This window comes from Blastococcus saxobsidens DD2 (genome assembly GCF_000284015.1).
Classification (GTDB): domain Bacteria; phylum Actinomycetota; class Actinomycetes; order Mycobacteriales; family Geodermatophilaceae; genus Blastococcus; species Blastococcus saxobsidens_A.
The window spans coordinates 4,333,705-4,389,542 of the sequence record NC_016943.1 but is presented as its reverse complement, the minus strand read 5'-3'; the positions used below and the strand labels follow the sequence as shown (position 1 = coordinate 4,389,542).

Sequence of the window (55,838 nt, the reverse complement as noted above, 5' to 3'; positions counted from 1 at the left end):
GGATCGCCAAGTGATCGAGCAGGACACCACCCGCGTCCGGGTGGTCAGCGCCGAGGAGGTCGAGCGGTTCGGCGGCTCCCGGCTGGCCCTTGGGGCGGCGCGCACCGCCGCCCGGGTGGTCCGCGAGCCGGGCTCCGAGGTCAGGCGGATGAACTTCCGGCTGCCCGGCGGCTGGATGCGCATCCTCGGGGCGGCGCTGCCGTCGATCGGCGTGTTCGGCTACAAGGAGTTCCACTACTCGCCGGGCGGCACGCTGCGCTACGCGATTCACCTGTTCTCCACCGAGGACGGGCGACCCCTGGGCATCGTGGACGCCGCGCTCATCACCACCCTGCGCACGGCGGCCGCGGCCACCGCGGCGGCCACCGCCTTCTACGACGGCCGCACCGAGCCGCTCACCGTGGGGGTCATCGGCTCGGGAGCGGAGGCGCAGGCCGGACTGCGGGCGCTCGCTTCGGCACTCCCCGTCGCCGAGGCCCGGGTAAGCAGCCGCAACGAGGTCAACCGGCAGGCTTTCGCCGACCGCATGTCCGCCGAACTGGGCATCCCGGTGATCCCGGTGGCGGAGGGCGCGGCGGCGGCAGTCGGAGCCGATGCCGCATACCTGGCCACCAACTCCGGAGGAAAGGTGGTGGCCGGCCTCGAGATCCTGGCGGGCGTGCCGCTGGTGCTGTCCATCGGCAGCACCATGCCCGATCAGCGGGAGCTCCACGCCGACGTCCTGGCCAAGGCCGACGTCCTGGTCATCGACACCCCGGACGTGCTCGAGGAGTCCGGCGACGCCCTGGACGCCCTCGGCGGTGGGCTCGACCCGGCGCGGGCACTCTTGCTCGGGGACTACCTCGGCGCGGCGCCCGCGTCCGGCAGCACCGTCTACAAGTCCATCGGCTCACCCGAGCAGGACATCGTGCTGGCGTGGGAAATCGTCTCGCTGCTGGAGGACCAGCAGCACCCCGGACGGGTCATCGACAGCCTGACCGACATCAAGCGCAACCTCTGACCTCGGGAGACCTGATGCAAACCGGCCTGTACATCGACGGCACGTGGCGGGAGCCGGTCGTCGCGGCAGACCTCATCCCGGTCGTCGACCCGGCGACCACCGACGTCATCGGGCACGTCGCCGACGGCGGCATCGCGGACATGGACGCGGCCATCGGCGCCGCCGAGCGCGCCCAGCAAGGCTGGGCGGAGCTCCCGCCCCGGGAGCGTGGGGAGATCCTCCGCCGCGCCTGGGAGCTCATGGTCGCCGAGGCCGAGACGTTCGCCCGGCTGATCGTTCGCGAGAATGGCAAGGCCCTCCGTGACGCCCGCAGCGAGGTTGCGTACGCCGCGGAGTTCTTCCGCTGGTTCGCCGAGGAGGCGGTCCGGATCCCGGGCGACATGCGGCGATCCCCCAACGGACAGAACTGGATCATGGTCACCGAGGAGCCGGTGGGCGTCGCCCTGCTGGTGACCCCCTGGAACTACCCGGCGGCCATGGCCACCCGGAAGATCGCCCCCGCGCTCGCCGCGGGGTGCACGGCCGTCCTGAAGCCGGCTGCGGAGACGCCGCTCACCGCCCTCGCGCTGGTCGACCTGCTCGAGCGGGCCGGCTTGCCGCGCGGCGTGCTCAACGTGGTCTGCACGAAGCGGTCGGGTCCGGTCGTGGACCACGCCCTGCACGACCCCCGAATCCGCGCGCTGTCGTTCACCGGCTCCACCGAGGTCGGGCGCGTCCTGCTGGCCGCCGCGGCGTACAACGTCGTTCGGCCGTCCATGGAACTGGGCGGCAACGCGCCATTCGTCGTCCTCGAGGACGCCGACCTGGCCGACGCCGTCAACGGGCTCATGGTGGCCAAGCTCCGCAACGGGGGCTCCGCCTGCACGGCGGCCAACCGCATCTACGTCGCCGATGCGATCGCCGACGACTTCGTGGCCGAGCTGTCGACGCGGATGTCGGCCGTGCGATCCGGGAACGGGCTGGACGAGGACGTCGAGCTCGGACCGCTCGTGAACGCCGCGACCCGGGACAAGGTGGCCGACCTGGTGGCCGGTGCGGTGGCGCAGGGGGCTGCCGTGACCGCGGGCGGCGGGACCGGTGACCTCCCCGGCTACCACTTTCAGGCGACGGTGCTCGCGGACGTGAAGCCGGACGCCGACATCCTCCGCACCGAGATCTTCGGCCCGGTCGCGCCGGTCGTGCGCTTCTCCACCACGGACGAGGCCATCGCCCTGGCGAACGACAGCGAATTCGGCCTCATCGCCTACCTGTATACGCGCGACCTCGACCGCGGCCTGTCGGTCTCCCGCCGGCTCCGCGCCGGGATGGTGGGTCTGAACCGAGGGGTCGTGTCCGATCCCGCGGCGCCGTTCGGCGGCGTCAAGCAGTCCGGTATCGGCCGGGAGGGCGCCAGCGAGGGCATCCGCGAGTTCCTCGACACCAAGTACACGGCGATCCCCTACCGCTGAAAGACACCCCTCATCCTCACCGACCGCGAGTTCGTCGCGGTACCCGGCAGGGGGCCGACAGCTTGATCCCACGACGAAGGAGAGAGTGAGCGATGCCCGCTCCGATCGAGGTCCGCAAGGTCCCGCTGCACAACGTCAGTGACGCCTCCGAGCTGGCCAAGCTCATCGACGACGGCGTGATGGAGGCCGACCGGGTCGTCGCCGTCATCGGCAAGACGGAGGGCAACGGCGGGATCAACGACTACACGCGGATCATCGCCGACCGCGCCTTCCGCGAGGTGCTGCTCGAGAAGGGCACGCGCTCGCCCGACGAGGTCAAGCAGATCCCGATCGTGTGGTCCGGCGGCACCGACGGCGTCATCAGCCCGCACGCGACGGTCTTCGCCACGCTGCCCGAGGACGCGGTCGAGAAGACCGACGAGCCGCGGCTGACCGTGGGCTACGCGATGAGCGACGTCCTGCTGCCCGAGGACATCGGCCGCGTCGCGATGGTGGAGAAGGTCGCCGAGGGCGTGAAGAAGGCGATGGAGGCCGCCGGCATCACCGACCCGGCCGACGTGCACTACGTGCAGACGAAGACGCCGCTGCTGACGATCGACACCATCCGCGACGCCCACCAGCGCGGAAAGACGACGATCCTGGAGGAGCCGCACGGCTCCATGGACGTCTCCAACGGCACGACGGCGCTGGGCATCGCGGTGGCGCTCGGCGAGATCGAGATGCCGACGCAGGAGCAGGTCATGCGTGACCTCTCCCTGTACAGCGCCGTCGCCTCCTGCTCGTCGGGCGTGGAGCTGGACCGGGCGCAGATCGTCGTGGTCGGCAACGCCCGCGGCCACGGCGGTGCGTACCGGGTCGGCCACTCGGTGATGAAGGACGCGCTGGACCAGGACGGCATCTGGGCGGCGATCCGCGACGCCGGCCTCGAACTGCCCGAGCGTCCGCACCACACCGACCTGGGCGACCGCCTGGTCAACGTGTTCCTCAAGTGCGAGGCCTCGCCGGACGGCAAGGTCCGTGGGCGCCGCAACGCCATGCTCGACGACTCCGACGTCTCCTGGCACCGCCAGATCAAGGCGACGGTCGGTGGGGTGACGGCGTCGGTGACCGGTGACCCGGCCGTGTTCGTGTCGGTGGCCGCGGTGCACCAGGGCCCGTCCGGCGGCGGACCGGTCGCGGCGATCGTCAAGGCGTGATTTCGCCGCCCACGTTACGGGCGGAGCCGGTGCCGCCCGCGCGCCTCGACGCACGCTCGCTCCGGGACCTCGTGCTCGACGCGGGTTCGTGGACGTCGTGGGACTCCCCGGTCGTCCGCCCCGACGTGTCGGAGGGCTACGCGCGCGAGCTGGCGGCGGCCGAGGAGAAGTCGCGGCAGGACGAGTCGATCATCACCGGCGAGGGGAGGCTGCGCGGCCGGCGCGTGGCCGTCGTCGCCGGCGAGTTCGGCTTCCTCGCCGGCTCCATCGGCGTGGCCGCCGCCGAGCGGTTGATCGCCGCGGTGGAGCGGGCCACCGACGAGGGGCTGCCGCTGCTCGCGGCACCGGTGTCGGGCGGCACCCGGATGCAGGAGGGCACGGTCGCCTTCCTGCAGATGATCGGCATCACCGCGGCCATCGCCCGGCACAAGGAGGCCGGACTGCCCTACCTGGTGTACCTGCGCCACCCGACCTTCGGCGGCGTGCTCGCCTCCTGGGGCTCGCTCGGGCACGTCACCATCGCCGAGCCCGGCGCCTCGGTCGGCTTCCTCGGCCCGCGGGTGTTCGAGGCCCTCTACGGCGAACCGTTCCCCGAAGGGGTGCAGACCGCCGATAACCTGGCCGAGCACGGCCTGATCGACGCCGTCGTCCCGCACGGGGAGATCGCCGAGGTCGCCGACCGCGCGCTGCGCGTGCTCTCGGCCCGGCAGACCTGGCACCTCGACGTCCGGGACGCCGAGCGGCCCACCCCCGAGGACGGCACCGACGCGGGGCTGGGCGGGGTGGACGGTGCAGACGGGCGTACCGCCTGGGACGTCGTCACCGCGTCGCGACGGGAGGACCGCCCGGGCGTGCGGCGGCTGCTGCGGACCGCCGCCACCGACGTCGTCGGGCTCTCGGGCACCGGGGCCGGTGAGAAGGACCCGGGGCTGCTGCTCGCGCTGGCCCGGTTCGGCGGCGCCCCGTGCGTCGTGCTCGGGCAGGACCGGCGGGGCCAGTCGCTGTCGGTGCCGCTGGGCCCGGCGGCCCTGCGCGAGGCGCGGCGCGGCATGCACCTGGCCGCGGAGCTGCGGCTGCCGCTGGTGACCCTGATCGACACCCCCGGCGCGGCGCTGTCGCGGGAGGCCGAGGAGGGCGGGCTGGCCGGGGAGATCGCCCGCTGCCTGCACGACCTGGTGGTGCTGAAGGCGCCGACGCTGGCGGTGCTGCTCGGGCAGGGCACCGGCGGCGGGGCGCTCGCCCTGGTGCCGGCCGACCGGGTGCTGGCCGCGGCCAACGGCTGGCTGGGCCCGCTGCCGCCGGAAGGCGCCTCGGCCATCGTGCACCGCACCGTGGACCGGGCCGGCGAGATGGCCGCCGACCAGGGAGTACGGGCCACCGATCTCTGGCGGGCCGGCATCGTCGACCGGGTGGTGCCGGAGCGGCCCGATGCCGCCGACGAACCGACCGAGTTCTGCCTGCGGCTGGGCCGGGTGCTCGGCGAGGAGCTGGCCGGTCTGCTCGGCCGGGACGACACCGAGCGCTTCCGCACCCGGCTGCACCGGTACCGCCGCCTCGGCGGAGCCATCGGCAGATGAACGTTCACTGAGCGGTGTCGGCCCCCGGCGGCTCGGCCGGATGAGCACGCTCGTTCACCCATCCGTCGTGGATCAGAATGGACAGGACAGCAGCCGATGACGTCACCTCGTGACGAGCTGTGCATGCGCTCGGCCACCGAGCTCGCAGCCCTCCTCCGCAATCGTCAGGTGTCCGCACGAGAGGTGGTGGACGCGCATCTCGACAGGATCGAACGTCTGAACCCCGCGATCAATGCGATCGTCACGCTCGACCCCGACGGTGCTCGAGCGGCGGCAGACGCTGCTGACGCTGCCGTGGCCGCCGGCGAGAAGGTCGGTCCGTTGCATGGGCTCCCGGTGGCGCACAAGGACACGCACGCCACCGGCGGGATGCGCACCACCTGGGGCTCGCCGCTGCACGTCGACACCGTGCCGGCCAGCGACGAACTGGTGGTCTCCCGCCTGAAGGCGGCGGGTGCGATCCGGCTCGGCAAGACCAACGTGCCGGAGTTCGCCGCCGGTTCCCACACCGTCAATCCGGTCTTCGGCACGACTCACAACCCTTACCGTCGTGGGTTGTCGGCCGGCGGCTCCAGTGGCGGCGCGGCGGCAGCTCTCGCGGCGGGCCTCGTGCCCGTCGCCGAGGGCGGCGACATGGGAGGGTCGCTCCGCAACCCCGCCGCGTTCTGCAACGTCGTCGGACTGAGACCCACCCCTGGTCGTGTCCCGACGTGGCCGTCCGCCATGGGCTGGTCGCCCATGCAAGTCCAAGGGCCCATGGGGCGCACGGTGGCCGACGTTGCCCTTCAACTGTCGGTGCTCGCCGGCCCGGACAGTCGGGTGCCGATCGCACTGCAGGACGACGGTGCCGGTTTCGCCGCCTCCCTCCCTGTCGAGCTGCCCGGTCTGCGGGTGGCTTGGGCGCCGAACCTCGGAGGGCGCATCCCGGTCGATCCGGTGATCACGGCGGTGCTCACCTCCACGGTCCAGGTGGTCCAGGATCTCGGGGCGAAGGTCGAGGAGGACTGCCCCGACCTCTCCGACGCGGATGAGGTGTTCCGGACCCTGCGGGCGTGGATCTTCGAGGCATCCCTGGGGGATGTGGTCCGCCGCTCACCCGACAAGGTCAAAGCGACCATCCGTTGGAACGCGGAGCTCGGTGCCGCCCTCACTGGCGGCGACGTCGCTAGGGCCGAGATTGCGCACACGAGACTCTACGAGCGGGTGATCGCCTTCTTCGACCGCTTCGACGTGTTGCTGGCGCCGACGACACAGGTACTGCCCTTCCCCGTCGACTGCGAGTACCCCACGGAGGTCGCCGGCGTGCCACAGCGGGACTACCTGGGCTGGATGCGCTCATGCACGCTGATCTCACCCACCGGCTGCCCTGCGCTGTCGGTGCCCGGGGGGTTCAGCCCGGACGGTCTCCCCGTGGGACTACAGATCATCGGCCCACCCGGCGCGGACCGCCGAGTTCTCGAGGTCGGGCACGCGATCGAGCAGGCCACGGGCCATGGCCAGCACCGTCCTGTTCTCCCGTTCCCCGAGGCCGCATAACCGGTCACCTCTGCGGCCTGCCCCGTCCAGGGCGCCGCCCCGAGCTGGGAAGGGCTGGGGAAGAGGACGCGTCGTTCAGCTCCCGGGGACGAGCATCCCGGCGCCGACGGTGGCGTTGGTCGCCTCGTCGACGAGGATGAACCGGCCGGTCACCCGGTTGCGGGCGTACTCGTCGACGAACAGCGGCTGGGTGGTGCGCAGCCGCACCCGGCCGATGTCGTTGAGCCCGAGTTCGCCCGCCTCCGGCTGCCGGTGCAGCGTGTTGACGTCGAGCCGGTACTGCACGTCCTTGACCACCGCGCGCACCGAACGCGTCGTGTGCTTGACCGCCAGCCGCTGCCGGGGGCGCAGCGGCTCGTCGGTCATCCAGCTCACCAGCGCGTCGAGGTCCTGGGTCACGTGCGGGGCGTTCGACGGCCGACAGATCAGGTCCCCGCGCGAGACGTCGAGGTCGTCGGCCAGCCGCACCGTCACCGCCATCGGGGCGAAGGCCTCGTCGATCGGGCCGCGGGGGCCGTCGATGCCGGCGATCGTCGTCGTCAGCCCGCTGGGCAGCACCTGCACCTCGTCGCCGGTGCGCAGCACGCCGCTGGCCACCGTCCCGGCGTAGCCCCGGTAGTCGTGGTGGGCGTCGGACTGCGGCCGGATCACGTACTGCACCGGGAAGCGCACGTCGACCAGGTTCCGGTCGCTGGCCACGTGCACGTGCTCCAGGTGGTGCAGCAGCGACGACCCCTCGTACCAGGGGCTGTGCTCCGACCGGCGGACGACGTTGTCGCCGTGCAGCGCCGAGATCGGGACGACGGTGAGGTCGGGGACGTCCAGCTTCGCGGCGAAGGCGGTGAACTCGTCGCGGATCGCCTCGAAGGTCTGCTCCGACCAGTCGACCAGGTCCATCTTGTTGACCGCGACGACCAGGTGCGGCACTCGCAGCAGCGAGGCGAGGAAGGCGTGCCGGCGGCTCTGCTCCAGCATGCCCTTGCGGGCGTCGACCAGCACGATCGCCAGGTCGGCGGTGGAGGCGCCGGTGACCATGTTCCGCGTGTACTGCACGTGGCCCGGCGTGTCGGCCAGGATGAACGTGCGCCGCGGGGTGGCGAAGTAGCGGTAGGCGACGTCGATGGTGATGCCCTGCTCGCGCTCGGCCCGCAGACCGTCGGTGAGCAGCGCGAGGTTCACGTAGTCGCCGCCGGCGCTGGCCCGCTCGACGGCCTCGTACTGGTCCTCGAACACCGCCTTGCTGTCGTAGAGCAGCCGGCCGATGAGGGTGCTCTTGCCGTCGTCGACCGAGCCGGCGGTGGCGATCCGCAGGATGTCCTTGCGGGCGACGGCGATTTCGTGCGCCTGCTCCGCGGCGGCCGAGTGGAGGTCCACGGGCTGGGTGGCACTCATCAGAAGTAGCCCTCCTTCTTCCGGTCCTCCATGGCGGCGTCGCTGACCTTGTCGTCGCCGCGGGTCGCGCCCCGCTCCGTCATCCGGGTCACCGCGATCTCGGCGATGACCTCGTCCACCGTCGTGGCGCTGGACGGCACGGCCGCGGTCAGGTTCGCATCGCCGACGGTGCGGTAGCGGACGCTCTCCCGGCGGACCTGCTCGCCCTCGCGCGGCCGGATGAACTCGTTCACCGCGTAGAGCATCCCCTGCCGCTCCACGACGTCCCGCTGCTGCGCGAGGTACAGCGCAGGGATGGCGATCTGCTCGTGGGCGATGTACTGCCAGATGTCCAGCTCGGTCCAGTTCGACAGGGGGAACACCCGGATGGACTCACCCACGTGGATCCGTCCGTTGTAGAGGTCCCAGAGCTCGGGGCGCTGGTTCTTCGGGTCCCACTGGCCGAAGTCGTCGCGGAAGGAGAAGACCCGCTCCTTGGCCCGGGCCTTGTCCTCGTCGCGCCGGGCTCCGCCGAACAGGGCTGTGAAGCCGTGCTCTTCGACGGCGTCGAGCAGGACGGGGGTCTGGATGCGGTTGCGGGAGCCGTTGGGCTCCTCCTTCACCGTGCCCGCGGCGATGGCGTCCGGCACGGAGGCCACCACCAGCTGCACGCCGAGCTCGGCCACCCGCTTGTCGCGGAACTCCAGGACCTCGGGGAAGTTCAGGCCGGTGTCCACGTGCATCACCGGAAAGGGGATGCGGGCCGGCGCGAAAGCCTTGCGGGCCAGCTCCAGCATCACGATGGAGTCCTTGCCGCCGGAGAACAGCAGCACCGGGCGTTCCAGCTCGGCGACCACCTCGCGGATCACGTGGATGGACTCGGCCTCCAGCGTCTCCAGCTGGCTGAGCCGGTAGTCGGGCGTCGTCATGCGCTCAGGCTCCGGGAGTTCGACATCAAGGCGACCAACCGCACCGATCCGGTGGGGATTCCCGCCCAGTGTCCGCTATCGCGCCGAGCGGACCGCAGCCAGCACCCGGTCGGCCAGCTCCGGCCGGGTGACCACGAGGTCGGGGAGGGAGGGGTCGGGCCGGTTGTAGACCAGCGGCGACCCGTCCAGCCGGCAGGTGACCAGCCCGGCGGCGCGGGCGACGGCGACCGGGGCGGCGGAGTCCCACTGGTACATGCCGCCCGAGTGCACGTAGGCGTCGGCCTCCCCGCGGACGACGGCCAGCGTCTTGTAGCCGGCCGAGCCCAGCGGCACCAGCTCCCCGCCGAGCGCGGCCGCCACCGCCTGCGCCTCGGCCGGTGGGCGGGTGCGGCTGACGGCGATCCGGACCGGTCCGTCCGGGCGGGGTGGCAGTGGGGGCGCCGGGTCGGTGACGTGCACCTGGCCCAGGGCGGGCAGCGCGACGGCGGCCGCCACGAGGTCGCCGTCGGCCCAGAGCGCCACGTGGACGGCCCAGTCGGAGCGCTCCGGGTTCCCGTACTCGCGGGTGCCGTCCAGCGGGTCGACGATCCAGACCCGGCCGGCCGACAGCCGCCGAGCGTCGTCGACGGCCTCCTCGCTGAACACCACGTCGTCGGGCCGCTCGGCGGCGAGCACCGCGACGATCGCCCGCTGCCCGGCCGCGTCCCCGGCGTCCCCGAGCGGCCGGCCGGTGAGGCCCGAGGAGCGCAGGGGCACCAGGGCATCGGCGGCGGCCCGCGCGGCCAGTGCCGCGACCGCGGTGTCGTCGATGCTCATGTGCGGCAGCTCCTGATCAGGGGGCGGGCACCTCCGGGTAGGCGAGCGGGCAGCTGGGCGCCAGCGCCTCCTGCGTCTCCGGGTCGACCTCGGTGAGGAAGGTGGCGTGGAAACGGTTGATCATGTTCGACAACCCGACGGTGAAGCAGATCTCGATGATCTGCTCGGGGGTGAAGTGCTCGGCCAGGTCCCCGTAGGTCCGGTCGTCGATGGTCGCCATCCGCGTGGACCGCTGCGCGTAGCGGACGATCGCCGCCTCGTCGGCCTCGTACAGGCCCTCGGGCAGGGGGTCGTCGCCCAGGTGCGCGAGCTTCTCCTCGGTCAGTCCCGCTGCTCGACCGAGCAGCACGTGGGTGGGGATCTAGTAGTGGCACTCGTTGGTGACCGAGGCGGTGAGGTACGCCAGTTCCCGCTGGGCCGGCGTCATCGAGTTCTGGAAGTAGACGACGGTGCCGAACTCGACCATCTTCTGCAGCGCGCGGGGATGGTTGGCCACGGCGCGGTAGACGTTCGGATCGACGCTGCGCCCGCGCGCCGCCGCGACGCCCTTCAGAACCTCCCTGGCGAGGGGGTCGGCGTTCTCGTCGTCGGAGCTCACCAGCGGCAGGCGTGACATGCATCTCACCGTAGTCGGATCAGCCCGGCTCCACGGCGGCGGCATCCCCGGCGTTGCCCGGCGGGCGGTGCACGCCGGAGGAATCGGTGACCGAGCCGAAGTAGGACGCCAACTTCTCCGGCCGCGGCATGACGAAGATCCCGCGCGCCTCCACCAGTGGCTGGTCCGGCGCCTCGGCGAGGGCGATGGACCCGGCGATGACCGACTTGCGGCCCGAGGTCTGCTCGAGCCAACCTCGGAAGGCCAGCCGGCGGCCGAGCGGAACGGGCCGGCGGTAGTCCAGCTCCAGGTGCGCGGTCATGCCCCACAGGCCGTTGGCGGCGGCGGTGTCGCCCAGCACCTGGTCCATGAACAGCGCACTCATGCCGCCGTGCAGGAAGGTGGGCGGGCCCTCGTAGGCCGCGCCGAGGGTGGCCTCGGCGCTCACCACGCCGTCCGCCACGTGGAACCGCAGCGGCGGGGCCATGCCGTTGGCCACGCCGCTGACCGGGTTGAACGTCCGGCGCCGGGCGGCGGGGTCGTCGAGGCGCGGGAGCTGGGACAGCGGGCGGCGCGGGCCCTCGAGCCGCTCGGCGGCCGCGCGCGCCAGCTCGGCGGCGGAGCGCACCGCCGCCGCGTCGGCCGTGGTGATCGCCGAGAGCTCGATCAGCCGCCGGAGCTCGACGGCCAGATCGACCGACGCGGCCATGAGATCGGCGTCGAAGGATGTGCCCTGGTCCGGGGAACCGTCGGTCGTCGTCACCGGAAGATCGTCGCAAGGGCGCTCAGACCCCGGGCGCGCCACCCCCGGGCGGACCGCTGCGCGGCAGCCGCACCGTGACGGCCAGCCCCGCGCCGGGCGCCGTCTCGAGCGCGGCGGAGCCGCCGTGGGCCGCGGCCAGCGAGGAGGTGATGGCCAGGCCGAGGCCCGTGCCGCCGGCGGCACGGGTGCGCGAGGTGTCGGCCCGGTAGAACCGTTCGAACGCCCGCGCCGCGTCCTCGGCGGCCATGCCCGGTCCCTGGTCGGCGACCCGCAGCAGGAGGACGTCGGAGTCGGCGGGGTCCTGGGCCAGCGACACCTGCACGCGGGTGTCCGGCGGGGTGTGGGTGAGCGCGTTGGTGAGGAGGTTGCCCACGACCTGCCGCAGCCGGCTCTCGTCGCCGAGCACCACCGGCGCGTCCGTGAGCGACTCGTCCAGGTGCAGGCTGATCGGCCGGTCCGGCTGGACGGCGCGCGCGTCGTGCACGGCGTCGCCGGCGATGGCGGCGAGATCGACCGGGCGGACGGACAGCGGTCGCTGCTGATCCACCCGGGCCAGCAGCAGCAGGTCCTCCACGAGCAGGCCCATGCGGGCGCCTTCCGCCTCGATGCGTTCCATCAGCCGGCGCACCTCCGCCTCGGTGCCGACCGCGCCCTGCCGGTAGAGCTCGGCGAAGCCGCGGATGGAGGTCAGCGGGGTGCGCAGCTCGTGGCTGGCGTCCGCCACGAACCGGCGCATCCGGTGCTCCGAGCTCCGCGCCTGCTCCTCGGAGGTCTGCTGGGCGCGGAACGCGCTCTCGATGCGGGCGAGCATGCCGTTGATCGCCGTGGAGAGCCGGCCGACCTCGGTGCGCTCGTCCCCGGAGGGCACCCGGCGCGACAGGTCCCCGGCGGCGATGGCCTGCGCGGTGCGTTCGACGTCGGCCAGCGGCCGGAGGCTGTTGCGCACCAGGACGTGCCCGGCCGCGGCGAGCATGGTGAGGACGATGAAACCGACGACCAGCTCGATGGCCACCAGCCTGCTGATCACCTGCTCGTCACCCCGCAGGTCGCTGGCCAGCAGTGCGGTGTAGCCCTGCGGGAGGTGGACGGCCGCGACCCGCCAGGAGGTGCTCCGGTCCTCGGCCGGCACCGTGAACATGTGCGGGCCGTGCTCGGCGGCGCGCGGTTCGTCGTCCCGTACCCGGTCGGTCACCCGGTCGAGGGCAGGCCGCTGCGCGGCGTCATCGACCGGCCCGGCGACGACGACCGGTTCGCCCTCCCCGGGCGGGACGCAGGCCAGGTAGTCGGTGGCCGGGTACGCCGGCCCACCGGCCCGGCACTGCTCCATGAGGGCCCACGGCCGGCCGGCCAGGCCGGTGGCCCACGCGCTCAGCTGCTCGTCCTGCTGCTCGATGAGGTAATCGCGCAGCAGCGAGGTCGCCGCCACGCCCGTGGCCAGCAGTGCGACGGAGACCAGGGACACCAGCAGCGCAACCAGCGTCACGCGCAGCGGTACCCGGCTGCCCCCGCCGTGCGTGGCCGGGACGTCGGGCGCCGCCGGAGCCCCGGCGCGCCGCTGGCCCCCTGTTGCCATGGCCACGCTCAGGAGCCGCGGGGCAGCCGGAGGGTGTAGCCGACCCCACGGATGGTCTGCAGCAGACGAGGCTCCGTGGTGTCGATCTTGCGCCGGAGGTAGGAGATGTAGGACTCCACGACGTTGGCCTCGCCGTTGAAGTCGTAGTTCCACACGTGGTCGAGGATCTGCGCCTTCGACAGCACCCGGCCGGCGTTGGCCATGAGATAGCGCAGCAGCTTGAACTCCGTCGGCGACAGGCTGATGACCTCGCCGGCCTTGATGACCTCGTGGGTCTCCTCGTCCAGCTCGATGTCGGCGAAGGTGAGCCGCGGCGCCTCCGCGGCACGCTGTGCGCCGCTCGTCCGGCGGAGCACCGCGCGGATGCGGGCCACGACCTCGTCCAGGCTGAACGGCTTGGTCACGTAGTCGTCGCCACCGAGCGTCAGGCCCGAGATCTTGTCCTCGGGTGCGTCCCGTGCGGTCAGGAAGAGCACCGGGGTGTGCCGACCGGTCTCCCGCAGCCGCCGGACGACGCCGAACCCGTCGAGCCCCGGCATCATCACGTCGAGGACGAGCAGATCCGGCCGGAACGACGCGGCGAGCGCCAGTGCCTGCTGCCCGTCGGCGGCGGTGGCCACCTCGAAGCCGGCGTAGCGGAGGCTCGCCGACAGCAGCTCGCGGATGTTCGGCTCGTCGTCCACCACGAGGAGGCGGGCTTCCGGGGCCGGGCGGCCCGCGGGCTGGTTCCCGGACATTGCTCCCCCGGTCGGGTGCGCCGATACGGTCGTCATCCTCCCGAGGATGGGAGGAGCGGCTGTGCTGCACCTGGACGCTACCTGGGAACTCCCTGGACGTGCGGCCCCACCGGCATAGGAAGCAACGCCTATGGTCTGAGGCCGGAATCCCTGGGCATTGCTTCCTGTGCCTCAGCCGGCGGGAGCCATGGCGCGGCCGCGGCGCCAGTAGCCGATCGCGTGGTGCTGGCTGCGGCCCAGCCCCCACCGCCCGCGCAGGTCGGCGCGGATCGCCCGCACGGTGGCCGACTCGGCGCCCACCCAGGCGAAGACGTCCTCCCCCTCGGGGCGGTCGAGCGCCGCGAAGGCGTCGACCAGCAGGGTGCTCTCGCCCGGTGCCGTCGCACCGCGGTGCAGCCAGTGCAGCGCGATGCCCGGGGGTGCCACGAGGGCCTGCTCCTCCTCCGGGCCGGCCACCTCGAGGTAGGCGGCGCCCAGCGTCTCCGGCGCCGCGGCCGCCAGCAGCCGGCTGATCGCCGGCAGCGCCGTCTCGTCCCCGGCCAGCAGCAGCCAGCGGGCGGGCCGGTCGGCGAGCGACGCGGCCCCGGCGACGCCGAGCAGGGCCCCGGGCTGCGCGGCGGCGGCCCACGAGGCGGCCGGACCGTCCCCGTGGAGGACGAAGTCGATGTCCACCTCGCCGGCGGCGGGGTCCTGGCGGCGCGCGGTGTAGCTGCGCAGCGCGACCCCGTGGCTGCCCTGCGGCCACACGATCCGGCCGTCGCGCTGGACGTGCGGCCAGCGCGGCGCCGGGTCGCCCACGCGCGGTACGAGCAGGTTCACGGTGGGGCCGGCCGCCGCCACGGCGGCGGGCTCCCCCGAGAGCGTCACCCGGCGCACCGAGGGGGTCACGTCGGTGACCGCGACGACCGTGAGGACGTCGACCGGTCGCAGGCCGTCGGTGAAGACGGCGCCGTCAGGAGAGCTCACGTCGCTCCAGCCTAGGTGTGCCGTGGATCCGGGGCGCCGATGTGTGCCCGGGGCCCGCCGGGGGCAGGGCAGAGGCAGCACCGTCCACGAGCGGAGGAGAGAGATGGCTGACGACCTCGAGAAGGGTGACCACGTCACCTGGAACAGCCACGGGCACACCGTCGAAGGCACGGTCGAGCGGAAGATCACGTCCGACACCGAGGCGTCCGGTCGCACGGTCCGGGCCAGCGACGACGACCCGCAGTACGAGGTCCGCAGCGAGAAGAGCGGGCGCACCGCGGTGCACAAGCCCGGCGCGCTCGACGAGGCCTGAGCTCCCCGCGGACGGATCCATGCCCGGCGGCGTCGGGCCCGAGCAACTGGAGGAACACGTGACCGAGTCCCCAGGCGATTTCGCCGGCGCGTCCTCGCGCAGCACCAAGCACAACCCGCGGCTCGACGAGGAGCTCGAGCACGAGACCCAGGGGATGATGAAGGCCGAGCGCGCCACCCGGGCGCACGAGTGGCGCGAGGTCGAGCCGGTCGCCGAAGGTGGGCCCGACATCGACACCGACCCGGCCGGCACGCTGGTCGGGGGCACGCCGGTCGGCATGACCGAGGACGCGGTGGTCGCCCGGGCCGAACTGGCCCGCTGGCTGACCCGCCAGCCGTTCCCCGGTACCCGTGAGGACCTCGTGGAGGCGGCCCGCGACCACCGCGCGCCCGACGTCGTCGTGGCAGAGCTGGAGCGGCTACCCGAGGGGGGGACGTTCGAGCGGATCGGCGACGTGGCGCGCGCCCTCGGGTACCCGACCGAGACCGGGCCCGGCCCGGGCGCTCAGGACCCGGAACCGCCGGCCTCCTCCTGATCGGGGCGGAGGGAGGGCGCCGGCTCAGGAGCGGGCGCCCTCCCGCGCGTCGTCGTCGGCGATCTCCTCTGCACCGCGGCGGCGGAACAGCTTCGAGCCGGGGAAGCCCTTCACGATCTGGCGCATGTCCTGGACGGTGTCGACCAGGTCGTGGACGTCGGTACCGACGGTCCCCAACGTCTCCAGGACCGGCAGGATGTCCTCGTCCAGGTGCACCACGAGCTGGGGCAGCCGGTCGATCAGCGTGATCAGCGCATCGACCTCGGACGGGTCGAACGACGCAGACAGCCGCCGCATGGACGGCGCGAGCGCGGTCAACGCCGGCTCATAGTCCTCGAGCAGCGGCTCCACCCGGCCGACCAGCCCCTCGGCCCGCCCGACGAGGCCGTCGGCCCGGCCGATCGTGCCGCCCACCTGCTCGATGGCTTCGTCGGCTCGCTGTTTGGTTTCGCCGACGCCGGCGATGGCTTGGTCGGCCTTCTGTTTGGTTTCGCCGACGCCGGCGATGGCTTGGTCGGCCTTCTGTTTGGTTTCGCCGACGCCGGCGATGGCTTGGTCGGCCTTCTGTTTGGTTTCGCCGACGCCGGCGATGGCTTGGTCGGCCTTCTGTTTGGTTTCGCCGACGCCGGCGATGGCTTGGTCGGCCTTCTGTTTGGTCTCGCCGACGCCGGCGATGGCTTGGTCGGCCTTCTGCTTGGTCCGGCCGACGCCCTCGATGGCCTCGTCCGCGCGGGCGCGGGTGTCGTCGACCCGGGTCAGGGTGTCGCCCACCCGGTCGACCAGCGACTCCGCCCGGTCGACGATCCCCGACACCCGGTCGAGCAGCTCCTCCAGTCGGCCCAGCGCGGTGGCCGCACGGGGGACGAGTGCCAGTGCGTCACCGACACCGTCGCGCACGCCGTCGACCAGGGCGAGGACGTCGGAGGGACCGGGCACGGAGGGCAGTCGCACCGCGAAGACGCTACGCAGTGACCGGGTCGGCCACCATTCGATTGGCCGCATCCCTCACCCGTCCGTGCCGCGCGTCGGCGTGGTAGATGGTCCGGCCCCCGTATCGTGGGACGACGGGACACGGACGTGCGGACGACGAGAAGGTGTCGACACCTGTGGGGGATGAGCCGACGCGCGGCGGAGCGGGCGACCGCGACGTCCCCGGGCGCACCCGCCGCGGGCGCAGCGCCGGGGCCGGCGCCGACCCGGTGACCGTCGAGCAACTGCTGGCCCGTCAGGGGAGCGCGGTCGGGAGCCGGCGGGCCGCCCGCCGCGGCACGGCCGACCCGGCGCCGGGCGCGGGTCCGCGCCGCGAGGCGGCTGCCGCGGCCCGTGACCGGCCGGAGCAGAACCGTCGCGCGGATCGGCGGACGGACGGATCCGGCGCCGCCACCGGTCCCGGGGGCGCCGACGGTCCGGCGGTCCGGGCCGGGCTGCCGCCGGTTCCCGGCGCCGCCACCGCGGGACCCGCAGGGTCGGCGACCCCGCGTTCCGGTTCCCCTCCGGTACCCGCGGCGCAGCCGGGCCTGCCCGCAGTTCCGCAGAGTCAGCCGGCCCCTGTGCCGACCCCGCAGTCCGGTCTGCCGCCGGTCCCCGGGGTCCGCGAGGTCCCCGTACCGGCTCCCGCCGCCTGGGCCCCGGACGAGCGGCCCTCCCGGCGCAGCGGCCCGATCCCGCCGCTGCCGGGAATCCCGGCGCCGGCACCGGCCGGTGCCACCCGCCGCCGGCCCGCCGCCGGGCGTCCGCCGCGCAGCCCCGGCCGCCGCCGGCTGGTGCGCGCAGCCATCGCCCTGGCCGGGATCGTGGGCGTCGTCCTCCTCTACCACCTCGCGCTGTACTTCTACGTCGACCAGCGGATCTCCCGGGTGGACGCGCTCGCCGTCGACGGCCTCGAGGTGCTCGCCCCGGAGCTGCAGGACGCCACCCAGACGTACCTCGTCGTCGGCACGGGCGTCCCGGGCCAGGACGGCGCGGCGTCGGTGGCCACCCTGGTGGTGTCCGTCTCGGCCGACGGCGACCGTGCGGTGCTGGTCAGCGTGCCGCCTACGGCGCTGGTGGACACCCCGATCTGCCGCACCGCGGACGGCGACCTGCGCAATCCGGTCACCGAGGCGTTCGCCAGCTCGCTGCTCGAGGGGGGCCCCGCCTGCATGGTGCGCACCGTCCAGCAGCTGTCGGGCCTGCGGATCGACCACTACCTCGGCGTGGACCTGGCGGAGCTCCCGGGCTTGGTGGACGCCCTCGGCGGGGTCCCGGTCTGCGTGGTGCCCTCCGAGGTGATCGCCGCCGCGGCGACCCCGCCGCCGGCCGGCCCCTCCGAGCTCTCGGGTGCGGGCGCCGCGGGCTTCCTGCAGCCCGGCGACCCGGCGACCGACGGCACCGGCGCGGCGGCCGCGGAGCGGGCCCAGCGGCTGCTCACCTCGACGCTCCGGGCGGCGATGTCGGCGGAGAACCTGCTGAATCCGGTGACGCTCACCCGGTTCGTGACCCGCGCGGCGGACGCACTGACGCTCGACGAGCAGACCACTCTCGGGGACCTCCGGGTGCTCGCCGGGACGCTCGGCGACCTCTCCGGCGACGCGGTGCAGCGGGCCGGGTTGCCGGTCACGCAGGTCGGCTACGTCCCGGCCGGCACGGACCAGTCCTACGTCCTCCTGGACGGGGCGGCGACGCGGGCGTTGTTCGACGAAATCATCCAGGGCGCCCGGCTCCCCGAAGAGCTGCTCGAGGCGCAGACGGCCGTCCCCGAGGCCGCCCCCGTCCCCGAGGCAGCCCCTGAGCCGCCGCCGGGGCCCGAACCCCTCACCGTGCCGCCCGCCGGCATCACCGTCGACGTGCTGAACGGCACCGGCACCACCGGCCTGGCGGCGACCGTCGCCGACGCCCTCCGCGCAGCGGGTTTCGGCGTGGGCGCCGTGGGCAACGAGCTGGGCACGGTCGCCGAGAGCGTGGTGCGCTACGGCGCCGGGGCGCTCGAGCAGGCCCGCACCGTGGCCGCGGCCGTCCCCGGTGCGGTCCTGCAGCCCAGCGACTCCCTGGGGGCGACCGTCCAGCTGGTCATCGGCCCCGGCTTCACCGGCGTCGTCCCGGTGGAGACGGGCGCACCCGCTGCCGCTGAGCAACCGGCCGTCGAGACGGCGGCGGCCGCCCCGGAACCCGAGGCGGCCGCCGTCCGCTGCTGAACGCAGCCCCGCAGGGCCCCGCTGCGAGGGCGAGCGGTGGTGGCGGGGGGGTCCTCGTTCAGCCGAAGCGACCGGAGATGTAGTCCTCCGTCGCCTTCTGGTCGGGGTTGCTGAAGATCTTCCCGGTCGGGTTGAACTCGATCAGCCGGCCGGGCTGGCCCACGCCGTTGAGGTTGAAGAATCCGGTGGACTCGCTGACCCGCGCGGCCTGCTGCATGTTGTGGGTGACGATGACGATGGTGAACCGCTCCTTGAGCTCGGTCATCAGATCCTCGATCGCCAGCGTCGAGATGGGGTCGAGCGCGGAGCACGGCTCGTCCATCAGGAGGACGTCGGGCTCGACGGCGATCGCACGCGCGATGCACAGGCGCTGCTGCTGCCCGCCGGACAGGCTGGCCCCCGGCCGGTCGAGCCGGTCCTTGACCTCGTTCCACAGGTTGGCGCCACGTAGGGACCGCTCGACGATGTCGTCGGCCTCGGACTTGCGCATCCGCTTGCTGTTCAGCCGGTTGCCGGCGATGACGTTGTCGTAGATCGACATCGTCGGGAACGGGTTGGGACGCTGGAACACCATGCCGATCTGCCGGCGCACGTCGACCGGGTCGACGTCGGCACCGTAGAGGTCCTGGCCGTCCATGACGACCTTGCCCTCCACACGGGCGCCGGGCAGCACCTCGTGCATCCGGTTGATCGAACGCAGGAAGGTGGACTTCCCGCAGCCCGACGGGCCGATCAGCGCGGTGATGCTGCGGGGCTCGATGCTGACGCTGACGCCCTCCACGGCGAGGAAGTCGCCGTAGTAGATGTTGAGGTCGGAGACCTCGATGCGCTTGGCCACGGACGTGTCCTTCGGGTCGGGGCGGTCAGCGACCGGTCTTGGGGGCGAAGAAGCGGCTGATCAGACGGGCGGCCACGTTGAGGCCCATGACCAGGATGATGAGCAGCAGTGCCGCCGTCCATGCGCGGTCGATGGCGAACTCGGGCGGCACGCCGGGCTGGGTGAGCTGGTAGTAGGCGTAGACCGGCAAGGTCGCCATCCGCCCGTCGAACGGGTCGAAGTTCGTGGCGTTGGCGATGCCGACCGTGATCAGCAGCGGTGCGGTCTCGCCCACCACGCGGGCGATCGCCAGCGTGACGCCGGTGCTGAGCCCGGCGATGGCCGTCGGCAGCACCACCTTGACGATGGTCCGCCACTTGGGCACGCCCAGGGCGTAGGCCGCTTCCCGCAGGTCCCGGGGGACCAGCTTCAGGACCTCCTCGGCCGACCGGACGACGACCGGGATCATGAGGACCGACAGCGCGACCGCCCCCATGACGCCCAGCCGGATGCCCGGGCCGAAGAACACGACGAACAGGGCGTAGGCGAACAGCCCGGCCACGATCGACGGGATGCCGGTCATGACGTCGACGAGGAAGGTGATCGCCCGCGCCAGCCGCCCGCGCCCGTACTCGACGAGGTAGATTGCGGTCATCAGGCCGATCGGGACCGAGATCAGCGTGGTCAAACCGGTGATGACCAGCGTGCCCATGATCGCGTGGTAGGCGCCGCCGCCCTCGCCCAGCACGCCGAGCAGCGACCAGGTGAAGAACTGCCCGTCGAACCGCTCGGCGCCGCGGCGGACGACCTCGACGACCAGCGAGACCAGCGGGACCATCGCGATGCCGAAGGCGCTGACCACGACCGAGGTCACCACCCGGTCGGTCGCCCGGCGCGGTCCCTCGACCGCCCGGGAGAGCACGTACAGCGCCGCGGTCCCGGCGACCACCGTGCAGAGGACGACGAGCACGAGGCCGAGGCCGAGGAGGGCCGCGATGGCGGCCGTCCCCGCGAACAGCGCCCAGGGGACCCAGCCGGGCAGTCGGCCGCCGGTGGTCGGCGACCGACGGGGCGGGGGCGGCTCCGTGACGCCGGTCGGCTCGAGCGGGGTGGACGTCGCCGGCTGGATCACGAGTCGGCTCCGGAGAACTCGGCGCGCCGGCTCACGATCCACCGGGCCAGCAGGTTCACCGCGAAGGTGATGACGAACAGCACCAGCCCGCTGGCGATCAGTGCGTTGACCGCCAGGCCGGTCGACTCGGGGAAGTCCAGGGCGATGTTGGCCGCGATGGTGCCCGGGTTCTCGCGGCTGATCAGGTTGAACGTGAACCCGCCCGAGACCGACAGGATGATCGCGACGGCCATGGTCTCACCCAGGGCGCGTCCCAGGCCCAGCATCGCCGCACCGGTGACACCGCTCCGTCCGTAGGGCAGGACGGACATCCGGATCATCTCCCAACGGGTGGCGCCCAGGGCGAGCGCGGCCTCCTGGTGCAGCGTGGGCACCTGCCGGAAGACCTCCCGGGCGATCGCGCTGATGATCGGCAGGATCATGATCGCCAGCACCAGGCCGATGGTGAGCATCGTCCGCCCGGTCGCCGAGGCCGGCCCCGCGAACAGCGGGATGAACCCGAGGTACTCCTCCAGCCAGACGTAGAACGGGACGAGGGCCGGCGCCAGCCAGGTCAGCCCCCAGAATCCGTACACGATGCTGGGGATGGCGGCCAGCAGGTCGACCAGGTAGCCCAGGCCCTGGGCCAACCGCCGCGGGGCGTAGTGGGTGATGAACAGCGCGATCGCCACCCCCAGCGGCGTGGCGACCAGCAAGGCGATCACGGACACCAGGAGCGTGCCGAACAACAGGGGGGCGATGTAGGCGACGATCCCCTCCCCGCCGGGGATCTCCTCGGCCGGTGCGGTGAACGCCGGCCAGGCCTCCACGATGAGGAAGAGGGTGACGCCGGCGAGGATCGCGAGGATGAGGATGCCGGCCCCGCGGGCACTTCCGGCGAACACCCGGTCTCCCAGGCTCCGCCGCGAGCGGGTCGTCACGGGGTCGTGTCCACCGTGATCGCGTCGACAGCCGTCATGGCCTGGCTCCGCAGTGCGTCGGAGATCGGCGCGGACCCCGCCACCTGCGCCGCGGCCTGCTGTCCCTCCTCGCTGACCACGTAGGTGAGGAAGGAGCGCAGCAGCTCGGCGGTCTGCGGGTCCTCGTACTCGACGCAGCCGAGGTGGTAGCTGACCAGCACGATCGGGTAGCGGCCCGACTCGGCGGTGTCGCGGGCGATCTCGATGGCGAAATCGTAGGGGCCCCGGCCCTCGAGCCGGTGCGAGTCCTCCACCACCGCGGCCGCGGCCTCGGCGGTCGGGGCGACGAACTCCTCGCCGACCCCGATCCGTGCGACGCCGAGGTCGCCGGCCTGGCTGAGGTCGGCGTAGCCGATCGTCCCGTTGCCGGCGCGGACGGCGCCCACGACGCCGGAGTTGCCCTGCGCCGCCTCGCCGCCGGGCACCGGCCAGTTGCCGTCCGGCTCGTACGGCCACGCGTCACCGGCGGCCGCGGCCAGGTACTCCACGAAGTTCTCCGTGGTGCCGGACTCGTCGCTGCGGTTGACCGGCGTGATCCGCAGGTCGGGCAGCTCGACACCCGGGTTGTCCGCGGCGATCGCCGGGTCGTCCCAGGTGGTGATCTGCTGGTCGAAGATCCCGGCCAGCGTCTCGGGTGAGAGGTTCAGCTCGCCGACGCCCTCGACGTTGTAGACGACCGCGATCGGCGAGATGTAGTTCGGCAGCTCGAAGACGCCCGAGGTGCCGCAGCGCTCCTCCGCCTGCGCCAGTTCCTCGTCGTCCAGTGGAGCGTCGGACCCGGCGAAGTCGGTGCCGCCGGCGAGGAACTGCTCCCGGCCGCCACCGGACCCGATCGGGTCGTAGTTGACCGTCACCTCGGGCTGGATGCTGGTGAAGCCGGCCCGCCAGCCCTGCATGGCGGCCTGCTGCGCGCTGGATCCGGCACCCACGAGCGTGCCGCTGAGCGCGTTCTCACCCCCCGAGGGGAGGCCCCGCTCGTTGACGGCGGCGCAGCCGGACAACGCGACCGTCGCGCCCAGCAGGCACGCCAGCGCGACGGAGGGCGACGTCGATGACCGCACTGCTCGCCCCTCCGTCGATGAACTGATCGTGACCGCCCCGATGAACCGAAGATGACGGTAGGAGGGACACGTGGCCGGTGCCCCTCTGCCCAGTGAACAGTCGGTGAACGAGCCGGACGGCGCAGTCGTCCCGATCACAGCGAACGGGGTATCAGGTAGTGCAGGAGCCGGAAATGCCAATGGCGGCATCGGCACGAACGCACCGCGCATCCTGACGGTCGCCGCTGACGGGCGAGGTCTCGAGCGCGCCGTAGCGCAGCGGGGCCGGCGAGCACGGCGGCCCCGAGATCAGGATCGACCACCAGGAGCACGGTCCGGTGCGGGGAGCGGAGCGGGGGCGGGTGGTCCCTCGCGTCATCGCGGGGTGAACGGCGACCGAACAACTCGGACCGCCTGGATGACCTGCGCATTCTCCCGTGGCACTCGCCCGCTGGTGTTCGGCGTCTGTTCACGTCGCGCAGGTGGCCGGTTCACCGTGGCTGCCTAGCTTTCGCCTGGTCCGTCCCGATGCCCGGCACGTCCGGGCTCAGACAGAACAGAGAGGCTCATCAGTTGAAGACCAGCACCCTGCGTCGCCGCTCCGTGCCGGCGGCCGCCGTGCTCTCCCTCGCCCTGGCCCTGGCCGCCTGCGGCAACACCGACGAGAGCGGCAACCCCACCGCGGGCTCCGGCGACGAGGGCGGTGGCGAGCTGTCCGGCGAGGTCGTGATCGACGGCTCCTCGACGGTCGAGCCGCTCAGCGCCGCCGCGGCCGAGCTGTTCCAGCAGGAGAACCCCGGGGTCCAGGTCACGGTCGGCACCTCCGGGACCGGTGGTGGGTTCGAGAAGTTCTGCCGTGGCGAGACCGACATCTCGAATGCCTCCCGCACCATCGCCGAGGACGAGATCGCCACCTGCGAGGAGGCCGGCATCGAGTTCGCCGAGCTGGGCGTGGCCAACGACGCGCTCTCGGTCGTCGTGAACCCGGAGAACGACTGGGCCGACTGCCTCACCGTCGAGGAGCTCAACGCGATCTGGGACGAGGACTCCACGCTCGACAACTGGAGCCAGGTCCGCGACGGCTTCCCGGACGTGCCGCTGGAGCTCTTCGGCCCCGGCACCGACTCGGGCACCTTCGACTACTTCACCGACGCGATCAACGGGAACGAGGGCGTCAGCCGCAGCGACTACGGCGCCTCCGAGGACGACAACGTGGTCGTCCAGGGCGTCGAGGGCGCAGCGGGCGCGATGGGCTACTTCGGCTTCTCGTACGTGGAGGAGAACGAGGGGCGGGTGAAGCCGCTGGCCGTCGACGGCGGGGACGGCTGCGTCGAGCCGAGCACCGAGAGCGTCCAGGACGGCAGCTACGCCCCGCTGGGGCGTCAGCTGTTCATCTACCCGAGCGCGCAGGCGCTCGAGCGGCCGGAGGTGCAGGCGTTCGTCGACTTCTACGTCGACAACCAGGCCGAGATCGCCGAGGCGGCGCTGTTCATCCCGCTCACCGACGAGCAGGCCTCCGAGGTCGAGTCCAAGGTCCAGGAACTGCAGGGCTGACCGTCTCCCGCGTGCCGCCGTCCCGCAGCCGCGGGGCGGCGGCACATCCCGATCACCAGAGAGGCCGAACCGGCGCCCGTGACCGCGACCCTCACTGATCGCCCGCCCCCGGCGCGCGACACCGACCTGCGCCAGGCGCGCCCGCGGTACGGCGAGGTCGCCATCCAGGGGCTGCTGTTCCTCGCCGCGCTGGTGTCGGTGCTGACCACCATCGGCATCGTCCTGTCCCTCGTCCCCCCGACGATCAGCTTCTTCGGCGAGTCGGAGGTGACCCTCCGCGAATTCCTCACGGGCACCGACTGGGCGCCGCTGTTCGCCAACGCCCGGTTCGGCGTCCTCCCGCTGGTGACCGCGACCCTGATGGTCACCGGCATCGCGATCCTCGTCGCCATCCCGCTCGGGCTCGGCGCGGCGATCTACCTCTCGGAGTACGCCCGGCCCCGCGCACGGAAGATACTCAAGCCGGTTCTCGAGGTCCTGGCCGGCATCCCGACCGTCGTCTTCGGATTCTTCGCGCTGGAGTTCGTCACCGGTCTGGTCCTGCAGCCGCTGTTCGGCATCCGCGGCTTCAACGCGCTGTCGGCCGGCATCGTCATGGGGATCATGATCATCCCGACGATCGCGTCGCTGTCCGAGGACGCGATGAGCGCCGTCCCCCGTTCGCTGCGCGAGGGCGCGTACGCCCTGGGCAGCACCAAGCGCCAGGTGGCGACCCGGATCGTCGTCCCGGCCGCGCTGTCGGGCATCGTCGCCGCCTTCGTCCTCGGCGTGTCCCGGGCGGTGGGCGAGACCATGATCGTGGCGATCGCGGCCGGCCAGACGCCGAACCTGAGCTTCGACCCGACCGAGGGCATGCAGACCATGACCAGCTTCATCGCCGCGGCCGGGATCGGCGACGTCCCGGTGGGCTCGATCGGCTACGAGACGATCTTCGCCGTCGGCAGCCTGCTGTTCGCGATGACCCTCGTCATGAACGCACTGAGCATCCGCCTCGTGCGCAAGTACCGGGAGGTCTACGAGTGACCGCCACCGCCACCCCGCCCGCCGTCCTGCCGGACGACGCACCCTCGCTGCAGCCGGAGACCCGCTCTCCCAAGGAGTGGACCTTCCGTGCGGTGCTGTTCGCCTGCCTGGCGACCGCGATGGTGTTCCTCCTCGTGCTGATCGTCTTCCTGGTGCAACGCGGCTGGCCGCGCATCGACTCACGGCTGTGGCTGAACATGCCGTCGTCGATCAACCCCGAGCTCGCCGGCGCCCTGTCGGCCATCGCCGGCACGTTGTGGGTGATGGCGCTGGTCTTCCTCATCGCCGTCCCGCTGGGGGTCATGACGGCGATCTACCTCGAGGAGTACGCCAACCCGCTCTCCCGGGTGAACCGGCTGATCGAGCTGAACATCCAGAACCTCGCGGCCGTGCCGTCGATCGTCTACGGCATCCTCGGGCTGGGCATCATCGCCCGCCAGCTGCAGGTCGGCTTCACCATCATGACCGCCTCGTTGACGCTGTCCCTGCTGATCCTGCCCGTGCTGATCATCGCCAGCCGCGAGGCGATCCGCGCGGTGCCGAACTCGATCCGGCAGGGCTCGCTCGCCCTCGGGGCGACCAAGTGGCAGACGATCTGGCGCCAGGTCCTGCCCCAGGCCGTGCCCGGCATCGCCACCGGGTCGATCGTCTCGCTCTCCCGCGCGATCGGGGAGGCGGCGCCGCTGCTGCTCCTCGGCGGCGTCACGTTCGTGACCTTCGTGCCGGAGTCGGTGTTCGACCGGTACACGGTGCTGCCGATCCAGATCTTCAACTGGACCAGCGAACCGCGCGAGGAGTTCCGCATCCTCGCCTCGGCCACCATCGTCGTCCTCCTGGTGCTCCTCCTCAGCATGAACTCCCTGGCCATCTGGATCCGCAACCGCTACGGCAAGCGGCACTGACCCGTGAAGGACGAGACCCTCATGACGCCTGACACGTCCATCGCCGTGGCGGCCGATGCCGCGCCCACCGTGACCGACCAGCGTCCCACCCCGCCGGGTGGCGCAGTGGAGGGCGGGCGGCACGCGCTCACGTTCCGCACCGACCGCCGGCCGCACCCGGCCGCGCACCAGGTGACGTCCCCGGTCATGCACGCCCAGGACGTCAGCGTGTTCTACGGCGCCCTGGAGGCCGTGCGCGGCGTCACGCTGGACGTCGGACGGAACGAGATCACCGCCCTGATCGGCCCCTCCGGCTGCGGCAAGTCGACCATCCTGCGCTGCTTCAACCGGATGAACGACCTGATCCCCGGCGCCCGCGTCGCCGGGAGGATCACCTACCACGACCAGGACCTCTACGGGGCCCACGTCGACCCGATCGAGGTCCGGCGCCGGATCGGCATGGTCTTCCAGAAGCCGAATCCGTTCCCGAAGTCGATCTACGAGAACATCGCCTACGGGCCCAAGGTCAACGGCATGAAGCCCTCGAGCATGGACGACCTGGTCGAGGAGGCACTGACCGGCGCCGCCCTCTGGAACGAGGTCAAGGACAAGCTCAAGGAGAGTGCGCTGGCCCTGTCCGGCGGCCAGCAGCAGCGCCTGTGCATCGCCCGCACCATCGCGGTCCGGCCGGAGATCATCCTCATGGACGAGCCCTGCTCGGCGCTCGACCCCATCGCGACGGCGAAGATCGAGGACCTCATGGAGGACCTGGCGAAGGACTACACGATCGTCATCGTCACGCACAACATGCAGCAGGCGGCCCGTGTCTCCGACCGGACGGCGTTCTTCACCGCCGACGTGGACGACAAGGGCGAGCGCCACGGCCGGCTGGTCGAGTACGACCTGACGTCGACGATCTTCAGCAACCCCGGTGACCGGCGCACCGAGGACTACATCTCGGGTCGCTTCGGCTGATCAGCGGGCGGGGTCGCGCCGCCAGGAGACGTCGACCGCGAACCGCCGGAAACCGCGACTCTCGTAGAGCCGCACGGCTCCGGCGTTGTCCTCCTCGACGTAGAGCAGGACCTGCCCGAGGCCGCGGTCGCGCAGGTGCGCCAGCCCCAGGTCGGTGAGCGCCCGGCCCAGGCCCAGGCCCTGGCCGCCGGGGTCGATCCCCAGCACGTAGATCTCGCCCACCGCCTCCTCAGCGGCGTCGCCGGGCGGGTGGACCTTGGTCCAGTGCGAGCCGAGCAGCTCACCTCCGGCGTCCGGATCGCCGCGCCAGGCCATCAGGAAGCCGTCCGGGTCGAACCACGGCTCGGCCTCCCGCAGCTCGAGGTCCGCGCGCGTCATCCGCCCCTGCTCGGGGTGCCAGTCGAATGCGCGCGCGTTGACCGCCAGCCACGCGTCCTCGTCCCGCCCCGGGCGGAACGGCAGCACCTGGACGCCGGCGGGCAGCGCCGGCCGCGGATCGGGGTCGATGCCGGCCAGGTCGCGGCGCAGCTGCAGCAGCACGCGGGCGCGCTCGAAGCCGTGCGGCGCGAGCAGCTGCGCGGAGCCGGGGAGGTCGCCGTGCGCCCAGATGCTCAGCGGCCGGTCGCCCGCGAGGTCGAGCAGCTGCCGCAGCAACGCCGTGCCGAGCCCCCGCCGGCGGTGGGCCGGGTGGACCACGAGCGCGGCGACGCCGTCGTCCAGCCGCGCGTATCCGGCGAGCGCGCCGCCGTCGCGGACGACGAGGTCGGAGCCGCCCGGGGAACCGTGCTGCAGCCGCAGCTCGGTGTCCTCGGAGACCGGCCGCACGCCGTCGGCGGCAGCGGCGGCGCGCAGCAGCGCGAGGACTGCGGGGACGTCGATGTCGGCGTCGCGGTCGGTGTTCACCCGACCATCAGACCAGCTCGGCGTCGGCCCGGTCGTCCGAGGTGGCGGCGCGGGCGGCCTCGGCCGAGGCGTCGGCGACCTGCCGGTCGAGCTTGTAGCCGACGTTGCGCACGGTGCCGATCAGCGCCTCGTGCTCGGTGCCGAGCTTGGCGCGCAGCCGGCGGACGTGGACGTCGACGGTGCGGGTGCCGCCGAAGTAGTCGTAGCCCCAGATCTCCTGGAGCAGCTGCGCCCGGGAGAAGACCCGGCCGGGGTGCTGGGCCAGGTACTTGAGCAGCTCGAACTCCTTGTAGGTGAGGTCGAGCGCGCGGCCGCGGAGCTTCGCCGAGTAGCTGCGCTCGTCGATGACCAGCTCGCCGGCCTCGGTGACGCCGCCGTCGGCGTCCGCGGCCGGGGCAGCGGCGGCCGGCCGGCGGGTCGTGGCCCACTTCAGCCGGGCGTCGACCTCCGCGGGACCCGCGGTGTCGAGCAGGACGTCGTCGACACCCCAGTCGGCGGACAGCGCGACCAGGCCCCCTTCGGACAGCACGGCGACCAGGGCCGCGGCGACGCCGGTGGAGGAGAGCAGCCCGCACAGCGTGCGCGCCCCGATGAGGTCGTGGCGGGCGTCGACCAGCACGACGTCGCCGGAGTCGCCGTCCAGGAGGCTGGAGATCTCGGGTGCGACCACGCGCACCTGGTGGCCCAGCAGTCCGAGGGCGGGCAGCACCTCGGTCGTCGCCTGGCGGGCGGCGGTCATGAGCACGAGTCGCATGTCGTCTCCTCGAGGGGCCCGGGGCCGGTGGCGACCGGCCGGACACACGACGACGCTGTCGAGCGGGAGAGGTCAGGATAGCCGATCTGCCCGGCCCGCAGCCGGTCCGCCGCGATCGCCTGGTCGTGCCGGGGTCCGGACACGCCGAGAGCGGCGCGCCGGCTCCGCTCGGCGAGCGGATCGGGCGCTGGGCTTCTGAGACGATCGGGGCGTGAGCTCCACCGCCGTCCCGTCCACGACGCCGGCCCGGCCGCACCACCTGCCGGCCGCCGGTCTCGCGGTCGTCGCCGCCGGTCTGGTGGCCGGTCTGCCGACGGCACTGGGGGACGTCGGCGCGCTCGCGGCGGTGCTGGTGCTGCAGCTGGCGCTGGTGCTCTCGTGGGTGCTGGCCACCGGCATGCAGGGGTTCACCAGCTCGCTCGCCGTGGGCACCGCCGCCGCCGTCGCCGCGGACCTGGCCCTCGTCCTGGTCGAGCGCCCGCTCCTGGGAGGCCTGCTGGCCGTCCTCGGCGTCGGCTTCCTGGCGGCCGTGCTCCAGCAGATGCTGCGCTCTCCGCGGCAGGACCTGGTCGACTCCCTCGCGGGTTCGGCGGTGCTCCTCACCGCCGTCGCTGCGCTGGCGGCGCTGCTGCTGCTCGGCCGGCCGGGTTCCGGCGCGCTCGTGCTCACCGCCCTCGTCGCCGGCGCCGCGCTCCTGGTCGGTTCCCTCACCGACCAGGTGCTGCCGCGGCCGCAGCTGGCGCCCGGGGTCCCGCGCGGGCTCACCGGTGCCGTGCTCGCCGTGCTGGCCGGCGCCGCGGCGGGGTGGGCCGCCCGTGACGTCGCCGGCCTCGGCATGCTGCGGGCGCTGCTGGTCGGAGCCGTCCTGGCCGGTGTGGTCGCGCTGGTGGCCGTGGCCGGCAGCTACCTCGCCGTGGAGACGACGGCCGAAGGGGCGGTCGGCGCCCTCTCGCCGTGGGCGCCGACCGTCGTGCAGGTCGTGCTGCCGTTCGCCGCCTGCGCTCCGGTCGCGCTCGGTCTGCTGACCCTGCTGTGAAGGTCGTCGCCGTCCTCCTCGCCCTCCTCATCGCGTTGGGTGCGCTGCTCGACCGCGTGGCGGTCGTCGTCGCCGAGGGGCAGGTCGCCGCGCAGATCGCGGCCCAGGCGGGCCTGGTCGGTGAGCCGGCGGTGGAGATCCGCGGATTCCCCTTCCTCACCCAGGCGCTCGGCGGCCGCTACGACGAGGTGCGGATCTCGCTGACCGGTGCGCAGCTGGGCCGGCCCGATGGCACCCGCGCCGACGTCGTCCTGCGCGGGGTGCACCTTCCCATGGCGGCCGTGCTCGCCGGTGACGTGCGGGAGGTGCCGGTCGAGCGCATCGACGGTGTGGCGACCCTGTCCTACGACCTGCTCGCGCAGGAGATCGGCGGCGACACCACGCTGGAGCCGGAGGGTGACCGGCTGCGGATCACCCGGACCGTGGACCTCCCCGGCGGTGCGCTCCCGTTGACCGCGGTGGGCACCGTCGGGCACGACGGCGAGGAGCTGGTCATCGACGTCGAACGGGCGGGCGGCGTGGGGGTGGACCTCCCCGGCTTCCTCGTCGGCCGGGCGAGCGACCTGCTCGATCTCCGGTACCCGGTCCAGCTGCCCTTCGGCCTCCGGCTGACCGGCGTGGCACCGGCCGGGGACGGAATCGAGGTGCGGGTCGAGGCCGACGACGCGGTCATCGGCGCGGAATAGCCGACCCGAGCCACCCGGTTCCCCTCCCGGACGGGATCGGCGGCGAAGGGGACGGCATGGGTGCGGCGGAGGTGCTCGAGCGGCTGGGTGTCCGCCCGGCCGACGCGGACCTGACCGTCGTGCAGTTCTCCACCGCGTTCTGCGGGCCGTGCCGGGCGACCAAGGCGCGCCTGGACCGGCTGCAGGCCACCCGGCCCGGGCTGGCGACGGTCCACGTCGATGCGGAGAGCCACCTGGACGCGGTGCGCGAGCTCGGCGTCCGCCGCACTCCGGAGCTGTTCTACCTCGACCGCGAGGGGCGGGTGGTCCACCGGAGCAGCGGCGCGCCGCCCCTCGAGGAGCTGGCCGTCCTGGTGGACGCCCACGTGGGTGGGCGGATCGGTGGGTCGTCGTGATCGGCTACCCTCGCGCCGTGGGCATCCTGCTGACCTCGCGCCGCACAGTGGACCTGTGCCGCGTCGGCAGCTGCCTGTGTCCGGCCCTCTGAGGGCGGCACCGCGCCGTCCGGACGCGCTCTCCGCGCCGTCGGGATGCCCCACTTCTCCCGTGAGTTCCGCGCTCTGAGCGATCCGCGTCGTCCCTGCACCACCAGACCGACCGACCGCACACCGATCATCCGGAGGAACACCACCATGAGCCGTAACGACGTGCTCGTCACCGTCGACTGGGCCCAGGAGCACATCGGCCAGCCCGGCATCGTCTTCGTCGAGGTGGACGAGGACACCAGCGCCTACGACGGCGGCCACCTCGAGGGCGCCGTCAAGCTGGACTGGAAGCAGGATCTGCAGGACCCGCTGCGCCGCGACTTCCTGGACAAGAGCGCCTTCGAGCAGCTGCTGTCGTCGAAGGGCATCGGCAACGACGACACCGTGGTGCTCTACGGCGGCAACAACAACTGGTTCGCCGCCTACGCCTACTGGTACTTCACGATCTACGGCCACCGCGACGTCAAGCTGATGGACGGCGGCCGCAAGAAGTGGGAGCTCGACGGGCGCCCGCTGTCGAAGGACGCTCTTCAGCGCCCGGCCACCCAGTACCAGGCGTCCGAACCGGACCTGTCGATCCGCGCGTTCCGCGACGAGGTCGTCGCCTCCATCGGCAGCAAGAACCTCGTCGACGTCCGCTCGCCCGACGAGTTCTCCGGCAAGATCCTCGCCCCGGCGCACCTGCCGCAGGAGCAGTCGCAGAAGGCCGGGCACGTCCCGACCGCGATCAACATCCCGTGGAGCAAGGCCGCGAACGAGGACGGCACCTTCAAGTCCGACGCCGAGCTCGAGAAGCTCTACGCCGAGCAGGGCTACGACGAGAGCAAGCCGACCATCGCCTACTGCCGGATCGGCGAGCGCTCCAGCCACACCTGGTTCGTGCTGCGCGAGCTGCTCGGCCGGTCCGACGTCAAGAACTACGACGGCAGCTGGGTGGAGTACGGCTCGCTCGTCGGCGTCCCGATCGAGAAGTGAGCTGACATGTGCGCAGCCCCCCAGCAGGGCGGAACCCTCTCGGGCATCGACCTCAGCACGCAGACGGTGATCCAGGGCTCGGTGTGGCACGACGGCTCTCCCGTGGCCGGGGCCTACGTCCGGTTGCTGGACTCGACCGACGAGTTCACCGCCGAAGTGGTCACCAGCCCCGAGGGCGAGTTCCGGTTCTTCGCCGCTCCGGGGAACTGGAAGGTCCGTTCCCTGGCCTCCGTCGGCAAGGGCGAGCGGGTCGTCTCCGCCGAGGTCGGCCTGAACGAGACCACCGTCGTCATCGAATGATGATCAGGTGACGTGATCGTCAGGGGTCCTGGCTCACCGTCGACCGTGAGCCAGGACCCCATCAGCTGAGCCAGGACGTCCGCCTGGCGCCACAGGCGTCCGGGCGGCTATTCCACGCCGGGAGGCAGCCGGGTGGGGCCGGCCTCGGCCGGCCGGGCCCGGTCCTCGGGGAAGGTGCGGACGGCGACGATGGCGACGTCGTCGGCGCCGGGCTCGGGCACCAGCCGGGCCAGCACCGTGTCGAGCAGCTCCTCCAGCGGGGTCTCGCCGAGATCGCGCAGGGCCTCCCGCAGCCGCTCGATCCCCTCGTCGAGGTCGGTGTCCCGCCGCTCGACCAGCCCGTCGGTGACCAGCAGCAGGGTGTGGAGGTCGGGCAGGTCGACCGTGTGGTCGCTGCGCGCCGCGTCGGGGTCGATCCCGAGCATCAGCTCCGGCGGGCTGGTGAGCAGCGTGCTCGTGCCGTCGGGCGCGAGCAGGACAGGCGGGAGATGCCCGGCGTTGCTCCAGCGGAGCAGCCGCCGGCCGGCTACCGCGGCGTCGGGGTGCCGCTCGATCCGCGCCAGGACGGCGGTGGCCAGCGTGGAGACGGCCAGCCCGAGGGCAGTGTGTTCGACGCGGGTGATGGTCGCCGCCGGCCCCTGGTCGTCGTCGTAGGCGAGCGCGCGGAGCAGTCCCCGGATCTGCCCCATGGCCGCGGCCGCGCTGCTGTCGTGGCCGACGACGTCACCGATGACCAGCATCGTGGCGCCGTCGGGCTGCAGGAAGGCGTCGTACCAGTCCCCGCCCACCTGTGCCTCGTGCGCCGCGGGGCTGTACCGGACGGCGATCTGCAGGTGGTCGGGCTCCGGCGGCGGCGTGAGCAGTGACTGCTGCAGCCGGTCGGAGAGCGCGCGGTCGGCGGCGGCGCGGGCGGCGAGCGCCTCCAGCTCCGCCGCCTGGCGCTGGGCGGCCAGCCGGTCGGTGAGGTCGCGGAAGGAGACGACCACGCCGGTGAGCACGCCGTCCTCGACGGTCGGCACGACGACCATCTCGACCGGCATGGGGGTGCCGTCCCGGCGCCAGAACGTCTCCTCGTCGGCCACGACGGTGCGGCCGGTGCGCAGGGCCCGCCAGACCGGGCACTCCTCGTGGGGGTAGGGGGAGCCGTCCGGGCGGTGAGCGTGGATGAGGGCGTGCTGGTCCTGGCCGAGCTGCCGCGCTGCGCCGTAGCCGGTCAGCCGGGCGGCCGCCGGGTTGAGGAACTCCACCCGGCCGTCGATGTCCAGGCCGTAGATCCCGTCGGCGACGTTGGCCAGCACCCGCTCGGTGATGGTGAGCGCGCGGGACAGCTTCGCCTCGGTCTCGCGGAGGACCTCGAGGTCCTGGGCGCGGGCGGTCGCGACCTGGCGCAGCGTGGAGGCCTCGGCGCCGGCGGCCCGCGCCTCGGCGGTGACCCGCTCGGTCTGCAGCCGATCGGTGATGTCCATGCCGGTGATCAGGAGGAACTCCTGCTGGTCGCCCTCACGGACGAGCTGCATCGTGAGGTCGGCGGTGCGCTTCTCGCCGTCGGCGAGGAAGAAGCCGGTGACCGCGCGCACCGGTTCGCCTCCGGCCGCCACCTCGAGGCACCAGCCGCGCACCGTGGCGCCCAGCTCCGGGTCGCCGGCCCACCAGCCGGCGCGCCAGAAGGGTCGGCCCAGCTGCTGGTGGCGGTCGAAGCCGCAGCCCTCCACGGCCAGTTCGTTGGCGGTGAGCAGCGTCCCGGCGGTGTCGCACACCGCGGCGAACATGAACGAGGAGTCGTGCAGCACGGAGTACCACGGCGGTGTCCCGGGGAGCGCCTCGTCCCCCGGGGTCGGCGTCACGCCCCGGCCGGCCTCGGCCATGTCGATGAGTGCTCCTCCCGATCCGTCCCGCCGTCCGCGGGGCCGGTCCAGCCTGCCGTATGCCTCTCCCGGCCACCAACGCCCCGCCCGCTCCGGGGGTGTCGGCCGCCGCGGGGTTCAGAGCCCGATCAGGCCGGCCAGTTCGCCGACGGCACGGTCGAACCAGCGATCCGTGTCGGGGACCGAGCCGACCAGGTGCCTGAACAGCTCCGAGCTCACCGCGCCGAACAGGGCGCTCCAGGCCAGCAGGGCCCGCACGCGCACCGTCTCGTCCAGGGACGGGTGCTCGCCCCCCAGGATCTCCACCGCCGCGTCGCTCACCAGCGCGGGATCGCGCTCGCCGGCTGCCCGGGGGAGCGCGGCGGCGCCGACGGGTGGTCGGCGGCCTCGGCCGCGGCCCCCGGGTCGTCGTACCCGTCGACGATCAGCCGGGGGCAGGGAGTCGCGGCCCGGGAGTTGTGGCCGGCTGACGCCGGCGGGCCCGGGCGTCACTACGGTGGTTCCCATGCTTTCTGCCTGGGTCCTGGTCGTCCTGACGGGGGCGTCGGCGCTGGCGCTGGGTTACGGCGCCGTCCGGCTCTCCCGCGGTCCGAAGGCGGCTCGGCGATGAGCGGCCCGACGGAGCTGCCGGTGCCCGACACCGCCGACGTCCGCACCGGTCCGGAGGTCTCCGAGGCGCTGCTGTCGGTGCTGCCGCTGCTCGGCGAGTGGCACGGTGAGGGACAGGCGGCGGGCGCAGGCGGTGACCACCGGTTCGGCCAGTGGATCCGGTTCGGCCACGACGGCCGCGGTTTCCTCGCCTACGAGTCCCGGACCTGGCGGCTGACCGACGACGGCACGATCGTCGGGCCGGACGTGCGCGAGTCCGGGTTCTGGCGTCCCCGCGGCCAGGACGACGTCGAGCTCCTGGTGGCCAGCCCGGACGGGCTCGTGGAGATCTACGTCGGCACCGCGCGCACCACCACCAGTTGGGAGCTCACCAGCGACGTGCTGGCCCGCACCCCCGACGCCCCGGAGGTGAGCCGCGCGGTGCGGCTGTACGGCATCGTCGAGGGGGCGCTGATGTACGCGATCGACCGGGCCGCCGGCGATGCGCCGCTGCGCCCCACGATGTCGGCCCGCCTGGACCGCCTCCGGTGACCGCCGTCCCGGCGGCGACCCCGTCGTCGTCCACCCACCCCACCACCCCGCGCGCGATCGCCGACCGCTACGTCGACGCGGTCTGCGACCTCGACCCGATCGTGGCCACCTCGCTCGGCACCCGTCCCGGCGACGACCGGCTGCCCGATCCCGGGCCGGCCGGGCTGGAGGCGGAGGCCGAGCTCGCCCGCGCCACGCTCGCCGAGCTGGACCGCGCGCTCGCCGCGGACCCGACGCTGGACGACGATCCGGTGGAGCGCCGCTGCGCCCGGCTGCTGCGTGAGCGCCTGGGTGCCCAGCTCGCCGGCCACGAGGCGGGGGAGGGGTTCCGGTCGCTGAACAACCTGTTCAGCCCGCTGCACACCATCCGCCAGGTGTTCCTGCTCATGCCGTCGGCCACCGAGGCGGACTGGTCCGTCCTCGCCCGCCGGCTGGCCCGTGTCCCGGAGGCCTACCGCGGCTACCGGCAGACCCTCGCCGACGGCGCGCGGCGCGGCCTGCTGGTGGCGCCGCGGCAGGTGCACACCGTCGTCGCCCAGCTGGACGAGTGGCTGGCCGGGCCGTTCTTCGGCCGGTTCGTGGCCGCCGGGCCGGAGGTCCTGCGCGCCGAGCTCGACGCCGCCGCGCGCGCCGCGGACGGCGCGGTGGCGGAGATCCGCGACTTCCTGCGCGACGAGTACGGCCCGCGCACCGAGGGGACCCCGGACGCCGTCGGCCGGGAGCGGTACGCCCTGGCCGCGCGTCGCTGGACCGGCTCCGACCTCGGTGCCGGCCCGGCGTCCGGAGGAGGGGGCCTGGAGGAGGCCTACGCCTGGGGTTGGGCCGAGCACCAACGGATCCTGGCCGAGCAGCGCACCGAGGCGGAGAAGGTGCGCCCGGGGGCGACCCCGCTGGAGGCGATGCGCTGGCTGTCGCTGAAGGGGCCGGCGGTCGAGGGCGTGGAGGCCGTCCGGGCCCGGCTGCAGGCGATGATGGACGAGGCGATCGCGGAGCTGGACGGCACGCACTTCGATCTGGCCGAGCCGGTCACGAGGGTCGAGGCGATGATCGCCCCGCCCGGTAGCGCCGCGGCCCCCTACTACACGCGGCCGGCCCAGGACTTCTCCCGGCCGGGCCGGACCTGGTTGCCCGCGCTGGGCCGCACCCGTTTCCCGCTCTGGGACCTGGTCTCGATGTGGTACCACGAGGGCGTCCCGGGGCACCACCTGCAGCTGGCCCAGTGGGCGTACGTCTCCGCGGACCTCTCGACGTACCAGACCTCGCTGGGTTCGGTCGGTGCGGACGTGGAGGGCTGGGCGCTCTACGCCGAGCGGCTGATGGACGAGCTGGGCTACTTCGCCGACCCGGGTGAGCGGCTGGGGTTCCTCGACGCCCAGCAGTTGCGCGCCGTGCGGGTCGTCATCGACATCGGCATGCACCTGGAGCTCCCGGTGCCCGACGACGCCGAGGGCATCCTCGCCGCGCACCGCGGCCGGCCGTGGACGCCGGAGCTGGCGCGGGCCTTCCTCGGGGAGAACTCCGGCGCCGACGTGGCGTTTCTGGACAGCGAGCTGGTGCGGTACCTCGGCATGCCGGGGCAGGCGATCAGCTACAAGCTGGGGGAGCGTGCCTGGCGGGAGGGACGAGACGCGGCCCGCCGGGCCCGGGGTGCCGCCTTCGACCTCAAGGCCTGGCACATGGCCGCCCTCTCCCAGGGGTCGCTCGGCCTGGACGACCTCGCGGCGGAGCTGGCCCGGCTCTGACGCCGGTGGGGCTCTGCTGCCGGGGCGTCAGTCCGGCGGGGGGCTCGTCGGGGAGGCCGAGGGCGCCGCGGGGGAGTCCGGCGGCTCCTCGGAGTCCGGCGGCTCCTCGGAAGACGGTAGCGGCGACAGGTCGCCGGGCAGGGTGGTGTCGGTCTCGCAGCCGTCCAGGTCGTCCCGCAGGCGGCTCTCCAGCGGCTGCAGCCGCCGGATCGCCTCGTCCAGTCCGCTGATGTCCAGGTCGGCCGCGGCGTTGCCCAGGTCGCCGACGACGTCGACGAGGTCCTGGGTCCCGTTCACCACGCGCAGGCACGCCTCGTTCACGGTGAACTCCGCGCGGGCCCCGGGCGTGGGGGTGCCGCCGTCCGACGGGGACTCGTCCGAGCCGGCCGGTGACTCGGTGGCGGTCGCGGGCACGGCCGGCGGGTCCTCGCGGAGCAGTCCCAGCGTGACGGCCCCGGCGAACAACCCCAGCACGAATGCCGGCGCCACGAGCCACCAGCTCCGGGGGCCCCCCGTCCGGCCCGGACGCCCGGCGCCGTCGCCGGCGGGCGCGGCCTCGGCCGCATCGGCCACCGGGGCCGCGGTCGCGCCGGCCGTCGTCTCGGGACGGTTCTCGGGCATCGGAGTCCTTCCGCCTGCGGGTTCTGGCTGATCGACCTACCCTTTCCCCACCACTGGTACTCGGTTGCCGACCACAGGCTTGGAGGCCGTGTTGAGGGCACGGTCCGCCGCGCGGGTACCGGCCAGAGCACTGTCCGCCGCCGGGCGCGGCTTCCGCTCGGCCGTCGTCGCCGGCCGGTGGCTGGTCATGGCGGTCTGGCTGGCCGCCGCCGTGGCGGCGGTGATGCTGCCGACCCCGTCGGGTGGCGGGGGCAGCAACAACTTCGGCGGCCTGCTCCCACCCGACAGCGAGGCCGTGCGGGTGCAGGAACGGTCCCTGGAGCAGTTCCGGGTTCCGGTGCTGTCCCAGACCGCGGTGGTCGTCCACGACCCCGGGGGGCTCAGCGCGCTGACCCGCGCCGACATCGCCCTGTGGGCGCTCCAGCACACCCAGGCGACGCTCCGCGGTGAGGCTCCGACCGCCGACGGCAGGATCGTGGCCGCCGTGCCGCTGCCCACCGCCACGCCCGAGACGGCGGTGACGTACCTGTACACGACCGGCGGCACGTCCCTGGCCGACGCCACCGCGCTGGCCCGCCAGTACGCGGCGCACTTCGAGAACCAGCCGGACGTGGACGCCTACGTCACCGGGATCACGCCGGCGCGGGTCCAGCAGGCCGAGCACCTCGAGGCTCGGCTGCACCTGTTCGAGGTGGCCACCCTGGTGCTGATCGCCGCCGTCGTCGGGCTGACCTTCCGGTCGGTCGTGGCGCCCCTGGTGGTGCTGGCCGCCGCCGGGATCGGCTACCTGGTCGCGGTGTACGTGCTGGCCCTGGCGGCCGCGGCGCTCGGGTTCGCGCTGCCCGATCAGCTGCAGCCGCTCACCGCAGCCCTGCTCATCGGTGTGGTCACCGACTACTGCGTGCTGTTCTTCTCCGGCATGCGCCGGCAACTGGACGCCGGCGTGCCCCCGCACGAGGCCGCCCGGCGCACGGTCACCACCGACGGCCCGATCGTCGCCGTCGCGGGCATCACCGTGGCGGCCGGGACGGCGGCGCTGCTGGTCGCGGACTTCGAGCTGTTCCGGGCCTTCGGGCCGGCGCTGTCGCTCACCGTCGTGGTGGGGGTGGTCCTCTCCCTGACCCTCGTCCCCGCGCTGATCGCCGTCCTGGGGCCGCGGCTGTTCTTCCCCTCGGGCGTCGGCGGGAGCGGAGCCATCGACCGCCGGGCGGGGCGGGGCGCCCGGTGGATCGCCCGCGCCACCTCCTCCTCCCGCCGCGGCGCGCTGGTCGCCGTCCTCCTGGGCCTGGGCATCCTGGTGCCGGCCGCGCTGCCGGTGACCGATCTGCGGTTGGACCTGTCCTTCAGCTCCGGCCTGCCCGCCGGCGACCCGGTCCGGCAGGGGGCGGAGATCCTCGACGAGGCGGGGGTGCGCGGCGTGGTCGCGCCGACCGAGGTCCTGGTGGAAGGCCCCGGCGTCACCGAGCAGCGCGCCGCGCTGTCGGCGTTCCAGGGCCTGCTCAGCCGGCAGCCGGGCGTGGCACAGGTGCTCGGCGCGGAGCAGAACCCGCTGCCCGAGGAGTACGGGATCGTCTTCTCCGCCGACGGCGACGCCGCCCGGTTCGTCGTGATCCTGGACAGCGATCCGCTCGGGGCCACCGGCATCGCAGACCTGCGGCGGCTGGAGGACCGGATCCCGCAGCTGCTGGACGAGGCGGGGGTGGCGGGCGCGACGGTGGGCATCGCCGGTCAGACGGCGGTCGCCTCGGAGTTGGCGCTGATCACCCAGGACGAGCTCCGGCGCACGATGCTCGCGGTGCTGGTCGTGGAGTTCGTGATCCTGGCGCTCTACCTGCGCGCGCTGCTCGCCCCGTTGCTGCTGATCGTGACGAGCGCCCTGGGGGTGGCGGCCGCTCTCGGGGTGACGGTGCTGGTGTTCCAGGGATGGCTGGACGACCCCGGGTTGACCTTCTACGTGCCGTTCACCACGGCGGTGCTGCTGCTGGCGCTGGGGTCGGACTACAACGTGTTCGCCGTCGGCTCGATCTGGGAGGAGGCGGGCCGGCGCCCGTTGCGCGAGGCGATCGCCGTCGCGATGCCGGCCACGGCCCGCGCGATCAGCGCGGCGGGGATCATCCTCGCCACCACCTTCGCCATGGTGGCGATCATCCCGCTCGACAGCTTCCGCCAGGTCGCGTTCATCATGGCCCTGGGCCTGCTGATCGACACGTTCCTGATCCGACCGGTCCTGACCCCGGCCGTGCTCACGCTGCTCGGCCGCGCGGCGGGATGGCCCAGCCGGCGGATCCGGACGGCGGGGGTACCCATGGATGCCGCCAGGCAGGTGGCCCTGCTGGACAAGCGGGCGGCCGAGGCCGGCCGGGACCCGGTGGCCGCGGCCGCCGGCCCGTCGAAGGTCGGCACGTGAGCGAGCGTGCGAGCTCACCAGTGGGGCACAGCAGCGCCGCGAACGCGGACCACCGACAGGAAGAGGATGCACCGGTGAGCGAGCGAGCGGGCACGGACCCGCGGTCACCCCGGCGGCCGAGCCGTCGGACGGTCGGCATCGCGCTCGGCGTGCTCCTCGGCACGGTGCTCCTGCTGTGGGGCTCCGACCTCCTCGCGCGGCGCGCCGCGGAGGGCGTGGTCGCGCAGGCCCTGCAGGAGCGGACGGGCACCGTGGAGGAGCCTTCCGTAAAGGTGCGTGGCCTCTTCTTCCTCCCGCAGGTCCTCCGGGGTCGCTACGACGAGGTGGAGATCGCGATGGAGGGCGTGGTCTCCGGGCCGCTGCGGATCGACGCCGTCGACGCGCGGCTGGAGGACGTGTACCTGTCCTTCCACGACCTGCTGCTCGGGGACACCGACCGGCTGCTGGTGGTCGACACCGAGGCGGAGGTCTTCCTCTCCTACGAGGATCTGAACCGGTACCTGGAGCTCACCGGCCGGCCGCTCGCGCTCGAGGCGGCCGACCCGGGGGAACTGCGGGTGATCGGCGCCGTCGAGGTGCTCGGCGCCACCGTCGAGGCCTCCGCGGACGTCGCCCTGGGCGCGGACGGCGGCTCGCTGGTCGTGGAGCCGACCCGGTTCGGGGGCGTGCGCGGTCTGAGCGGGGTGAGCGAACTGCTGCTCGGTCAGCGGTTCACCTTCCGGGTGCCGCTCGACCCGCTGCCCTTCGCCCAGGAAATCACCGGCGTGGAGGCGACCGATTCCGGGGTGGTCGTCGACGTGACCGGCGACTGGGTGGTCATCGAGCCCTGAGCGGCCGGGCGTTCAGCCCCGCGCCGGGACCGGGTTGACCGGGTCGTCGCCGTGGCCTACCCGGTCGTCCGGGGAGGCCGGGACGACCTCCAGCCCCGGCGTGGCGAGCAGCTCGGCGATGCACGCCGCGCTGCCGGCGACGTGGGTGCTCATCAGGTCGATGTCGGTGGTCACGCACCACGCACGGTCGGCCGGCCACCACAGGTTGGCGCTCTGCTCGGAGGGCTCCGGCGCGAGGTTGCGGACGGCGTCGGTGACCCGGCCCCGCACGAGGACGACGTCGCGCCCCCGTGGCAGCGACAGCCGCGGGGCCGTCCGGAGCTCGCCGGCGCCGGAGCCGGATTCTGCCCACCGCCCGAAGAGGCAGTGCTCCGGGGTGGTCGTGTGCCGGCCCAGGACGGCGGCCATCCGCGCGGCGAGGGTGCACGGCAGGTGACCCTCGGCCGGGACGCCGTCCCAGGTGGGCGGCTGGCTGTCCTCGGTGAGGTACTCCCAGCCGCCGGTGATCGCGGGCCACTGCATGCGGGGGTGGTGCACGGTGCCGTTCAGGCGGGCGACGTCGCCCCAGGGGATCTCGACGTCGTCGTCGCCGTCGTAGCGGTATGCGGGGTGCAGCACCCGCGCGTACGCGGGGAAGACCGGCGGGACGAGGGAGCCCACGGTGCTCCAGTGCGACCGGGCGACCGCCTCGGCGATCCAGGCGCCGGCGGAGACGTCCGCCTCGACCGGCAGGCCGCCGAGCTGCACGCGCACTCCCCCCGGGACACGGACAACCCCCGGGCTGCTCCGCGGCGCTGACCTCCGGAGAGGGAGCTGCACGCGGGCCGACTGGACAACTGTCGGCGGCCCGGGGGTCGGGTGACTGTCCGGTTCTCGCTCGCCGCCGTACGACGGACGGGCGATCTGCCGTCGCTCAGACATGAGTCTGAACGGGCGGCCCATCTGGACGGCGGCTAGCGGACAGCCACCTCACGAGTCCTGTAGCTCAGCAAAGTTACGGACCACCTCCTCTCTCGTGTGCCACGACGGTACGACCGGGAGATCCGGGCCTGCAAGCGGATTGCTCCGCTCACAGCGAACGCGCTGGTCGCGGCGTGCGCAGTGGCCCCGCCCGGCGTGTCGGCGCGGGTCAGCTGCCGTTCGGGCCCAGCGTGCGCCCCGGCGGGCGGGTGCCCTTCCAGTCCGGGTCGTGCTCGGCCTCGTCGTCGACGGTCTCGTAGGAGGCCGGAGGAGCCGCGTCGGGGTCGACGTCGTCGACCTCGGTGTCGGCCAGGGTCCGTCCCGGGGGCAGGGCGCCGTCCCAGTCGGGGTCGTGCTCCGCCCGGTCGTCCACGGTGTCCCAGACATCCGGGATCCCGTCCCGGTCGACGTCGCGGGTCTCCGCCGCGTACGTCTGCTTGTAGCGCCGGTTCCGCAGCCGGAGGATGACCGCGGCGAGCACGGCGGCGAGGAAGGTGCCCGCCAGGATGCCGACCTTCGCGTGCTCGTAGGCCTCGCTCTCGGCGCCGTACGCGAGTTCGGTGATCAGCAGCGAGACGGTGAACCCCATCCCGCCGAGCAGCGCGAGCCCCAGCACGTCGGGCCAGCCCAGGCTCTCGTCGAGCTGACCCCGGGTGAAGCGCTGGATCAGCCAGGTGGCGCCGGTGATGCCGATCGCCTTGCCCGCCACCAGGCCGACCATGATCCCGATGGCGATGCTGTCGCCGAGCGACTCGCCCAGGCCGGAGAGCCCACCGACGGCCACGCCCGCGGAGAAGAAGGCGAACACCGGGACGGCGACCCCCGCCGACAGCGGCCGGATGCGGTGCTCGAAGTGCTCGGCCAGGCCCGGTCCGGCGTCCGGTCCACCGGCGGCCTCGCTGCGGAGGACCGGCACGGTGAAGGCGAGCAGCACCCCGGCGACGGTGGCGTGCACCCCCGACTCGTGCATGAAGACCCAGGTGAGCACGGCCAGCGGGAGCAGCAGCCACCAGGACCGGATCCGCTTCTGCACCAGGAACCCGAAGAGCGCCAGCGGCAGCAGCGACAGCGCGAGGAACGGGACCGAGAGCTGCTCGGTGTAGAAGATCGCGATGACGACGATGGCCAGGAGGTCGTCGACGACGGCGAGGGTGAGCAGGAACGTGCGCAGCGCGCTGGGCAGGTGGGTGCTGATCACCGCGAGGACGGCGAGCGCGAAGGCGATGTCGGTGGCCGACGGGATCGCCCAGCCCCGGAGCGCGCCTTCGGCCCCGCCCAGGTTGAGCAGCACGAAGAACAGGGCGGGTACCGCCATCCCACCGACGGCCGCGGCGATCGGCAGCGCCGCGCGGCGTGGCTCGCGCAGGTCACCGGCCACGAACTCGCGCTTGAGCTCCAGGCCGGCGACGAAGAAGAAGATCGCCAGCAGGCCGTCGGCGGCCCACGTGCCCAGCGTCAGGTCCAGGTGCAGGGCGGACGGCCCGACACGCGCGTCGCGCAGGGCCTCGTAGGAGTCTCCCCAGGGCGAGTTCGCCCAGACCAGCGCGATCGCCGCGCCGATGAGCAGCAGGGCGCCGCCGACGGTCTCCTTGCGGAGCACCGAGGCGACCCGCTGCGCTTCGGCCCAGGAGCCGCGACCGAAGAGGCGGGTGGAGGGGGGAGAGGTCACAGTGCGGCTCCGGTGATAGGGGTCGGCGAAAAGACTGCCGACCAGACTTCCCGGCTCACCTGATGTCCAAAGCTACCGGGCCAGCAGCTCGCGGACCCGTCGGGACAGGTCACCGTCCCCGCGGCGGACGCCGTCGACGGTGTGCACGACGGCGGCACCTCGTACCCCGGAGAGCAGCCAGACGGCGTCTGCGGCGTGCAGGTCGTCGACCGTGCCGGGGGTGACCGACGTGGGCCAGCCGTCGGCCGCCGCCGCGGTGAAGAGCCGGGCCTGGGTGGTGCCGGGGAGGATCCCGGTCTCGACCGGGGGAGTGTGGAGGGTGCCGCCGGCCGCCCAGACCACCGTGGAGGTCGGGCCCTCCAGCAGGCGACCCTCCAGGCTGGTGAAGACGACGTCGTCGGCGCCGAGGTCGTGCGCGTGCCGCTGGGCGGCCATGTTCACCGCGTACGAGAGGGTCTTCGCGCCCCCGAGCAGCCAGGGCGCGCCGGCCCGGAAGTCGGCGGGCACACCGAGGCCCAGGGTGGCCACCGAGATCCCCTCGGCGCGCTGGCGGAGCGTGTCGGCGGGGACGGGGGCGAGCAACGCGAGCGCGGTCGGTGGTGTCCCGTCCCCCAGCCCGCGGGTGAGGAAGAGCCGGCAGACCCCCTCGAGCGCGGCCGGCCAGTCGGCGAGGACCGCCGCCACCATCTCCATCCAGGCCTGGTCGCCGGGAGCGGGCAGCCCGAGCAGGGCCGCCGAGCGGGTGAGCCGGGTCAGGTGGGCCGCCAGGTGCGGTGTGCGGCCGGCGACGACGGCGACGGACTCGAAGATGCCGTCGCCGCGGCCCAGACCGAGGTCGAAGGCGGTCACCACCGGCTGGTGGGCAGGGACGGTCACGGCGGCCCCGTCCCGCCAGACGGCCACGCTGCGCTGCTCGTTCACCCGTCCAGCCTGCCGCACCCCCGGCATAGGCTCATCCCATGGGCACCGATGACGTCGCGGCGCCGCTCGCCGAGCAGTTGCGGGCCCGCGGTCTCCGGCTGACGCCGCAGCGGGCGCGGGTGCTGGCCGCGGTCGCCGCGCTGGCGCACGCGACGCCGGAGGCGATCGGTGCGCGGCTGCGCGAGGAGGCCGGTCCCGGCGGCAGCGCGCCCGACACCTCGACGGTCTACCGCACGCTGGAGCTGCTGGAACGGCTCGGGCTGGTCTGGCACACCCACCTGGGCCGCGGCGCGCCGGTCTACCACGCCGCCGAGCGGCCCCACCTGCATGTCGTCTGCGCATCCTGCGGGCAGATCGCGTCCGCGGCGCCGGACCTCCTCGACCAGGCGGCGGAACGTCTGGCCAGGGATCTGGGTTTCACCGTGGACATCGGTCACGTCGCCCTCTCCGGCACGTGCCGCGCCTGCCGAGAACGCGCCGGAACGGAGTCCTCATGACCACGCCCTCACCCCTCCTCTCCCGTCCGGGGGCGGTGCCCGTCGAGGTGGCGCCGGACGTCGCACGCGCCGTCGCCGCGCACTACGGCGATCCGCTGCGCGAGCAGCGTGCGCTCGCCGAGGGCGCCGGCCTGGTCGACCGCAGCGACCGCGACGTCCTCTCGGTGCCCGGTGCCGACCGGCTGTCCTGGCTGCACAGCATCACCAGCCAGCACTTCGAGCAGCTGGGCGACAGCTCGGGCAGCGAGGCCTTGGTGCTCAGCCCGAACGGCCACGTCGAGCACCACCTGGTCGTGACCGACCTGGGCGGTACCACGTGGGCCGACGTCGAGCCGGGTACCGGTGCGGCGCTGCACGCCTTCCTCGAGCGGATGCGTTTCATGCTCCGGGTGGAGCCCCGGCTGGCGACCGACGCCTGGGCGGTGCTGACCCTCGCCGGCCCGCAGGCTCCCGGGGTGCTCGCGACGGCGGGCCTGCCCGTGCCCGGAGCCCCCTACGCCGTCGCGGCTACCGGCGGCGGCTGGGTGCGCCGGATGCCGCCGATCGGGGACGGCGGTGCGGCTGCGTTCGATCTCCTCGTGCCGCGCGCCGGGATCGGGGCCACCGCCGACCGCCTGCTGGCAGCGGGCGCGGGCCTGAGTGGCATCTCGGCGTACGAGGCGCTGCGCGTGGAGGCCCGGCGTCCGCGGTTCGGCGTGGACAGCGACCACCGCACCATCCCGAACGAGCTGGAGTGGCTCAGCACCGCCGTGCACCTGGAGAAGGGCTGCTACCGCGGCCAGGAGACCGTGGCCCGGGTGCACAACCTCGGCCGTCCGCCGCGCCGGCTGGTGCTGCTGCACCTCGACGGTGTCAGCGAGGACCTGCCCGCCCCCGGGGAGCCGGTCCTGTCCGGGACCCGCACGGTCGGCCGGGTGGGCAGCGTCGTCCGGCACCACGAGCTGGGCGTGGTCGCGCTGGCGCTGGTCAAGCAGTCGGTGGCGCCGGACGCGGCGCTGACCGTGGGGGGCTCGACGGCCGCGATCGACCCCGACGACGCCCCCGCCGCGCTGGACGACACCCAGGCCGCGGTGCGCGACCGGGTCCGGGCGGTCCGGTCTGCGACGATCGGGTGAGCACCCCGGTCGCCCCGCTCCGGCTGGGCAGGCCGGTCCCGCTGACCTACGCTCCGCCCAGCGCCCGTCGATGACCACCGCCGATGCCCGGATGCCGGGTGTCCCGCACCTGGAGGCCACCCCGTGAGTACCCAGCCGTCCCCCGCCGGGGGTGCCGCCGTCGACGCGCTGCTGGACCCGTCCTTCCTCGAGGAGGCCGTGCGGCTGCCCATGGCCGACGTGCGGCGGCTGCGCCGTGAGGCGGAGCAGGAGGAGGTCAACCTCTCCTACACCCGCCGGCTGCTGCAGGGGCGGCTGGACATCGTGAAGCGGGAACTGCAGCGGCGGGCCGAGCACGACGGGCGGTCGCTGGTCGACCTGCTGCCGGAGATCCTGGCGGAGAAGGGCCGCGGGCCGGCGCACGGCCTGGGCCGGCACCAGACGGTGCAGCCCGCGCGGCCGGAGGACTACGAGTCCTGGGTGAACTCGCTGACCCGTGGTGCGGACCTGTCGGCCATCACCGATCTCTCGGACGAGTCGCTGGAGAGCGCCGCACGGTCGCTGGCCGAGGCCGAGAAGGGCCTGTCGGAGCGGCGGCGGGGAGTGCAACAGGTGATGGACGGGCTGGCCGGGGAGCTCGGCCGGCGCTACCGCGACGGCGAGGCCGACGTGGCCGCGCTGCTGGCCGACGAGGGCCGGCACTGACGAAGGACCACCCTGCGCCGCACCGTTCGCAGGCTCACGGTGGGCCCCTGCAGGGTGGCCGAGAAGACCTGTGGCCTGACAACCCCGTCCTCGTGGAGGTCTGGCGCTCGGGGTTCCTGGAGTCGGTGCACCGGGGCGCGCTCGTGGTGCTCGGCCCCGACGCCGCGGTCCGGTTCGCCGTGGGCGACGTCGGCCGGTCGGTGCTGCCGCGATCGGCGAACAAGCCGGTGCAGGCCACCGCCTTGCTGGCGGCGGGCTGGGCGCCGCGGTCGGGTGCGGAGCTGGCCATCGGGGCCGGCTCGCACAGCGGTGAGGACGGCCACCGCGACCTGGTCGCGGGGATGCTCGCCGCCGTCGGCCTCGGCCCGGAGGACCTGGGCTGCCCGCCGGCGCTCCCCCAGCACGAGGCCACCCGGGCCGCCTGGCTCACGGACGGCCGGGCGGCCGAGCGACTGGCGATGAACTGCTCGGGCAAGCACGCCGCGATGCTCTCCGCCTGCGTGGCGGCGGGCTGGCCGACGTCGGGATACCTGCGGCGCGAGCACCCGCTCCAGCAGGCGGTCGAGGCGCGGCTGGCCGAGGCGGCGGGGGAGCCGGTGGGTGCCGTCGTCGTCGACGGGTGCGGCGCGCCCCAGCACGCGCTGTCGCTGACCGGGCTGGCGCGCGGGGTCCTGTCCCTGGTGGAGGCGCCCGACCGGTCCCGCGAGCGTGCCGTCGCCGATGCGATGCGCGCCCATCCCTGGTTCGTCGCCGGCACCGGTCGCGAGGACACCGACCTCATGGGTGCGGTTTCCGGGTTGCTGGTGAAGGGCGGGGCGGACGGCGTGCACGTGGCGGCGCTGCCCGGCGCCGGTGCGGTGGCGCTGAAGCTCGACGACGGCGGTGACCGCGGCCGGACCCCGGCGCTGAGTGCCGGGCTGCGCCGGCTGGCGGTGCCGGCCGAGGTGCTTGCTCCGTGGGCGCGCCCCGGGGTGCCCGGTGGCGACGGCGTCGTCGGTGAAGTCCGGGGAGCTGCAGCGCTCAACCCCTGAGCTGGCTCTTCGCACTGTGAGGGTGTTCACGCCCGGGTGCTAACCGATCCGCTTGCAATAGCTAGCACCCGGGGCTAGCGTCGTGGGCGTGCAGACCCCAGGTGAGTTCGTCCGCGAGCAGGTGACCACGGTCCGGGAAACGGTGGACCGGGTCGCCGGCAGCGTGGCGGAGTCGGTCGCCGAGACGCCCCGCGTCTCGTCGGTCAGCTCGTCGGTGGGCGACTTCATCCGCGAGCAGCGCAGCGCCGCGCGTGTCTCGCTGCGCGAGCTGGCCCGCACGGCCGGTGTCAGCAACCCCTACCTGTCCCAGGTGGAGCGGGGTCTCCGGAAGCCGTCGGCGGAGATCCTGGCGTCGATCGCCCGGGGCCTGAAGATCTCCGCCGAGACGCTCTACGAGCAGGCGGGGATCCTCGACCGGCGTACCGGGAACCCGGACACCGTGGCGGCGATCCGCAACGACGACGCACTGTCCGAGCGGCACAAGGCCGTCCTGCTCGAGCTCTACGAGACCTACGTCCGTGAGCACCGGGCCGCTTCCCCGGCTGCCAGCTGAACCTCCCCCCACCCTCCCTCCTGAAGGAGTCGGCATGTCCCCCACCCAGACCGCGAAGCAGTACGGCGAGACCGTCGCAACCGTGACGAGGACCAACCTCCTGGCCGCCATCGGCGCCGGTGACCTGGCCGTCGAGCGGGCCCGCACCGCCGTCGCCTCGTTCCGTTCCAAGGCCGAGGCGCTGCCGGGCGAGGCCACCGTGCAGGCCGATCTGGCCGTCAAGGAGGCCCGCACCCGGGCCACCGAGGCCGCCGGGACCGCGCGCACCGCCGCCCAGCAGCTGGCGACCGTCGTCCGCCCCGAGACGCTGCGCAGCACCGTCACCGGGCTGGTCGCGACCGCTCGCACCCAGGCCACCACGACCGTGGAGACCCTGGCCGGACGCGGCGCGGAGGTCGTCGAGGAGCTGCGCCGTCAGCCGGGTGTCCGCCGGATCGCCCGGCGCGCCGAGCAGACCGTGGACACCGTCGAGGACGCGGTCGAGGACGCCATCGAAGAGGCCGCCGAGGCCGTCTCCGAGGCGTCGGACGAGGTCACCTCGGTCGCGCAGAAGACCGCAGCCAAGGCCGACAAGGCCGCCACCACGGCCGAGGAGACCGTGCGGGAGACCGCCGACTCCACCAAGGCGACCGTGGCCGAGGTCGCCGAGGAGCCGGTTGCCGCCCCCAAGGCCAAGCCGGCGGCCAAGAAGAACAGCGCCGCCACCAAGAAGTCCCCGGCCACCTCGGTCCGGGTCACCCGCGCCCGCACGGCCCGCCGGTCGGACCCCACCGCCGTGCCGGCCAAGAAGAACTGACGGCACGGTCGTCGACCAGGGCCCCGGAGCTGCGACCAGCGCTCCGGGGCCCTGTCGCGTCCTGGGTCTGCTCCGGGCTGCCCCGTCCGGGCGAGTCGGCCCGGTGAGCGGGTCGGACTGCCCGCGCGCGCGGGTAGGCTGGCCGCATGGGCGTGTTCGACGGGTGGCTGCTGCTCATCCTCTACGTGGCGTCCCAGGCGCTGACCGTCTGGGCGTTCGCGGACGCCGTCATCCGGCCCGCCGCCGGGTACGTGGCGGCCGGCAAGCTGAGCAAGCCCGGCTGGGCGGCCATCACCGGCCTGGCGGCGTTGATCATCTTCTGGACGCAGACGCCGATGTCGCTGCTGGGGCTGCCCGCGGTGATCGCAGCCATCGTGTACCTGGTCGACGTGCGCCCCGCCGTCCGTGGCCTGCCCCGCGGCAACAGCTGGTAACCAGGTTCCCCGCGCCGGGTCTGCCCGGCGCCGGCGCGCTCAGCGGCTGAACACGCCCTCGGGCGGCTCGGGCGAGGGGGTGGCCCCGGCGTCGTGCACCGGTTGCGCCGTGCCGGTGAAGCGGTCGAGGTCCGCCCCGTCGACGACCCGCGAAGGCATCGGGTCGCGGGCGCACGCGCGGCTGAGCGCGGCCAGCGGCAGGTCGGCGTCGGAGGCGACCGCCACCATGTTCCCGAAGCGGCGGCCGCGCAGGGTGCCCGGCTCGGCCAGCAGGCAGACGTGCCGGAACGCCGTCCGCAGCGTGGCGACCTGCGCACGGGCGAAGCGCAGCGGCGGGCCGTCGGCCACGTTCGCGGCGTAGACGCCGCCGGGCCGCAGGACGCGCGCCACCTCGGCGGCGAACTCGACGGTCGTCAGGTGCGCCGGCGTGCGGGCGCCGGCGAAGACGTCGGTGACGACGGCGTCCGCGCTCGCCGCGTGCATCGACTCCAGTGCCTCGCGGGCGTCGGCGGCCCGGACCCGGATGCGGGCGTTGCGGGGCAGCGGCAGGTGGCCGCGGACCAGGTCGGTGAGCGGCTGGTCGAACTCGGCGACCCGCTGGCGTGATCCGGGCCGGGTGGTGGCCACGTAGCGGGGGAGGGTCAGCGCCCCGCCGCCGAGGTGCACGACGTCGAGCGGCGCGCCCGGTTCGGCGGCGAGGTCGAGCACGTGACCCATCCGGCGGACGTACTCGAACTCCAGGTGCGCCGGGTCCTCGAGGTCGACGTGCGACTGCGGGGTGTCGTTGACCATGAGCAGCCAGGAGCCGTCGCGGTCGGCGTCCGCGAGCAGTTCGGCGGTGCCGCCGGCGACGGCGGTCGGTCCCGGCGGCACTCTCACCGGGGCCATCGTGCCAGGGCTCAGACCGGCGCGACCGCCGGCCAGCGCACCGTGACCTCGCCGTGCCGCCACCGCCGGCTGGACCCGACCAGCGGCCAGCCCTGCTCGCCGAGGGCCGCCACGGCCGCGGTCCACCGCTGGCGCGGGCCGAACGCGCTCATCCCGGCCGCGGCGGCCCACGCGGCATCGAAGGCGCGCAGGAACTCGTGCACCGGTTGCCCCGGGACGTTGTGGTGGATGAGCGCCTTGGGCAGGCGCTGGGCCAGGTCCGACGGCGCCGCGATGTCGGAGACCCGCGCGGCGAGCGTGAGGGTGAGCGGGCCGCCGGCGTCCAGCGCCACCCACGCCGAGCGCCGTCCCCACTCGTCGCAGGTGCCCTCGACGACCAGCCCGCCGGGCGCCAGCGCCCCGCGCATGGTGTCCCAGGCGCGGACGGCGGACTCCTCGTCGTACTGGCGCAGCACGTTGAAGGCGCGCACCAGCACGGGCCGGAGCCCGGCGAGCTCGAAGCCGCCTACCCGGAAGTCGACGCGGGGCGGGTCGCGGTCGGCCTCGACCGCCGTCACTCGCTCGGGGTCGATCTCCAGGCCGATCACCTCGAGCCCGTTCACCTCCGGGCCCAGGCGGTTCACCAGCTCGAGCGTGGTCACCGCCGAGGAGCCGTAGCCGAGGTCGACGACGAGCGGGCGGGCGGAGTCCCGCAGCCGCGGCACCTGGGTGGCCAGCAGCCAGCGGTCCACCCGGCGCAGGCGGTTGGCGTTGGTGGTGCCGCGGGTGGGCAGGCCCAGCGCCCGGGCCCGTCCGGCAGCGAGCCGGGGCGCCTTGCGCTGCGGCTGCGGGGGCAGCGTGGCCCGGCGCTTGTGCTCGTTGCCCGGCTCGCTCACCGGTGCGGAGCGTAGTCCCGGCTACCGTCGACCCGTGCAGCTGCGATCCGACGTCCCGCTCGCGGAGCTCACCACCCTCGCCGTCGGCGGGCCGGCCGAGCGGCTGATCGAGGTGCAGACCGCCGCGGAGCTGGTGGCGGCGGTCCGGGACGCCGACGAGTCCGGCCGCCCGCTGCTGCTGCTCGGCGGGGGCTCCAACCTGATCGCCCCGGACGAGGGCTGGCCCGGTGACGTGGTCGCCGTCCGCAGCCGTGGCATCGAGCGGCACGGCGACGAGCTGGCGGTGCAGGCAGGGGAGAACTGGGACGCGCTGGTCGCGTACACGGTGGAGGCCGGCCTCGCCGGCATGGAGGCGCTGTCGGGCATCCCCGGCCTCACCGGCGCGACGCCGGTGCAGAACGTCGGCGCGTACGGGCAGGAGGTCGCCCAGACCCTCACCGCCGTCCGGGTGTACGACCGCGCCGAGAAGACGGAGCAGACGCTGACGCCGGCCGAGTGCGGCTTCGCCTACCGCGACAGCCGGCTCAAGCGCGAACCCGGCCGCTTCGTCGTCCTCGAGGTGGGCTTCGCGCTGCACCCGGGCGAGCTGTCCCGGCCCGTCGGCTACGCCGAGCTGGCGCGCAGCCTCGGGATCGAGGTGGGCGAGACGGCGCCGCTGAGGGCGGTCCGCGAGGCGGTGCTCGCGTTGCGCCGCGGCAAGGGCATGGTCTGGGACCCGGCCGACCCCGACTCCCGCAGCGCCGGGTCCTTCTTCACCAACCCGATCGTGCCGGCCGCGCGCGCCGTCGACGGCTGCCCGAGCTGGCCGGCCGGCGACGGGCAGGTCAAGCTCAGCGCCGCCTGGCTGGTGCAGCACGCCGGCTTCGGCCGCGGCACCCGCGAGGGGCGGGTCGGGACGTCGTCGCGGCACAGCCTCGCGCTCACCACCGAGGACGGCGCCACCGCTGCGGAGCTGCTCGCGTTCGCCGAGAAGGTCGTCGCCACCGTGCAGGAGAGGTTCGGCGTCACCCTGGAGCGCGAGCCGACCGCCGTCCGCCCCTGATCGCTCGTCCTAGGAACTCGCCCCGACAGGGTGCGCTGATGCGCAGGTTCCCGCCCGGGAACTGCGCAACCGCGCTCACCATCGGCGCAGGGGGCGGGCTCAGCCCTCCCGGGCGACCTTGTGCTGGGCGGCCTGCGCGCGCGGCCGGATGACCATCAGATCGACGTTCACGTGGTGCGGCCGGGTGACGGCCCAGGCGATGCAGTCGGCGACGTCCTCGGCCACCAGCGGCTCGCGCACGCCCTGGTAGACGGCGTCGGCCGCGGCCTGGTCGCCGGTCCGGTTCAGCGAGAACTCCGCGGTCTTCACCATCCCCGGCGCGATCTCGATGACCCGGACCGGTTCGCCACAGAGTTCCAGCCGCAGCGTCTCGGCCAGCGTGTGCACCCCGTGCTTCGCCGCCGTGTACGACGCCCCGCCCTCGTAGGAGATCAGCCCCGCGGTGGAGCTCACGAACAGCACGTCGCCGGCCCCGGAGGCCCGCAGCGCGGGCAGCAGCGCCCGGGTCATCCGCACGGTGCCGAGCACGTTCACCTCGTAGGTCCGCGCCCACGAGTCCAGGTCGGCGTCGGCCACGGCGGCGGTGTCGAACGCGCCACCGGCGTTGTTGACCAGCACGTCGACCCGGTCGAGCGCGCCCACGAACGCCGCGACCGAGTCCGGGTCGGTGACGTCCAACGGGAGCGCCCGGGCGCCGATGGAACCGGCGAGGCTCTCGAGGCGGTCCCCGCGTCGCGCGCCGATCACGACGTCGAAGCCCTCGGCCGCCAGGCGCGCCGCCGTGGCGGCGCCGATCCCGCTCGAGGCCCCGGTGACGACGGCGGTGCGGCCGGCGCCGGGCAGCGGGCGGGAGTCGGATGGAGCGGTCTGGGCGGGGTCGGGCATGCGGGCCATCCTCGCGCTGTTGCAGGATGGGGACCAGACGGGGGTGCCGGTCCCCACCCGGCCAGTGCAGCGCAGAGCGGAGGTTCACGTGTCCGCTCGCCGATTCCCCGGCTCGGGGCTGCCCTCCCGGGTGGCCACGCTCTCGGTGCACACCAGCCCGCTGGACCAGCCCGGGGCCGGTGACGCCGGGGGGATGAACGTCTACATCGTCGAGGTCTCCCGCCGGCTGGCCGCCCGGGGCATCGCCGTCGACGTCTTCACCCGCGCCACCTCCAGCGACCTTCCGCCGGTGGTCGAGATGAGCCCCGGGGTCACCGTCCGGCACGTCAGCGCCGGCCCCTTCGAGGGCCTGGGCAAGGAGGAGCTGCCCGCGCAGCTGTGTGCCTTCACCGCGGCGGTGCTGCGCGAGGAGGCCCAGCACGAGCCCGGCTACTACGACGTCGTCCACTCGCACTACTGGCTCTCCGGCCAGGTGGGGTACCTCGCCCGCGACCGGTGGAGCGTGCCGCTGGTGCACACCGCGCACACCCTCGCGAAGGTCAAGAACGAGGCGCTGGCCGCCGGGGACCGCCCCGAGCCCCGGGCCCGCGTGATCGGTGAGGAGCAGGTGGTCGGGGAGGCCGACCGGCTGATCGCCAACACCGACGAGGAGGCCCGCCAGCTGGTGCGCCTCTACGGCGCCGACCCGGCCCGCACCCTGGTCGTCCCGCCCGGGGTCGACCTGGACCGGTTCACCCCGGGCAGCCGGGGCGCGGCCCGACGTACGGTCGGGGTGCCCGACGACGCCGTCGTCCTGCTGTTCGTCGGGCGGATCCAGCCGCTCAAGGCGCCCGACGTCCTGCTCGGGACCGCCGCGCGGATGGTCGCCGACGACCCGGCCCTGCGCGCCCGCCTCCAGGTGCACGTCGTCGGCGCCCCGAGCGGTACCGGTCTGGACGCCCCCCGCCAGCTCGAGCAGCTGGCGGCCACCCTGGGCATCGCCGAGCTGGTCCGGTTCCACCCGCCACAGCCGCCCGACCGGCTGGCCGACTTCTACCGCGCCGCCGACGTCACCGTGGTGCCCAGCCACAACGAGTCCTTCGGTCTGGTCGCGCTGGAGTCGCAGGCCTGCGGGACCCCTGTCGTCGCGGCGGCCGTGGGCGGGCTGCCGACGGCGGTGCGCGACGGCGTCTCCGGCGTCCTGGTCGACGGGCACGACGCCGCCGACTACGCGGCTGCGGTGCGGGCCGTGCTGGCCCGCCGGGAACTCCTCGCCGCCGGCGCGCGCCGGCATGCCGCCCGGTTCTCCTGGGACCGGACGGCCGACGCCCTGGTCGAGGCCTACGTCGCCGCCGCAGGGGAGATGGCGGCCGCACCACCGCGCCCCGCCCGCGAGCGGCGGGGCGGCGCGTTGCGCGCACTCCCCGGGACCTCGGTGGCCCGATGAGCCGACCGGACGGGGCCAGGACGACGGCGGAGCTCGACGCGGTCATCGAGCAGACCCTGCGCGACAGCGAGCTGGAGCACGAGCACCCGCGCCCGGGCGCCTGGGTGGTCGACCTGCCGGGCACCAAGAAGCTCAAGACGGTGTGCGGGTTGATCGTCGGTGAGCACTCGCTCCGCGTGGAGGCGTTCGTCTGCCGCCAGCCGGACGAGAACCGCGAGCAGCTGTGGACCTACCTGCTGCAGCACAACGCCCGCATGTACGGCGTCGCCTACTCGATCGACGGCGTCGGCGACGTCTACCTGACCGGCCGGCTGCCGCACGCCGCCGTCACCTCCGACGAGCTCGACCGGATCCTCGGTGCGGTCCTCAGCTACGCCGACGACCACTTCAACACCATGCTCGAGATCGGGTTCGGGACGTCGATCCGCCGCGAGTGGGAGTGGCGGGTCAAGCGGGGGGAGTCCCTGCGCAACCTGGAGGCCTTCGCCGCCTTCGCCGATCCCACCCGCGGGGCGTGACGGCGACCGACAGGTCCCGACCGGGCGCGGTGCCGCCCGGCGACGAGCTGCCTCCCGGCTACGCCCGCCGCTGGTGGGTGCTCGCCACCATGACGGTCTGCCTGCTCGTGGTGATCATGGGGAACACGATCCTCAACGTCGCCCTCCCGACGCTGCAGCGGGAGCTGGACGCCAGCCAGGGCGAACTCCAGTGGGTCGTCGACGCCTACATCCTCGTGTTCGCCGGCCTGCTGTTCACCTGGGGCATCGTCGGCGACCGGATCGGCCGCCGCCGGGTGCTGCTGATCGGGCTGGGCATCTTCGCCGTGGGGTCGGTGTTCGCCGCGCTGAGCGACAGCCCTCTGGAGCTCATCGCCTGGCGGGCGGTGATGGGCATCGGCGGCGCGGCGGTCCAGCCGACGACGCTCGCCGTCATCACCAACGTCTTCCCGCCCCGCGAGCGCGGGCGGGCCATCGGCGTCTGGGCCGGGACGGCGGGGATCGCGGTGGCGGGCGGCCCGCTGGCCGGCGGCGCGGTCCTGGAGCACTTCTGGTGGGGCGCGGTCTTCCTCGTCGGCGTGCCCGTGGCGCTGCTCGGCATCGTCGCCGTGCTCGCGTTCGTGCCGGAGTCGAAGGATCCCCACCCGGGGCGGCTGGACGTGCCCGGCGTGCTGCTGTCGATCGTCGCCCTCGCCGGCCTGGTCTACGGGATCATCCACGGCGGCGGGGCCGGGTGGACGACGCCGGGCGTCCTCGCGCCCCTGCTGGGCGGCATCGTCCTGCTGGCCCTCTTCGTCTGGCTGCAGCGCCGGTCGGCTCATCCGGCGCTCGACGTCTCGCTGTTCCGCAACCCGGCGTTCTCCGCGGCCGCCGGCGCGCTCGGGCTCAACTTCTTCGCCCTCCTGGGCGCCA

At 73.7% G+C, this 55,838-nt stretch carries 58 protein-coding genes (2 of these 58 only partly in view); 33 read left to right on the top strand and 25 right to left on the bottom strand.

What is annotated here, in order from left to right; genetic code table 11:
• The 6 genes from BLASA_RS20810 to BLASA_RS20785 all read left to right on the top strand — a co-directional run.
• A protein-coding gene (locus BLASA_RS20810; protein ID WP_014378232.1) for a dihydrodipicolinate synthase family protein crosses the window boundary here: on the top strand, nt 1–14 show its 3' portion. It extends 1,006 nt beyond the left edge of the window; 14 of the gene's 1,020 nt are visible here — the last part of the coding sequence; the start codon falls outside the window, past its left edge; it ends in the stop codon at nt 12–14.
• On the top strand, nt 11–1,000 hold the full coding sequence (locus BLASA_RS20805) for an ornithine cyclodeaminase (protein WP_014378231.1): 990 nt from the start codon (nt 11–13) through the stop codon (nt 998–1,000). The genes BLASA_RS20810 and BLASA_RS20805 overlap by 4 nt, the downstream gene beginning before the upstream one ends.
• Before the next feature lie 14 nt (nt 1,001–1,014).
• Entirely contained in the window at nt 1,015–2,448 is a 1,434-nt protein-coding gene (locus BLASA_RS20800; protein ID WP_014378230.1) for an NAD-dependent succinate-semialdehyde dehydrogenase, read from the top strand.
• 92 nt (nt 2,449–2,540) lie between these two features.
• On the top strand, nt 2,541–3,644 hold the full coding sequence (locus BLASA_RS20795) for a ring-opening amidohydrolase (protein WP_014378229.1): 1,104 nt from the start codon (nt 2,541–2,543) through the stop codon (nt 3,642–3,644).
• Nucleotides 3,645–3,673: 29 nt separating this feature from the next.
• Nucleotides 3,674–5,221, top strand: a complete 1,548-nt coding sequence (locus tag BLASA_RS20790; protein WP_014378228.1) for a carboxyl transferase domain-containing protein — start codon at nt 3,674–3,676, stop codon at nt 5,219–5,221.
• 96 nt (nt 5,222–5,317) lie between these two features.
• Nucleotides 5,318–6,757 (top strand): amidase, encoded by a 1,440-nt coding sequence (locus tag BLASA_RS20785; RefSeq protein ID WP_041775883.1) that lies wholly within the window; start codon nt 5,318–5,320, stop codon nt 6,755–6,757.
• A gap of 75 nt (nt 6,758–6,832) precedes the next feature.
• Here the strand turns inward: BLASA_RS20785 and BLASA_RS20780 are convergent, their stop codons facing one another.
• The 9 genes from BLASA_RS20780 to BLASA_RS20740 all read right to left on the bottom strand — a co-directional run bounded on the left by BLASA_RS20780 (nt 6,833) and on the right by BLASA_RS20740 (nt 14,507).
• The gene (locus BLASA_RS20780; RefSeq protein ID WP_014378226.1) at nt 6,833–8,149 is read right to left on the bottom strand and encodes a sulfate adenylyltransferase subunit 1; all 1,317 of its coding nucleotides are present in this window, start codon (nt 8,147–8,149) and stop codon (nt 6,833–6,835) included.
• Entirely contained in the window at nt 8,149–9,057 is a 909-nt protein-coding gene (cysD, locus tag BLASA_RS20775) for a sulfate adenylyltransferase subunit CysD (RefSeq protein ID WP_014378225.1), read from the bottom strand. Before cysD ends, BLASA_RS20780 begins: the two co-directional genes overlap by 1 nt.
• Nucleotides 9,058–9,132: 75 nt before the next feature.
• On the bottom strand, nt 9,133–9,873 hold the full coding sequence (locus tag BLASA_RS20770) for an inositol monophosphatase family protein (protein WP_014378224.1): 741 nt from the start codon (nt 9,871–9,873) through the stop codon (nt 9,133–9,135).
• 16 nt (nt 9,874–9,889) lie between these two features.
• Nucleotides 9,890–10,222: a carboxymuconolactone decarboxylase family protein gene (locus BLASA_RS20765; RefSeq protein WP_014378223.1), complete on the bottom strand. Its 333-nt coding sequence runs from the start codon at nt 10,220–10,222 to the stop codon at nt 9,890–9,892.
• A 12-nt stretch (nt 10,223–10,234) separates the two neighbouring features.
• On the bottom strand, nt 10,235–10,489 hold the full coding sequence (locus BLASA_RS20760; RefSeq protein ID WP_014378222.1) for a carboxymuconolactone decarboxylase family protein: 255 nt from the start codon (nt 10,487–10,489) through the stop codon (nt 10,235–10,237).
• A gap of 19 nt (nt 10,490–10,508) precedes the next feature.
• On the bottom strand, nt 10,509–11,231 hold the full coding sequence (locus tag BLASA_RS20755; protein WP_231839506.1) for a PaaI family thioesterase: 723 nt from the start codon (nt 11,229–11,231) through the stop codon (nt 10,509–10,511).
• 22 nt (nt 11,232–11,253) lie between these two features.
• The gene (locus tag BLASA_RS20750; RefSeq protein ID WP_083878191.1) at nt 11,254–12,804 is read right to left on the bottom strand and encodes a sensor histidine kinase; all 1,551 of its coding nucleotides are present in this window, start codon (nt 12,802–12,804) and stop codon (nt 11,254–11,256) included.
• An 8-nt stretch (nt 12,805–12,812) separates the two neighbouring features.
• Entirely contained in the window at nt 12,813–13,541 is a 729-nt protein-coding gene (locus BLASA_RS20745) for a response regulator transcription factor (protein ID WP_014378219.1), read from the bottom strand.
• 171 nt (nt 13,542–13,712) lie between these two features.
• Nucleotides 13,713–14,507: a siderophore-interacting protein gene (locus tag BLASA_RS20740; protein WP_014378218.1), complete on the bottom strand. Its 795-nt coding sequence runs from the start codon at nt 14,505–14,507 to the stop codon at nt 13,713–13,715.
• Nucleotides 14,508–14,610: 103 nt separating this feature from the next.
• On the opposite strand from BLASA_RS20740, the gene BLASA_RS20735 reads away from it, so the two are divergent.
• A complete protein-coding gene (locus tag BLASA_RS20735) occupies nt 14,611–14,820 on the top strand; it encodes a DUF2945 domain-containing protein (protein WP_014378217.1) in 210 nt (69 codons plus the stop codon).
• Between the two features lie 58 nt (nt 14,821–14,878).
• A complete protein-coding gene (locus tag BLASA_RS20730) occupies nt 14,879–15,355 on the top strand; it encodes a DUF2795 domain-containing protein (RefSeq protein WP_166486614.1) in 477 nt (158 codons plus the stop codon).
• A gap of 24 nt (nt 15,356–15,379) precedes the next feature.
• Here the strand turns inward: BLASA_RS20730 and BLASA_RS20725 are convergent, their stop codons facing one another.
• Entirely contained in the window at nt 15,380–16,168 is a 789-nt protein-coding gene (locus tag BLASA_RS20725) for a hypothetical protein (RefSeq protein WP_231839505.1), read from the bottom strand.
• A gap of 737 nt (nt 16,169–16,905) precedes the next feature.
• Between BLASA_RS20725 and BLASA_RS20720 the strand changes: the two genes are divergently transcribed.
• Complete coding sequence (locus BLASA_RS20720) at nt 16,906–18,528, top strand: LCP family protein (RefSeq protein ID WP_231839668.1); 1,623 nt, start codon at nt 16,906–16,908, stop codon at nt 18,526–18,528.
• Between the two features lie 58 nt (nt 18,529–18,586).
• Here the strand turns inward: BLASA_RS20720 and pstB (BLASA_RS20715) are convergent, their stop codons facing one another.
• The 4 genes from pstB (BLASA_RS20715) to pstS are packed head-to-tail and all read right to left on the bottom strand — an operon-like array spanning nt 18,587 to nt 22,497.
• Nucleotides 18,587–19,366: a phosphate ABC transporter ATP-binding protein PstB gene (gene pstB, locus BLASA_RS20715; RefSeq protein ID WP_014378213.1), complete on the bottom strand. Its 780-nt coding sequence runs from the start codon at nt 19,364–19,366 to the stop codon at nt 18,587–18,589.
• Nucleotides 19,367–19,391: 25 nt separating this feature from the next.
• The gene (gene pstA / locus BLASA_RS20710) at nt 19,392–20,477 is read right to left on the bottom strand and encodes a phosphate ABC transporter permease PstA (RefSeq protein ID WP_014378212.1); all 1,086 of its coding nucleotides are present in this window, start codon (nt 20,475–20,477) and stop codon (nt 19,392–19,394) included.
• Nucleotides 20,474–21,397, bottom strand: a complete 924-nt coding sequence (gene pstC / locus BLASA_RS20705; protein WP_014378211.1) for a phosphate ABC transporter permease subunit PstC — start codon at nt 21,395–21,397, stop codon at nt 20,474–20,476. The genes pstA (BLASA_RS20710) and pstC (BLASA_RS20705) overlap by 4 nt, the downstream gene beginning before the upstream one ends.
• Nucleotides 21,394–22,497 (bottom strand): phosphate ABC transporter substrate-binding protein PstS, encoded by a 1,104-nt coding sequence (gene pstS, locus BLASA_RS20700; RefSeq protein WP_014378210.1) that lies wholly within the window; start codon nt 22,495–22,497, stop codon nt 21,394–21,396. The genes pstC (BLASA_RS20705) and pstS overlap by 4 nt, the downstream gene beginning before the upstream one ends.
• 552 nt (nt 22,498–23,049) lie before the next feature.
• Here pstS and BLASA_RS20695 point away from each other — a divergent pair.
• The 4 genes from BLASA_RS20695 to pstB (BLASA_RS20680) all read left to right on the top strand — a co-directional run bounded on the left by BLASA_RS20695 (nt 23,050) and on the right by pstB (BLASA_RS20680) (nt 26,909).
• Nucleotides 23,050–24,030, top strand: coding sequence for a PstS family phosphate ABC transporter substrate-binding protein (locus BLASA_RS20695; protein ID WP_014378209.1), 981 nt, complete (start codon nt 23,050–23,052; stop codon nt 24,028–24,030).
• Between the two features lie 78 nt (nt 24,031–24,108).
• Complete coding sequence (pstC, locus tag BLASA_RS20690; RefSeq protein WP_014378208.1) at nt 24,109–25,053, top strand: phosphate ABC transporter permease subunit PstC; 945 nt, start codon at nt 24,109–24,111, stop codon at nt 25,051–25,053.
• Nucleotides 25,050–25,955: a phosphate ABC transporter permease PstA gene (pstA, locus tag BLASA_RS20685; protein ID WP_014378207.1), complete on the top strand. Its 906-nt coding sequence runs from the start codon at nt 25,050–25,052 to the stop codon at nt 25,953–25,955. Before pstC (BLASA_RS20690) ends, pstA (BLASA_RS20685) begins: the two co-directional genes overlap by 4 nt.
• Nucleotides 25,956–26,141: 186 nt before the next feature.
• A complete protein-coding gene (gene pstB, locus BLASA_RS20680) occupies nt 26,142–26,909 on the top strand; it encodes a phosphate ABC transporter ATP-binding protein PstB (RefSeq protein WP_193345709.1) in 768 nt (255 codons plus the stop codon).
• On the opposite strand, the gene mshD is transcribed toward pstB (BLASA_RS20680), so the two are convergent.
• Both mshD and BLASA_RS20670 read right to left on the bottom strand, forming a co-directional pair.
• Nucleotides 26,910–27,812 (bottom strand): mycothiol synthase, encoded by a 903-nt coding sequence (mshD, locus tag BLASA_RS20675; protein ID WP_014378205.1) that lies wholly within the window; start codon nt 27,810–27,812, stop codon nt 26,910–26,912. It lies immediately after the preceding gene.
• 7 nt (nt 27,813–27,819) lie between these two features.
• On the bottom strand, nt 27,820–28,566 hold the full coding sequence (locus tag BLASA_RS20670) for a winged helix-turn-helix transcriptional regulator (RefSeq protein ID WP_014378204.1): 747 nt from the start codon (nt 28,564–28,566) through the stop codon (nt 27,820–27,822).
• A 211-nt stretch (nt 28,567–28,777) separates the two neighbouring features.
• Between BLASA_RS20670 and BLASA_RS20665 the strand changes: the two genes are divergently transcribed.
• The 5 genes from BLASA_RS20665 (at nt 28,778) to BLASA_RS20645 (ending at nt 32,048) form a co-directional block, all read left to right on the top strand.
• On the top strand, nt 28,778–29,602 hold the full coding sequence (locus tag BLASA_RS20665) for a hypothetical protein (protein ID WP_014378203.1): 825 nt from the start codon (nt 28,778–28,780) through the stop codon (nt 29,600–29,602).
• On the top strand, nt 29,599–30,288 hold the full coding sequence (locus BLASA_RS20660) for a DUF2993 domain-containing protein (protein WP_014378202.1): 690 nt from the start codon (nt 29,599–29,601) through the stop codon (nt 30,286–30,288). The genes BLASA_RS20665 and BLASA_RS20660 overlap by 4 nt, the downstream gene beginning before the upstream one ends.
• Before the next feature lie 56 nt (nt 30,289–30,344).
• On the top strand, nt 30,345–30,683 hold the full coding sequence (locus BLASA_RS20655) for a TlpA family protein disulfide reductase (RefSeq protein ID WP_014378201.1): 339 nt from the start codon (nt 30,345–30,347) through the stop codon (nt 30,681–30,683).
• 237 nt (nt 30,684–30,920) lie between these two features.
• Entirely contained in the window at nt 30,921–31,748 is an 828-nt protein-coding gene (locus tag BLASA_RS20650) for a sulfurtransferase (RefSeq protein WP_014378199.1), read from the top strand.
• Nucleotides 31,749–31,754: 6 nt separating this feature from the next.
• On the top strand, nt 31,755–32,048 hold the full coding sequence (locus BLASA_RS20645) for a DUF1416 domain-containing protein (RefSeq protein ID WP_014378198.1): 294 nt from the start codon (nt 31,755–31,757) through the stop codon (nt 32,046–32,048).
• A gap of 107 nt (nt 32,049–32,155) precedes the next feature.
• Here the strand turns inward: BLASA_RS20645 and BLASA_RS23730 are convergent, their stop codons facing one another.
• Together BLASA_RS23730 and BLASA_RS26380 are read right to left on the bottom strand one after the other, a co-directional pair.
• Nucleotides 32,156–33,913, bottom strand: coding sequence for a SpoIIE family protein phosphatase (locus BLASA_RS23730; protein ID WP_014378197.1), 1,758 nt, complete (start codon nt 33,911–33,913; stop codon nt 32,156–32,158).
• 117 nt (nt 33,914–34,030) lie between these two features.
• On the bottom strand, nt 34,031–34,420 hold the full coding sequence (locus BLASA_RS26380) for a TetR-like C-terminal domain-containing protein (RefSeq protein ID WP_166486612.1): 390 nt from the start codon (nt 34,418–34,420) through the stop codon (nt 34,031–34,033).
• A 99-nt stretch (nt 34,421–34,519) separates the two neighbouring features.
• On the opposite strand from BLASA_RS26380, the gene BLASA_RS20630 reads away from it, so the two are divergent.
• Both BLASA_RS20630 and BLASA_RS20625 read left to right on the top strand, forming a co-directional pair.
• A complete protein-coding gene (locus tag BLASA_RS20630; RefSeq protein ID WP_014378195.1) occupies nt 34,520–35,053 on the top strand; it encodes an FABP family protein in 534 nt (177 codons plus the stop codon).
• Nucleotides 35,050–36,795 carry a DUF885 domain-containing protein gene (locus BLASA_RS20625; RefSeq protein ID WP_014378194.1) on the top strand — a complete coding sequence of 582 codons (1,746 nt, stop codon included), beginning with the start codon at nt 35,050–35,052 and terminating at the stop codon, nt 36,793–36,795. The genes BLASA_RS20630 and BLASA_RS20625 overlap by 4 nt, the downstream gene beginning before the upstream one ends.
• A 27-nt stretch (nt 36,796–36,822) precedes the next feature.
• On the opposite strand, the gene BLASA_RS20620 is transcribed toward BLASA_RS20625, so the two are convergent.
• Nucleotides 36,823–37,416, bottom strand: a complete 594-nt coding sequence (locus tag BLASA_RS20620) for a hypothetical protein (RefSeq protein ID WP_014378193.1) — start codon at nt 37,414–37,416, stop codon at nt 36,823–36,825.
• Between the two features lie 88 nt (nt 37,417–37,504).
• Here BLASA_RS20620 and BLASA_RS20615 point away from each other — a divergent pair, with 88 nt between their 5' ends.
• Together BLASA_RS20615 and BLASA_RS20610 are read left to right on the top strand one after the other, a co-directional pair.
• A complete protein-coding gene (locus tag BLASA_RS20615) occupies nt 37,505–39,823 on the top strand; it encodes an MMPL family transporter (RefSeq protein ID WP_014378192.1) in 2,319 nt (772 codons plus the stop codon).
• Between the two features lie 74 nt (nt 39,824–39,897).
• Nucleotides 39,898–40,653 carry a DUF2993 domain-containing protein gene (locus BLASA_RS20610; RefSeq protein WP_014378191.1) on the top strand — a complete coding sequence of 252 codons (756 nt, stop codon included), beginning with the start codon at nt 39,898–39,900 and terminating at the stop codon, nt 40,651–40,653.
• A 12-nt stretch (nt 40,654–40,665) separates the two neighbouring features.
• Here the strand turns inward: BLASA_RS20610 and BLASA_RS20605 are convergent, their stop codons facing one another.
• The 3 genes from BLASA_RS20605 to BLASA_RS20595 all read right to left on the bottom strand — a co-directional run bounded on the left by BLASA_RS20605 (nt 40,666) and on the right by BLASA_RS20595 (nt 44,203).
• Nucleotides 40,666–41,400, bottom strand: a complete 735-nt coding sequence (locus BLASA_RS20605; protein ID WP_014378190.1) for a hypothetical protein — start codon at nt 41,398–41,400, stop codon at nt 40,666–40,668.
• A 382-nt stretch (nt 41,401–41,782) separates the two neighbouring features.
• Nucleotides 41,783–43,282, bottom strand: coding sequence for a Na+/H+ antiporter NhaA (gene nhaA, locus BLASA_RS20600; RefSeq protein WP_014378189.1), 1,500 nt, complete (start codon nt 43,280–43,282; stop codon nt 41,783–41,785).
• A gap of 72 nt (nt 43,283–43,354) precedes the next feature.
• Nucleotides 43,355–44,203: an aminotransferase class IV gene (locus tag BLASA_RS20595; RefSeq protein WP_014378188.1), complete on the bottom strand. Its 849-nt coding sequence runs from the start codon at nt 44,201–44,203 to the stop codon at nt 43,355–43,357.
• Between the two features lie 38 nt (nt 44,204–44,241).
• Between BLASA_RS20595 and BLASA_RS20590 the strand changes: the two genes are divergently transcribed.
• The 7 genes from BLASA_RS20590 to BLASA_RS20560 all read left to right on the top strand — a co-directional run bounded on the left by BLASA_RS20590 (nt 44,242) and on the right by BLASA_RS20560 (nt 49,313).
• On the top strand, nt 44,242–44,700 hold the full coding sequence (locus BLASA_RS20590) for a Fur family transcriptional regulator (RefSeq protein ID WP_014378187.1): 459 nt from the start codon (nt 44,242–44,244) through the stop codon (nt 44,698–44,700).
• Nucleotides 44,697–45,815: a YgfZ/GcvT domain-containing protein gene (locus BLASA_RS20585; RefSeq protein ID WP_014378186.1), complete on the top strand. Its 1,119-nt coding sequence runs from the start codon at nt 44,697–44,699 to the stop codon at nt 45,813–45,815. The genes BLASA_RS20590 and BLASA_RS20585 overlap by 4 nt, the downstream gene beginning before the upstream one ends.
• 123 nt (nt 45,816–45,938) lie before the next feature.
• Nucleotides 45,939–46,499, top strand: coding sequence for a hypothetical protein (locus BLASA_RS20580; protein WP_014378185.1), 561 nt, complete (start codon nt 45,939–45,941; stop codon nt 46,497–46,499).
• Between the two features lie 92 nt (nt 46,500–46,591).
• Complete coding sequence (locus BLASA_RS20575; RefSeq protein WP_014378184.1) at nt 46,592–47,530, top strand: asparaginase; 939 nt, start codon at nt 46,592–46,594, stop codon at nt 47,528–47,530.
• An 88-nt stretch (nt 47,531–47,618) separates the two neighbouring features.
• Complete coding sequence (locus BLASA_RS20570) at nt 47,619–48,083, top strand: helix-turn-helix domain-containing protein (protein WP_014378183.1); 465 nt, start codon at nt 47,619–47,621, stop codon at nt 48,081–48,083.
• Nucleotides 48,084–48,117: 34 nt separating this feature from the next.
• The gene (locus BLASA_RS20565; RefSeq protein ID WP_014378182.1) at nt 48,118–48,879 is read left to right on the top strand and encodes a hypothetical protein; all 762 of its coding nucleotides are present in this window, start codon (nt 48,118–48,120) and stop codon (nt 48,877–48,879) included.
• A gap of 146 nt (nt 48,880–49,025) precedes the next feature.
• A complete protein-coding gene (locus tag BLASA_RS20560; protein ID WP_014378181.1) occupies nt 49,026–49,313 on the top strand; it encodes a DUF2516 family protein in 288 nt (95 codons plus the stop codon).
• A 39-nt stretch (nt 49,314–49,352) separates the two neighbouring features.
• Here BLASA_RS20560 and BLASA_RS20555 read toward each other — a convergent pair whose 3' ends face one another.
• Together BLASA_RS20555 and BLASA_RS20550 are read right to left on the bottom strand one after the other, a co-directional pair.
• Entirely contained in the window at nt 49,353–50,201 is an 849-nt protein-coding gene (locus tag BLASA_RS20555; protein WP_051005238.1) for a fused MFS/spermidine synthase, read from the bottom strand.
• A gap of 11 nt (nt 50,202–50,212) precedes the next feature.
• On the bottom strand, nt 50,213–51,076 hold the full coding sequence (locus tag BLASA_RS20550) for a class I SAM-dependent methyltransferase (protein WP_014378179.1): 864 nt from the start codon (nt 51,074–51,076) through the stop codon (nt 50,213–50,215).
• A gap of 34 nt (nt 51,077–51,110) precedes the next feature.
• On the opposite strand from BLASA_RS20550, the gene BLASA_RS20545 reads away from it, so the two are divergent.
• Entirely contained in the window at nt 51,111–52,118 is a 1,008-nt protein-coding gene (locus BLASA_RS20545) for a UDP-N-acetylmuramate dehydrogenase (protein WP_014378178.1), read from the top strand.
• A gap of 99 nt (nt 52,119–52,217) precedes the next feature.
• Here the strand turns inward: BLASA_RS20545 and BLASA_RS20540 are convergent, their stop codons facing one another.
• A complete protein-coding gene (locus BLASA_RS20540) occupies nt 52,218–53,003 on the bottom strand; it encodes an SDR family oxidoreductase (protein ID WP_014378177.1) in 786 nt (261 codons plus the stop codon).
• 88 nt (nt 53,004–53,091) lie between these two features.
• On the opposite strand from BLASA_RS20540, the gene mshA reads away from it, so the two are divergent.
• The 3 genes in view from mshA to BLASA_RS20525 are tightly spaced (each overlapping or abutting the next) and all read left to right on the top strand, a layout consistent with a single transcriptional unit that may run on beyond the window.
• Nucleotides 53,092–54,429 carry a D-inositol-3-phosphate glycosyltransferase gene (gene mshA, locus BLASA_RS20535; RefSeq protein ID WP_041775880.1) on the top strand — a complete coding sequence of 446 codons (1,338 nt, stop codon included), beginning with the start codon at nt 53,092–53,094 and terminating at the stop codon, nt 54,427–54,429.
• Nucleotides 54,426–54,947, top strand: a complete 522-nt coding sequence (locus BLASA_RS20530) for a YbjN domain-containing protein (protein ID WP_014378175.1) — start codon at nt 54,426–54,428, stop codon at nt 54,945–54,947. Before mshA ends, BLASA_RS20530 begins: the two co-directional genes overlap by 4 nt.
• Nucleotides 54,944–55,838 carry the 5' portion of an MFS transporter gene (locus BLASA_RS20525; protein WP_014378174.1) on the top strand. 695 nt of this gene lie beyond the right edge of the window, so the window shows 895 of its 1,590 coding nt (coding positions 1–895); it begins with the start codon at nt 54,944–54,946; its stop codon lies off the right edge, out of view. The genes BLASA_RS20530 and BLASA_RS20525 overlap by 4 nt, the downstream gene beginning before the upstream one ends.

Excerpts from the sequence above, each read along its gene's own strand:
- BLASA_RS20800 (WP_014378230.1), top strand. The coding sequence starts at position 1,015 with ATGCAAACCGGCCTGTACATCGACGGCACGTGGCGGGAGCCGGTCGTC.
- BLASA_RS20795 (WP_014378229.1), top strand. The coding sequence starts at position 2,541 with ATGCCCGCTCCGATCGAGGTCCGCAAGGTCCCGCTGCACAACGTCAGT.
- BLASA_RS20785 (WP_041775883.1), top strand. The coding sequence starts at position 5,318 with ATGACGTCACCTCGTGACGAGCTGTGCATGCGCTCGGCCACCGAGCTC.
- BLASA_RS20780 (WP_014378226.1), bottom strand. The coding sequence starts at position 8,149 with ATGAGTGCCACCCAGCCCGTGGACCTCCACTCGGCCGCCGCGGAGCAG.
- cysD (WP_014378225.1), bottom strand. The coding sequence starts at position 9,057 with ATGACGACGCCCGACTACCGGCTCAGCCAGCTGGAGACGCTGGAGGCC.
- BLASA_RS20770 (WP_014378224.1), bottom strand. The coding sequence starts at position 9,873 with ATGAGCATCGACGACACCGCGGTCGCGGCACTGGCCGCGCGGGCCGCC.
- BLASA_RS20760 (WP_014378222.1), bottom strand. The coding sequence starts at position 10,489 with ATGTCACGCCTGCCGCTGGTGAGCTCCGACGACGAGAACGCCGACCCC.
- BLASA_RS20750 (WP_083878191.1), bottom strand. The coding sequence starts at position 12,804 with ATGGCAACAGGGGGCCAGCGGCGCGCCGGGGCTCCGGCGGCGCCCGAC.
- BLASA_RS20745 (WP_014378219.1), bottom strand. The coding sequence starts at position 13,541 with ATGTCCGGGAACCAGCCCGCGGGCCGCCCGGCCCCGGAAGCCCGCCTC.
- BLASA_RS20735 (WP_014378217.1), top strand. The coding sequence starts at position 14,611 with ATGGCTGACGACCTCGAGAAGGGTGACCACGTCACCTGGAACAGCCAC.
- pstB (WP_193345709.1), top strand. The coding sequence starts at position 26,142 with ATGCACGCCCAGGACGTCAGCGTGTTCTACGGCGCCCTGGAGGCCGTG.
- BLASA_RS20670 (WP_014378204.1), bottom strand. The coding sequence starts at position 28,566 with ATGCGACTCGTGCTCATGACCGCCGCCCGCCAGGCGACGACCGAGGTG.
- BLASA_RS20655 (WP_014378201.1), top strand. The coding sequence starts at position 30,345 with ATGGGTGCGGCGGAGGTGCTCGAGCGGCTGGGTGTCCGCCCGGCCGAC.
- BLASA_RS20650 (WP_014378199.1), top strand. The coding sequence starts at position 30,921 with ATGAGCCGTAACGACGTGCTCGTCACCGTCGACTGGGCCCAGGAGCAC.
- BLASA_RS20645 (WP_014378198.1), top strand. The coding sequence starts at position 31,755 with ATGTGCGCAGCCCCCCAGCAGGGCGGAACCCTCTCGGGCATCGACCTC.
- BLASA_RS23730 (WP_014378197.1), bottom strand. The coding sequence starts at position 33,913 with ATGGCCGAGGCCGGCCGGGGCGTGACGCCGACCCCGGGGGACGAGGCG.
- BLASA_RS26380 (WP_166486612.1), bottom strand. The coding sequence starts at position 34,420 with ATGGGAACCACCGTAGTGACGCCCGGGCCCGCCGGCGTCAGCCGGCCA.
- BLASA_RS20630 (WP_014378195.1), top strand. The coding sequence starts at position 34,520 with ATGAGCGGCCCGACGGAGCTGCCGGTGCCCGACACCGCCGACGTCCGC.
- BLASA_RS20620 (WP_014378193.1), bottom strand. The coding sequence starts at position 37,416 with ATGCCCGAGAACCGTCCCGAGACGACGGCCGGCGCGACCGCGGCCCCG.
- BLASA_RS20590 (WP_014378187.1), top strand. The coding sequence starts at position 44,242 with ATGGGCACCGATGACGTCGCGGCGCCGCTCGCCGAGCAGTTGCGGGCC.
- BLASA_RS20585 (WP_014378186.1), top strand. The coding sequence starts at position 44,697 with ATGACCACGCCCTCACCCCTCCTCTCCCGTCCGGGGGCGGTGCCCGTC.
- BLASA_RS20565 (WP_014378182.1), top strand. The coding sequence starts at position 48,118 with ATGTCCCCCACCCAGACCGCGAAGCAGTACGGCGAGACCGTCGCAACC.
- BLASA_RS20560 (WP_014378181.1), top strand. The coding sequence starts at position 49,026 with ATGGGCGTGTTCGACGGGTGGCTGCTGCTCATCCTCTACGTGGCGTCC.
- BLASA_RS20555 (WP_051005238.1), bottom strand. The coding sequence starts at position 50,201 with ATGGCCCCGGTGAGAGTGCCGCCGGGACCGACCGCCGTCGCCGGCGGC.
- BLASA_RS20540 (WP_014378177.1), bottom strand. The coding sequence starts at position 53,003 with ATGCCCGACCCCGCCCAGACCGCTCCATCCGACTCCCGCCCGCTGCCC.
- BLASA_RS20530 (WP_014378175.1), top strand. The coding sequence starts at position 54,426 with ATGAGCCGACCGGACGGGGCCAGGACGACGGCGGAGCTCGACGCGGTC.